A 57,671-nucleotide genomic window follows, 5' to 3' on the forward strand; every position below is an offset into this window, starting at 1 on the left:
AGCAAAGGAGTTTCCATAGTAGAGCCTTCACATCCTTCTAACTTGAAGATTAGTAAACTGAAACACCTCTTAAATCGTTGAAAAAATAAGCAGCTTGAAGCCCCTCATGTTGAAGGACTTCTTGCTGCGCTGAATGACAGATTGTGCGTACAGATTGTGCGTATAGTTATGGTTTAACGGCATTCCGGATCGCTTCAACCTCGGAGGTTTCCATCCCCATGGCGTTATCCACTTTAATTTCTTTGTTAATCAGCTTTTGCTTCACTTCTTCGATCTTCGCTTGAACATCTTCCGGGAAAGCGGCTGTATAAATCTCATTTTCCGCGATGCCGACACCGTCTTCTACAAAGCTAAGAATGTCACGTTTGCCCATTTCCAAGGTGCCCTCGCTCAGTCTCTTCACTGCACCCAGAATGGCTGAATCAATCTTTTTAATCGCCGAGGTAACGATCAGATTCGCTTTTTCAGGATCCGTATCCTTCAGGAGCATCGCTTGGTCGGAATCGACGCCAATCGCGTATTTTTTCTTTTCCTTTGCCGCGTCAAAAATCCCAAGGCCTGTACCGCCGGCGACATTGAAGATAATATCTACACCCGAATTATACTGGATCAGAGACAGCTCCTTGCCCTTTGCCGGGTTAACAAAATCCCCTGCATAAGAGACCGCCACTTTAACGTCAGGATCAACATACTGGGCACCCTGGATGTAGCCAACAAGGAATGCGTTAATGCCAGGGATGTCCATGCCGCCGACAAAACCAATTACATTGTCTTCGTTAGCATGTTCCATATCCGACTGGGTCGCATAAGCCGCCGCAGCCCCTGCCAGGAAGGATACCTCATTGGTTGCATAAGTCATGCTGTACACATTGTCCGGAGCTTCTTCAATATCTGTATCATAGTTAATGAATTTTTTATCAGGATTTGCTTCTGCTACAGCGTTGAACATTTCAGTAATCTCAGATCCGCCAGAAATAACCACATCCCAATCCTGAGCGGCAATATCATTGTAGGTAGGCTCCCATTTGGTCTTGTCCGTTCCCATCTCAACCACTTTGGTTTCTGCGCCAAGCTCTTCCTTAACCTTGTTCAAGCCATTATTTGCCGCATCAAAGAACGATTTGTCTCCAAGCGTACCCGGAATCAACAAAATAACCTTCAAGTTCCCATCCTGGCTTGTCCCGCCGTTGGAATCGCTGTTTCCGGTTGAAGCCTGATTGTTCGTGTTGCTGCCGCATGCAGTTACCAGCACCATTACCATCGCTACCAGCAAAACCAGTACATTCTTTTTCATTTTTCCTTCATCGCTCCTATTTCCGAATAAAGTATTTTTTTCATGGGACCTTTGCAGATTTTTACGACTCATTTCCGAACATGGTTGCCAGCCTAGTTGATAAACTTCCGTCTAATTGATAAGATCATAACAAAAATGAACATAAAAAATTATAAGAATTCGGTCAATTTTTTATACGATTCGGCTAATCATGCCGCGCAGATTCTACAGGACATTGAATTTCTTACTTCAGGGAGGTGCTTTATGGATCGTGTTCTTTATATTGTAAATGCTGTTCATGAGCCTAATACGCATATTCCCCCGCATCAGCATGAATGCTATGAACTCGTATATTACGTTAATGCATTAGGGACCTCCAACATCGGCGCGAAAAATTTTCATTACCGTACATCCTCGTTTGCTATCATCCCCCCTGGTTATAAGCACGATGAGAAGCATACGCCGGATGCGGAAGCGGAGGTGCTGTTCATTGGCTTTCTCTGCGATAACTCCCGACTGTCGAACCTTGCAGGTGTGTATGATGATGACAAGGAGCACACCGTACTGCAAACCTTACTGCGAATCAAGCAAGAATTTCAGCGCAAACGGGAAGGTTTTGCTGAGTTGATGAACCTGCAGCTCGGAGAAATCATCGTTCATTTGCTGAGAAATGTGGATGACGGCCTGTCCTCCTTACCTGCTGAGGATCGCATGCAGTATGTCATGAACTATATGGATGAGAACTTCCTGCAAAGGCTGACGATATCCAGCCTGTCGGAGCTATCCGGCTACAGCTACGATCGTTTTCGCCATCTGTTTAAAGAGCGCTACCATTTATCCCCGCTCCGTTATCTTTTGCTAAAACGCCTGGATTATGCCAAATCATTACTGCGCCATACACTGCTTCCTATCTCGGAGGTATCGGCTGCTTCCGGGTTTGTGAACGATGCTCAGTTCTGCAGCATTTTCAAAAGAGAAATCGGCTTAACCCCGCGCAAATTCAGAATACAGCACAAGGGGCTGGACCCGTTACATTAAACGGCCAGCCCCTTAGGGTTGAAGTTACTTTCTTTATCCATAATTTTCCATAAAGAATTCCTCTATTCATAATTTATTTTAAGTTCATCACACTTACTGTAAGGGTAACAAAACGTCACTTCTCCATAATTAGTAAGATATAGACTTACGATATGGCTCGCTGCATAATCATAAAACGATAGAAACACGTCCTTACTAAAAGATTGATTTAATAGTTGGTTGATTTCTGTTGACTGAATCTCATTTCTATTATTTTTCATTAATACAGTGACTAGCTCCCTCCTCTGTCTAGTCATTTCTTCACTTTTTTCGAAGTCAACTCGATATAGAACTTTTAAGTTTTCAATTGCAGTTGCTACTTCCTGATTTAATTGTCTTTGTATCTTCTTGGTAGGAAATTTAATTTGTTCCTTTAATTCAAATGCATAAAGTTGTAACTGAGGTCCATTTACAAAAACGATAATGAATAACAAAACATTAAGTATTAAAAAGGTACTCGAAAACTTTTTTCTCAAAGAAAATAAAAAAATTGCATAACAGAGAACAATGGCCAATGATATTATTAAGTAAATTACAGCAGTCTTTCTATTGCTATTCCAAGCATATAAGCCAACAAATGTCGAAAAGCTGGCAATAGAAATAAAGAAGGTTCCTAATAACAAAGCAATTTTTTTTATCATAATCCACCAACCTTATTTAGACTTAAAAGTTGACCTACAGTCACTTTTTCTGTCTCCTTGTACAAGAAAACATGTATTACTACTTATGATCTATCTAAATCAATCACTCTCAATTCCAATTTAATTAATTTAAGTAAACCTATTTAATATTAGTGTAGTTTAAATAAAAGTCGAATGTTGTCATTTTATAGTTTTATTTTAAAAATGACCTCGAATGTCAATACTTATTCAATATATTTGTACTCATAAGTTAGCGAATCTAAATCTCAGCATGAGTCCTCAAATAGACTGGTTAGTCTCATCCGGATCATTTCCATATCCGTTTTCAAAAAAACACCTCCTTATTCCAATAAAAAAACTCCTCTAAGCTGTTACTCCATATCCTACAGATATGGGCACAGTTTCCTTAGAGGAGTTTTATATGCTAAATCTAATGACATTTCCTTGTCTGTAATTTACATCTGGCAAATCAAAAAGAATAATAATTTTCTCTATTTCTTCTTATAAAACTCATGATACTTCATGAGCGCTCTTTTCTCGATCCGCGACACATAGCTCCGGCTAATCCCGAGCTCCTTGGCGATTTCGCGCTGGGTCCGTTCTTCTCCCCCATGCTCCAGCCCGAATCGCCCTTTAATTACCTCTTGCTCTCGCTCATCCAGGATGTCGAGGTTCTCAAAAAAGCTTAGTTTCTTGTATTTTCTTGATTTATTGATATTTAAAATACCAAGTTACTCTTTTTTCATTTCAATTCCAAACTCATTACATATTAATTCTGGAGAGCAATATTCAATTGTCTGATCCCTCTTAAGCTCTATTCTAATTACCCTCTCACCGCTATTATCCGAAAATACCAGAATGATTTTTCTGCCATACATACCCGCTCTAATTTGATCAAACTCTTCCTTTTGAAGTTCTTCTATCTTGCTTTTTTCTAGAACTATCACTATTTCCCGATTTTGGTAAGTTAATCTTTTGCTTTTTTTAATATCAATTACAAAAGGGAGCTGGTTAAGATCGATTTCCCTCTGAACTTCTTTTATCATCTTATTTTGTGAAAATATTGTGGGTGTCTTCAAGTAGTCTATCAATTGCATTTCAAGAAATTGAACCCTAGGACCATTCACAAGAAGAATAACAAATATTAACGCATTGAAAACTAAAAATCCTGCAGAAAACTTTTTTCGAACTAAAATCAAGGTAACAATATGAACCATTGAAGTAGCCAAGGTTAGTGATAACGCAATTAATGCTGCAATTCTATTACTATGCCAACCATAAAGCCCCCCGAGTAGGGTTAATATTGCAAAGTCAACTAGAAACAAGCCCCATAGAATTAAAAGTGAACCTCTTATGATTTTCTTTGTAACTCCCCTATGCATGCAATCCCCCCATAATTCGATCTATTAATATTATTATTAAATCAAATGTAGAATTTTATATTTTTTTGAAAAATTACATCTCTATTAATCTCACTCCAATTATCAATATACACAGATACGAATAGATAATTATTCAAAGGGCTTACTCTCTCGCACTTTCCTAATTCATTTAATTAGTAATCAATACCCATCTCTCTACATATATCAAATGGAGCGCAACTAAAAATAATGTCGTTGTGGTCAATTCCTAATCCAAATACATCTTTCTTCCCTAAAGTATAAAAGGCTATATCAATTTCTTTTTTTGGCAACTTATCAACAAATACACCAATCTCATTTTTCTCGAAAAAACCATCCTTTGTTCTTACTAAAACAACATTAACTCTGGAACCATATTTCTTGGTTCTCTTTTTACTCTCTTCTTCATCAATAATATAAGGAATGTTAGTTTGAGTTATAGTATTTGATACTTCTTTTATAGCCTGATTTTGCTCCTTTACGGAGGGGAGAGATAAATAATGATCTAGTTTATCTACTATGGCAGGGGCAAAAAAAAGGAAAATGACGAATACAGCAATACTTAAAGGTACTAGTGTTTCACTGTTAGTCTTCTTTGCCTGATAACGCAGTGTAGCAATAAATAAAAGTAAAACAATAAGCTGCACGATAATTAAACCTACCAAAAAGCTTCTGGGGCTATAGCGTAATAAGAGAATATTCCCTATAACAAAGCTACTAATCCCTCCTAAGACTCCACATAAAGCCACCAAAAAAAAGTTAAAAAATCTATCTTTGTACAAACAGAAGCCTCCCTTTAATGTTACTTATCTTAATAACTAATAATCTGTTAACTAAGTTTATTTCTTCTCGTCCGTTAGATACTGTCCAATTTTCGGTTTAAAGGAAGTTTTTCATAATCGTTTGATTTTGATTTAAAAGATGTCATTATGGTATACAACTTCGAGGATGTCTCATGTAACAAAACATTTCTTTATTTCATACCAACCAATCTCCTAATGTTGACCATTAATTTAAGTAAACCTATTCAATATTAGTATAGTTAAAATAGAAGTCGGATGTTGTCATTTTATAGTCCGATTTTTAAAATAAACTCGAATATCAATACTTATTCAATATATGTATTCATAAGTTAACTAATCTAAATTCTCCGTATGAGTCCTCAAAGTAGACCAGTTAGTCTCATCCGAATCATTTTCATCTTGTTTTTTACAAAAAGCATATTCTTATTTCAATAAAAAATCCTCTAAGCTTCTACTCCATATCCTACAGATATGAGCACAGTTTCCTTAGAGGAGTTTTATATGCTAAATCTACTGACATTTCCTTGTCTGTAATTTACATCGGACAATCAAAAGGAATATTGGTTTTCTCTATTTCTTCTTATAAAACTCATGATACAGCTTCATGAGTGCTCTTTTCTCGATCCGCGACACATAGCTCCGGCTAATCCCGAGCTCCTTGGCGATTTCGCGCTGGGTCCGTTCTTCTCCCCCATGCTCCAGCCCGAATCGCCCTTTAATAACCTCTTGCTCTCGCTCATCCAGGATGTCGAGGTTCTGGTAGATCTTGCTCTTTTCCAGCTTCAGTTCAACATGGTCCGCCACTTCATCATTATCACTGCCCAGAATATCAATCAAGGTGATCTCATTGCCTTCTTTGTCCGTTCCAATGGGATCATGCAAAGATACATCTTTGCGGGTTTTCTTCAGCGACCTCAGGTGCATAAGAATCTCGTTCTCTATACATCTTGCTGCAAATGTCGCCAGCTTCGTCCCTTTACCGAGCCGGTAGCTCTCGATCGCTTTGATCAGACCAATCGTCCCGATGGAGATCAGGTCTTCGAGGTCTTCGCCGGTATTGTCGAATTTTTTTACGATGTGAGCAACCAGCCGCAGGTTGTGCTCAATCAGCAAATTGCGGGATACAGGGTCGCCCTGGGCCATTCTTTCCAGGTGCTTCGCTTCCTCCTCCTCCGTTAGGGGCTGAGGGAAGGCGTTATTCTTCACATAAGAGACGAGCAGCGTCAACTGTTTGATGAACATGGCAATTGCAGTAAACAAACCAGGCATTGATGGCACCTCCTGCTGGATCACATAACAATGAATATAACCTCGCTTCTTTCTGGCTCATTTCATTGTATGTGGGCCGAGGCCCAACTGTGCCTGTACGGAGGGAATTTATCCGCTTTGTGATCAAATGATGACTTTTTGAACTGCCTTGTTAAACTGGACATCCTGTTGTCACATTCCTATGGTATAACTAGGATAAAAAAGTAGGAGTGAACGAATATGGCAAGCTATGTATACGAATCAAAACAGGAGCTCATGGAGACTATACATGCTCTGTACTTGTTATTGGATGGAGAGTTCGATGACGTGAATCCCGGGGAAAAGGATGTACGAATTCCTGAGGTGGACCGGACTCCTGCAGAGATTATCGCTTACCAGCTGGGCTGGATGCATTTGGTGATGGGCTGGGATGAGGATGAACGAAAGGGCAAGGAGGTAAGCATGCCCGCTCCAGGCTTCAAGTGGAATCAGCTTGGCGAGATGTATCAATCATTCTATGACGAATACGCCGCTTTGACACTGCCCGAGCTGCGCAGTCAATTCCGGGAGTTAGAGCAGCGATGGCAGCAGTGGATCGACACGTTCAGCGAGGAAGAATTGTTCACACAGGGCCACCGCAAGTGGACAGGCAACAAGGACAACTGGCCGGCAGCCCGCTGGATTCACATCAATTCGGCAGCGCCGTTCAAGACGTTCCGTGCCAAAATCAGAAAGTGGAAGAAGTACAAAAAAACTTCATGAACCGCCGATTGTTGCCTGAGCACATGTATAAAGTCGGTAATCCCTTCTGAAAACCATTTAGCTTCGTGAGCAGCCGTTTATCCAGGAAGTAAGGAAACCGCTGGGAGGAGTTCGAAAACGAACAAAAGTCTCTAAAAAATACCCGTATTGCCGCTTTTTACAGCCGAATTGTTAATCGACGAGGCCCAAAGAAAACAGAGATAGCAACTCCTAATAATCTGCTACATGATGATTTAGGCTGGATTACTTGCCCAAGAAAGAAAATGGACTTGATTACTGGGTAAGTAAAATCAAGTCCATGAGATATACGGTCCAATTACAGCCCGAATCAAGGCATTTCCCCTGAACCCTCCTATTTTCCTGCAATTAGGCATTGCCAGCAATAAAACAGCCTACCTGTCGAAAGCGGGACAAACCTTTCTATCCTTTTTAAAGCAAAGTGTAAAAGAGAAGCACGCAAAATAATCCCTGCTCTGGTTTTTAACTCACGCACTTGCGTGAGGTGCGACTTAAGTTAATTCGGGAATCAACCATTTCAATCCACGCACCTACGTGAGGTGCGACCCGTCCTACTCCAATATAGATACTCGCATCCGGCAATTTCAATCCACGCACCTACGTGAGGTGCGACGCAAAACATCAGTACATAGGCCAGTGTGTCGATCTATTTCAATCCACGCACCTACGTGAGGTGCGACTCCATAAGAGACAGGTCTATGTCTCTTTTGCCATTATTTCAATCCACGCACCTACGTGAGGTGCGACGATTATATATCTGGCGTGGCCGCTGCCGCGCAAATTTCAATCCACGCACCTACGTGAGGTGCGACACTACAGTAGCTTATGGGATAAAAAAGTTGGTGCTTATTTCAATCCACGCACCTACGTGAGGTGCGACAATTCCAAGGTCTTCGATTGCCTCCGTGTTGCCCAATTTCAATCCACGCACCTACGTGAGGTGCGACGATAAGAATAGCCATGACTGCCTATGGGCGGAGATTTCAATCCACGCACCTACGTGAGGTGCGACGTAAGCATTACACCCTACAACCACGTACAGGTATTTCAATCCACGCACCTACGTGAGGTGCGACGGGAGATAGCGCGCACATTTGCCATCGACTGTTCATTTCAATCCACGCACCTACGTGAGGTGCGACGAGGCAAGCTCTTATGTAAGGAACTCAATCAAGATTTCAATCCACGCACCTACGTGAGGTGCGACCTCAACTGTGGTACGTGTCTCCTTTACTATAGGAAATTTCAATCCACGCACCTACGTGAGGTGCGACGATAACAACCAAGAAAAGAGTGTATATGTTACAAAATTTCAATCCACGCACCTACGTGAGGTGCGACTGTAGATACTCACGGACGAGTTTTCTATGGAGCATTTCAATCCACGCACCTACGTGAGGTGCGACTCCGCCATAAATGAGCCCTTACCCAGTAAGGGCTCAGCGGCCCAAAAGTGCGAATCTCAAAAATAGCGCTTTAAAATCTAGCGAAAAAATCGCTTAAATCCCGCGAGCCCTTACGGGGCGCGTGGTGCGAATCTCCCAGGAAAATCATGTTCGCTTGGGGTTCGCACCAGCGTATTTACTATAAGGTTACACAGATGCGTCGTCTATATCCTCTCTTTTCCGTAGGTCAAGTCGCTAATAAGATACACTTCAATATCGGTACACTGGAAAATATCCGGATAGAAAATCGCCATATTATATCCGTCCAACTTAACCGTGCTGTTGTATTCAATCCCAGCATACTCCGGCTTACCTTCATACCTAATACTTTGGATAAAGTCGGCAATATATTGCGTTGGGATATAATCCAGTATACTATCATATCTTCTCAAGGGTCGACCAATTTCTAAGTTAATTCGCTTCAAATGTTCTTTATTGATTGCATGTTCCAGCGGGGGCAGTTGCTCAATAAACGGGCTGATATGATCGATAGCTTTCAAATCGATAACGGCGATATCCTCTGCTAATTCAAAGTGTCCTATTGTAATATAGTCAAACACCCCAGCCAGAATTTCTACACTAACGTCATCTACCTGTCAGCAAGCATTTGCTCGCATATAAAAGAAACCTCCACATGGGGAGGTCGTCTTAACTCCGTTTAATTAGTATGGCTTCCCAATCTTCAGGGAATCCGATTCGTTCTAACTCTATGGCATCATTATATTCGGAAAGTAGCGTTTCCAACCGAGTCACAAAATCACTCCATTTTTTTCGTTCGGGAATCAGTTGCTTGAGAACATAAAGGTGAGCAAATATTCGGTTTTGTTGAATGCCCAACTGTTTGGCTTGATGATCCAGTCTTGGCTTGCTTGTAAGCGGTCGGTTATACAGTCTGCCATAGTGAGCGCATATGTTGCGAACATAAGAAAGGCACTTAAGCCAACTTTCAAGATAGATTGCCGGTGCTTGATAATTGCTTCTTGCAATATAGTTCTTATCTTCGTTTTTCATATTGGAGAACAGCTTCGAAAGTGTTCCAAACGAGAGCACTTCAATTGCTACCCAAACAGGGATGTTTCCTTCATATTTATCGAAATGGTGCTTGATGAATATTTCTTGAGATCTTCTGATTTCTTTATCCAATTCAACAAGAAAAGCTTCATGATATTTCTCGTTTTCAAAATGTGCTGATTCCAAATGCCCCAACGCGCCGTATGTATGAGCAATACGATAAGAAATATGAGTGCGAAAAGCAATTTCTACTTGCTCGGTCATGTCCATAATCAGGTAGCGAAAGCGATGGTCAAATTCATATAGTGCATGGATTTGCGTAAATGTTACTCCCGTGTGAAACCGATTATTGTTTTTTAGGCTCAATCCATATGCGCTCAGACGATAATAATTAATTCGCTGCAATGTTCGAAAAGCAACATCTTCATCATCAATCACAAGGCCGCGCTTTTTTAAAGTTTGAATTTGTTCTTCAAAAGTAGCAGGGGATTTCAGCAGAGGTGATGGTTGCTGACCCATAGAATTCCTCCGAATAATAAAAGGCCCACCTTGGTACGCATTGTTAAGAGGCGTGGTGGGATCTGTTAATTTAATCTTACAGGAGCTATGTTGCGATGTCAAACCATTTATGAAAAATTTTCCAACAGGACTTCATTGCCTTTATCTTTTAGTATCTCAGCTTTTGATGATATGACGATATTTGTCGAACATTTCATCCAGCTTAGCGAACTGCTGCTTAATCAGAACTAACGCACTCCGTTGCTACGTTCTGGAGCGCTGCATGCTCCCCAACACACACGGAGGAGCGGGCATGCTGAAACATTGAAATATCATTGGCATCATTTCCAAAAGCGGTATAGCTCCCAGCTACTATGCCTAGCTTCTGCAAACCAGACCATTTGTCGAGTCCGGTTGGGCTAATATCTAAAATCTTTCATTACCATGTGTTGACACAACCAGCGGCCATTGGGCAAGCTCGGCGGATAGCTGCTCAAAGCTTTTGCTTTGCAATACTACTATTTTCACAATTAAGGATAGTTCATCTATCGTCAAATTTCTGGCCGAGCCAGCAGGATCCAAATTTCTGCGGATTGGATGTTCATCGCTTCCCGTATAGCAATAATCCCAAGCACTGTCAATCAGCATCTGGGCATCATTTCAATCCACGCACCTGCGTAAGGTGCGACGTTATGCCTCCGATTAACGCCCGCAGTTTATACGATTTCAATCCACGCACCTACCTAAGGTGCGACCACGAGCTTTGTCACCCGGCGCATTTGATCGCTGAATTTCAATCCACGCACCTACATAAGGTGCGACCATACAAATATAACTGCATATCTGGCTCCTGGTTATTTCAATCCACGCACCTACGTAAGGTGCGACTCCGCCCCAAATGAGCCCGCGCCAAGCAAGGGCTCAGGGCTTCAAAAGTGCGAATCTCGCAAAAGGCTGTCTTAAGCATAGCAAAAAAGGGGCTAAAATGCGATGAGCCCTTATGGGGCGCGTGGTGCGAATCTCCCGGGAAAATCGTGTGAGCTTGGGGTTCGCACCAATCAAAGCATTCCCACCTTTACTTACTATTCCCTTCTTCCATTATACCAATAATCAGTTGAATACCATCCTTCACGCCTTGGGTATATAGCCATTCATTTTCCACAGCTCGTCTGAATAGATGCTTGTCCTCCCATTCCATATAATCTGCACCCTTCGTTTTATCCTCACCAGGAAACATCCCTGCAAAGGCGCTTTGCTCTTCAGCCCGAATCTTATGCCATTCTGACTGCCGTTCAATATCCAGCATGATCAACTCCAGCCTTTGACGAATCGCATTAAGGAACCATAATGGAACTGGCATTCTATCTCTCCTTCTTCAAACAGCGTATTTCTTCAACCTTTAGAGGAAAGACTATGGAATCTTAAAAATACTTTAAATAGTACCTTTATAACTCATTAAAGTCAATTTAAAACTCCTACATAATAGTAATTGAAAACTATGATTCAGGAAGGATTTAACATGAGCCATTATGATAAATTAGCTATCGGTGAACGCATTCGTTCCCGCAGAAAAGCGTTAGGTCTTTCTCAAGAAGATTTTGCAGAGCGGATAGGACGTGTACCTAAGTTTTGCGCTGATATTGAGCGTGGAAAAGTCGGTATGTCCATTGAAACCATGCTTGCAGTCTGTTCCTTGCTAAAATTATCTCCTGATCAGCTTCTTTTAGGCCATTTGGACAAGTCCCATAATAATGATGAAACAAAGCTAATCTTTGATGCTCTAAATCAATGTACAGATATGCAACGTAAAGATGCATACGCGCTATTACAGCTTTTTCTTAGAGCCATAAAATAATATCTTGATCTTTTACAAAAAGATGACGCTCGATTCATTTAACCGTGCGTCTTTTTATGTTCTTATCCACCTTCCCCCATCCCACTCAATCCCCCTGCTTATGCTAAAATGAACCATCCTTACCCACTACGAACAACCTGAGGCCAGGCTATGATTTCAAAAACGGACGGGCCATGAGGAACAGGATGTGATTCTACGGTCCAAGCGATTGTTGATACGCTTGCTCAAGAAGATTTGAATCGCATCCCAACACTGCCCATAACGGTCTTCCCCTACGGGGTCCGTGGCTTCCGGGGTTTGCTCAGAGTTTATACGAGGTGTAAGTTAAAACATAAAAACAGCAGGTCCCGGCGCAATCAATCTAGTGCCAGGACCCACCGTTTTTTCACCCTATCAAGAGTTAGCGTCGCGAAAGATTAGGGCTCTATCCCCCACACCAGGCTGCCGCCAAGATAGGCGGTCACCTTGTCCCAATCCGCATAAGAAGTCTTCGACGCATCACGGGAATAATCATCCGCTTCCGCATAATTGGACCAATCCGATTTATTGATACGAATCTGGATCTCCCCGGAATCCTCTCCCGGTGCCAGAGTCCCGGCAGTTGGGGCAAAGGCTATTTCAAAATAATAGTCTGCTCCAGGTAACGCAGGTTCCAGCTTCACGAAGCTGCCGCTCACGTTCCCGCTGCCCACGACCGCGTAATCCACATTAAACTGCTGAGAGGCGTCTCCATCAATCGTATAGTAGTAGCGCACCTTCACATCGCTCAGCGATACCGTCTCGGTTCCGTTATTCACGACCTTGAATTGCGCCCGAATCTGGTTATCATTCTCTCCCGTGTCATCCGTTCGGTACTGAACCTTCAATTCACCCGTCGGGATCGGCTTGGAGTTCGGCGTGGCACTGACCTCGGCCGAATCCGGGCTGGTTCCTACCGCATTGGTGGCACTAACCACATAGTAATAGGTGGTATCATTGACTACGTCAAGGTCCGTGTAGGCGTTCGTAGTCACCGTAGCGATTGGGCTATAGGCCCCGCCGCTCACCTCGGCACGCTTGACCGTATACTCCTCCGCCCCAGAGGATTTGCTCCAGCTTAACTCCACTTGGGCATCCCCGGAGACGGCCTTCAAATTGGTTGGAGCTTTGGGAGCCACCGGCTCCACGGGACCTCCGCCTCCCCCCTGAATCAAGCGGGCATATTCAGCATAAGCCGTTGCCATATCCACTTGAGACCAGAAGCGGTGGTAGACGAATTCAGGAGCTCCGTCGTCCCAGGTTTGGGTTTGCGGATTCCATGAGTTCGTATACTTGTCCAGCAGATATGCCCACTGCGAATCATTGACAATGTTTGGACGAACGTCAACGTAGCTGGCATAGACACCATTGCCGCCTTTCGATGGATCGGATGGTACGGTGTCATTGCCCGGAATGGTATTTCCTTGACCAAATGTACCCGTCCAACCATCAGGGAAATAGATTTCTTTCGTGAAATAACGGTTGTAATCGCCACGCTCTTCTGTCGTGACAATGCCGATGCCGTCATTGTAGTTCCATGCCGTATCCAGCAAGGCTTTGGCGAGCCCTTCCGCCTGCGAGCCCAGCGCTGTGAAGCTGCCTTCTTCGGCCTTGGTGGCTGCTGCGTAGAAGGTAAGCGCCTTGATATAACTGCCGAGCACGCCGGTATCTTGGCCCGGATTTTTTGTCACTACATGAAGATTAGCATTGCCGGTGTGATTACTAAAGCCGCTCCAGGTGTCGGGCTGGCCGGACCATTCCAGATTGCTAGGAATCCAGAATTCGCCCGGAGCCGGGACGGTAGCGATTTGCGGATCGTCTCCCCAAAGCACACGATTGCCTTGCTGATCCAGATAGTAGCCATCGCTATCGGTGACAGGACGCTGGTCAGTAAAGACGTAATCCATCGACCAATCAACCCAGTTCTCCGTGATTTGCTTGGCCATCCGGAAGTTATCCGAGCTAGTATCTCCGCTGGAGGCCAGGATATAATAAAGCTCGGCGATCCGCTCTACTCCCCAGGCCTGCATACCAAACCAGTTGTTGGATGGCGGGTCATGATATACCGGGGCATCGTCGTAGGCCATGCCATAGAACGTGCTTGTCCCGGCTGGGTAGGACTTGTAAGCGCCATCATAACTGTTGGTAGCACCGCCGGCTATCGCTCCCTCGCTGGATTGCAGCCAGGTATAGAATTCCAGTTGGCGTGAGAGTGAAGTCGCCCAATCCTGACCGGCTGTTGGCGAGTTCGGGATCAATCCGTTGTCGGGATCGGAGAGTGCATACGCAGCCACCACGTTCTGGTAGCCCTGATGAGCGTGGCTGGCCCCGATGCGCCATGCCCAATTGCCTGTATTGCCGAGGCCTCCACCCCAGGCCGTATACCAGGCCATCAGATAATGGCTGGCATTCTTGCCGTTGCCTGCGGAGGGACTTCCGTCCGCAGCGCTGCCGATTTCCTGAAAGTACTTGTCATACATACCGTAGCGCAAGTAATCGCCCATTTTTTTCGCTTTTTCAAAATAGACCTCATTGTCATAACCGAGTGACTTGGCCCAATACATGGCCTGAATTGCACGCGCGTCAGCATCGGTGGCGTTGGTGTAACGCCATTGTGCCGCCGGAGCATTCGCCTCCTTGGTGAACAGGGACATGAAGCCTTCCCCTGCCTTGCCAAAGGTCTTACCATCCTGGGAAGGATGCGGCACGGCCTCCCATACCGATTCCTGTTCCCCTCTTTGGAAGGTATTCACATAGGTAGCGGTATGATCCGGATTGAGCAAATTGCCGTATTCGTACCAGTCGTCCACGTCGAGAAGCCAATGCATCAGATACGTCTGGTTATTCCCGTATGTGGCCTTAAGTTCAGCATCCAGCGGGTCTCTCCCCGCTGCATATTGTCCGCTGAGCTGGCTCGGATATTGATCAGGTTGACCATATTCCGCAGCATAGGTGGCCGGGCTGTTCGGATTGTAGTAGCTCATGGTCGGCTGCTCTTCCTTGCCATCGCCTTCATTGACCGGGATGATGTATTTCTCCATGTTATCCCAAGCGGCCTCTAACGGCTCCCAATCTCCCGTGTAATGCCCATACAGGACCTCCAGCCACAGCCAGTAGCTATAGGCCTCGGAGGTCGTCATATGTCCGTAATCGGGTGCTTCGCTGATCAAGGTCTCGATAGAGTGATAAGGTATGCCTTCCGAAGAGAAATAACCGTTGCCTGGATCTTTCAGTTGAGTATACAACTGCAGAAAGCGAGTCTCTTCAGGCGAAGCGGCCTGAGCCTGCGTAGCCGCTCCGAACATCCCTCCTGTAAAAAGTGAGAATGTCAATGCTGTCGATAATAGGAATGAAGCTGGTTTCCTGAAAGCCTTGGACAGTATCAATGTGATCATCCTCTCAAATATAATTTAGGGTTCAATCCCCCATACCAAAGACCCGTTCTGATAAAGGGTTACCTTATCCCAAGCAGCATAGCTTTGCTTGCTGCCATCGTAGGAGTAATCGTCGAGCTCATTGTAATTGGTCCAATCGCTCTTATTGATGCGAATTTGGATATCGCCTGTGCTTGCGCCCGGAGCCAGAGTACCTGCAGCCGTGCTAAAACCAACCTCCACGTAATGATCAGCACCGGTCACAGGATCAGGCAGGCTGACAAAGGTGCCCGTCACATTGCCACTGCCAACCGCAGCATAATCACAATGGAATTGCTGGGCCTGGTCCCCATCAATCGTATAATAGTAACGCAGCTTCACTTGGTTGAGCGGGATCGCTTCCTCCCCATGGTTTTGAATGCGGAATTGCGCCCGAATCTGGTTATCTCCGGCCTGGGTATCGCTAGTGCGATATTCAAGCCCCAAATCCCCCTCCACCGGAGCCGGAAGCTCCCGTGGCTTGGCGCTGACCTGGCCCGAAGGGGAGCCTTCACCAACCTCATTTCTCGCTGCAACAACATAGTAGTAAGTCACATCGTTAGTTAAACCGCTGTCCGTAAAGGAGGTACTCGAAGTCACTTCAACTTCGATGTAGGGGCCGCCGCTCGTTTCCGAACGTTTGACCACATATTCATCCGCACGGCTAACCGCATTCCATGTTAATTGCACAAGCCCGTCTCCTGCCTTCGCCGTTACTCCCCGGGGAGCCGCCGGTATGGAGGGGATGCCTGGGGTGCCTCCGCCAGATGGAAGCTCGCCAAACACTTGAACTCCTCCATCGAACACCGGAATATAAGGCGTCTTGACTGGCGATGAGCCGATTGTGGATAGGCCTTGATAAGAAAAGTCATTGCTGTTGTCCCAGAAGGCGGTATTCAGCGGAGCTGCAATCCGGAATTGCACTTCCTTACGGAATGCCGACTGTCCGCCCGGATATATTGAGGTTCCTGTAAAATCGACCTCGGTGTAATAAATATAGTTGTCCTCATCAAAGGGCAGCAACTGCGACACAGTAGCTCCTTGATTGTAACCACCGGCCGTGACGGTTACATCTTCCGGACCATACCCGGCTGCGATCACTTCCTCCAGGTCAAGATAATAATGGAAGGACATATCGCTGCTGGCACGCGCCGGCCAAGCTGAACGGTTGTTAAGCAGGGCACGAATCTCAATGAAATTGCTCCCGCTCGCATTCACCGAAGCCTCGACAAACATCTCATCTTCGCGCTCCTCAGGTGCCGGGAACGAAGCTAGCGGCTGATCGCCTTCGCCGTGCAGCAGCATCATTTTGGCTAATGCTCCGGTAAATCCGCCGTTATAATCCGTGGCCACCTCATTGGAGACATAGTCGCTAATGGAGTCTGTATAGGCATCCGTGACGGACGGGCCTCCGACTAGCGCTCCATATAAAATATGACGATGATTGGCCGGCTCGTTCTGACTGTCGCTCCAAGAGCCGTGAGAGGTCCGGTGATGCGGATGCTCCGGGCTATTGTTGCCGTACCCGATCACATAGCTGCTTTGTCTCGGGTTATCGCCCAGCATATATAGAATCTGTTGTTCTGCAAATGAGCGGGCCGTCTGCTTGCTCACAGGATCACTGACCCAATCGGAGTATACAAAGGCCAGGAAAGCCTGATTCGCGGCATATCTCAGCGCTCCCCATTGGTCCAGGTGAGCCAGCCCGCCAGGCGTATAGTTGACGCGTTCGCCGGTTCCGCTCACCCCGGTTGTCCAAAATTGCATACTCTTCTCGGTAGATTGGACGAAGCGCGGGTCATTGGTGATCCGTGCCAATAGCAATTGGGCGCCGTAGTGCTTGTCATCCCAGGCATGGGTCCATTTGTAGTCCCAGTTGCCCTGCTGATCGGTTCCCCACTCATCACTAGCCTCAATCGCCTGATCCAAATAATCCGGATCATCGGTAGCCAGGTAGAGCCACACAGCAGCCCAGCTCAATTCATCAGCATAGCCGCTCCAGGATTGATAGAACGCTCTGGCATCCGTAATGCTATCCGAGTATTTGCCCCGATACTGGTCTGCGAACTGATACAATTCCTTCGCATGTTGAAGCAGCAAGGCCGAATAACCCGGATCGCTATCCTTGAAAATAATTGAGGAAGCAGCCAGCGCGGCAGCCGTCTCCCCGGCAAGATCAGAGCCCGGATTCGCCGCATCAATCTTGTAGGCCGGCCGGGCCATCGGCATAACCTCTGCCGGACCCCACCAGTTATGGTCCGCCGTCCCATTGCCCACTTGTCCCCACAGCTCGTTCGGGGCCGTATGCGCCTTGATGAAATAATCCGTAGCCCAGCGGATGTTATCCAGAATTTCGTCCAGCTGTCCAGCTCTTTCATAGCCCTCACGATACTCGTACACCGACCAGGCCAGCATAGTAGCAGTGGCTGCCATCGGGAAGCCGAATTTCACATGATCTCCGGCATCGTACCAGCCGCCCGTAAGATCAACCCCCACGTCCGCACCGTCCTGAAGCCCCGAATCCCCGCGCCATTCCACCCGGTTATCCTCCGGTAATACTCCTGAACGCTGCGCCTCATAGAAATAAATAGATTTTTGCAGAGCCTCCGCATAATTGTAATCGGAAGCCGATGATGGCGATGAAGTAGAAGCCAAGGTAGAACTTGTCCCAAAATTCATAGATGTAAGCGCTAACAAAACACTAAGAACCAGAACACTTCTTTTCTTGAATCTTTTACCCATAACAGTTTACTTCTCCTTTCTGAGTAAAGGTTTCTTGACCCAAAGCTTCTACTCACCTCCTTGAATTTAAAAATAGCGGAGCAGCTCTGTTAAATTTTAGTAGAATCAGCTCCTGTCCCTAATATATCATATAATGCTAATAAATTACATAAATAACAGTAAATTTACTGGAAATTTTTTTATCAGTTTTATTGATGATAGTCATAGATCGCGATTTCTACGAATCTATCCCTGGCTCTGATGCCTCTCCTTATACTCCGTGGGACTTAATCCGGTATATTCTTTGAATACTTTGGAGAAATAATGCTGGTCGCTAAAGGACAGGGCGTCCGAAACCTCCTTCACCTTCATATCGCTTCTGTCAGCCATCAGCCTGCAGGCTTCAGTGATTTTTAAACGGGTGTAATACTGCACAAAAGAGCTCTGCGCACATCTCTTCATAATTCTGCTGACATAGGAGGGGCTCACATGAAACTTTCGGGCGATATCCGTAATCGAAAGCTGGGAGTATAAATTGCTCCGGATGTACTGATCAATCTGCCGGAACAGCTCCTCCGCACTTTTACGCCGAAGGGATTGCAGCTGCTCGAAGACCTGCTTCAACCAGGCCTCGAATCGGCTGCAGAAATCTTCATAACTATCTGCGTTCAACAGATGACTGGCCTCCTTTTCAATCCTTACCCGGATGTCGGCGTTCAGTTCTGCGCCTGCTTGCAGGAAGGCTCCCTTAAGCGTACGGATAAATCGCTCCAGCTGAGCCAGCCGAGCGTCCTCCTCCGCCCATCTGGATAGTTGCTCCTTTCCCTTCAGCAGAAGCTGCTCCTTGCGATATCCCCGCAGCATCTCTGTAAAGCTTGCCAGAAGCTCTCTCTCCATGCTTTCCTGATCCGTGTCGGCGGCCGATTGAAGGACCGCATGGTCTCCATCCACAACGATACTTTGCTTGATTCGCAGACGCGCCTGAAGCAGATCCGACATTTGGTGATAGACTCCCTTGAGCATGCCCGGCTCCAGCGACTGGCTCCGCCCTGCTATAGATACGGACAGCCCGATCTGCTCCAGATGCTTGCGCAGATTGTTCATGCACTCATTCAAAGAGCCATAACCCTCCATCGCCGCCTTTGGAACGACAGCCAGCATCTGCTTGGGATTCCAGGACGGGTAAACCCAGCAGCCATGCGGTTTAAAGAATTCAGCCGCATGTTGCTGAACAGCTTGTCTGCTCCAGTCTGCGCTCCCCTTGGAAAAAGGCTGCTTTTGCAATATCAGCAGGATATTTCCGTAGAGCTGAAGCCCTTTCCAATCTGGATCCGGCACTTCCCGCAGATCAACAATTTCCTTCCAGCTCTCAAGCTCTTCATGGCCTTGGCTGTTGAGCTGCTTCATTGCCCGCTCCATCACCTCCGCAAGCTGCTTACGCTCCACCGGCTTCAGCAAATAGTCGAAGACCTGCAGGTTAATCGCTTTACGGGTGTACTCAAAGTCATTATAGCCGCTAATAAGAACCGCAAGCAGACGAGGATGAAGCTGTTTAGCTTGCTCAATGAGTGCGAGACCATCCATTTTAGGCATGCGGATATCCGTCAGCAGCAGATCAAAGTGCTGTTTACGGATCATTTCCAAGGCTTCTTCTCCATTTGCAGCCTTGGCGGCAAGCTCCAGCGGCAGCTCTAGGGAAGTGAGCAGAGACTGAATATTCCGCAATATCGGCTTGCTGTCTTCCGCAATGAGTACTCGATACACGATCCCCGCCCCCTTCTAGTAGAATTCTCTTGTAAGGGAGCCGATAATCTGAACCGTAGCTCCCTCTTCTCCATCCGCATGATTAAAGATATTAAAGAACAGCCGATTCTGGTACATCAGCTTCAAGCGATGAACGCTGTTGACGATGCCCATATTGCCGATCGACACATGGTCGTCCCTTCCTTCAAGGACTCCTGAATCCGTTATCCCGAGACTATCCTTGATCTCCTCGAGCTTGTCCGGATGGAATCCTGACCCGTTATCCTTAATCTCCAGCACCCACAGTCCATTAAACTGCTTGACCGTAATCTTGATCTGCCAGGGAGGGCTCTTTTCCAGAAAAGCATGCTCAATACAGTTTTCGACGAAAGGCTGAATCGTCAGCCTTGGCAACTGAATGCTGTGCGACAAGGCGTCCGCATGAATCTCCCAGACGAGATCCTCTTCATACTTCTGCTGCACCAAAGACAGGTAATGCCGGGTATGCTCCAGCTCCTCCGCCAAGGTGACATGAGCATAAGGGGAGGACACAATATACCGCAGGCTGTCTGATAAATGCTTGCACATGTCCGATACGAGATGACTCTTCCCCTCTTGGGCCGCGATACTGATCAAATAAAGGACATTGTGAATAAAGTGAGGGGCGATCTGGGCCTGCAGCGCCGAATTCCTCGCCTTCACCTCTTCATGCAAGGCCGCCTTTTCCCGCTCAATCGATTCCTGCAGCCGGTTCATCAAGTCCTGAAAGGCCTCATTCAGCAAAATCAATTCATTATTTTGACGCCGGGAGTAATCCTGCTTAATATTCATATTGCTGTAGCTAAGCCGCCATATCTGACTGCGCAGCCTGCGAATCGGGAGCAACAGATTGCGGGTAGACAGATAAATATATACGAACGAAACCAGCATTAATAACGTAATGAGCAGAACGGATACTTTGATAATCGAATTGATAGGCCCGGTTACATCCTGCTTGGGAGTAACGAGATAGGCCGTCCATCCAGTGCTTGGAGATTGGTGATAGGAAATGTAGTTCTTATACGGGTCCACATATACGCCTTGTCCGTCCGTAACGGCTGTCAGTTGAATATGTTCATCATCAGAGCTGCCGGATATCCTGTTCCCGCTTCCATCAAGCACATACACCGCACCGAGGGCTGCACCTTCCGTAATCCGCTCGATATAGGCCTCATCCAATTGAATCGATAAGTACCCGTACACCCGGCCATTCTGATTCGAAATCGCACGGATAAAGGACAGATCGCTGTCCTGATGACGCAGCAGAAAGCCGACACCACTCCAGGCCGTATCTGCTCTTCCGTCAGCCAGCGGCAGCTCAAGGGTCTGCGGGTTCGTCTGCAAGCCGATATAGGCAACAAGCGGATTGCCCTCCAGATCGTAAATGGTCATATCCTTGATATTCATTCGCGGTCCAATGGCCTGAAACATAATATCCAGCAGCCTTCGGTTCTGCTGCAATCTTTCCACCAACGGCACAGACTGATTCCTCTTCTCAAGAATCGCGAATACATCCTTGCTCGCCAAAATTCGCTGTGACAGCTGATTTTGGCTGTCGATATAGACATCAATCTGCCCGCTTATCCCGGCGGCCGTCTCGACTTTTTCCTCCAGGGTCCTCTCTTTCAAGGGGGAGATCACCATCTGGTTCACATAGATCATGAAGCACCCCAATACAAACAGCAGCAGGATGACAAGCGTCAAAAACACTCTTGTTTGAAGACTAATGTGAAATCGGTCCATCATCCTCTTGATCATGGGCAGCCCCTCTCTCTCATCCTGCACTTTGCATCAAATGTACCATTATTCCACAAAATTTGACAATGGCTTCAAGTTCAGAATTTTACACATCATTTGTCATGCACAAACATGTACCCTGTCGGCAATCCATTCTATACTTTACCTGTAAGCGCATTCAAATAGAGGTTAGGGGGATGTTCTTTATGAGAAAAGGAAGGAAAGCAGCAGGAATACTCACCGCTGGATTATTGATCCTCGCATTGACCGCCTGTGGTTCCGGAGGCTCCAAATCCGGGGGTGCGGGAGACAACTCGACAGCTAAAGAGAGCAGCGGAAAAAAGGTAACGATTGAGTTGGCTATTTCCAAAAGCTCGCAGGACTCGGCCTTTATTCAACAGGATCTGCTCGATGAGTTTGAGAAGCAGACCAATATCAAGGTGAATCTGCAATTGATTCCTGCGGAACAGACAACAACCGTGCTTCAGACCAAACTCGCCGTTGAGGAAGCGCCTGACATTATCCAATACAACCTGGCCAGCGCTACCACGGATCTGAACCTGGAGCGCAACTTCGAGATTCTTGATGACGAGCCTTGGGCCAGCCGCCTATTAAACAAGGATGTGCTGTCTGCCTATGGACACATTTACAGCTTCCATGTCAGCCAAGATACCGGGATGCAAGGTGTCGTCTATAATAAGGACATCTTCGAAGAACTGGGTCTCTCCATTCCAAACAACTATGAAGAATTTCTGGCCGTATGTGAAAAGATCAAAGAGAGCGGCACCACGCCTGTCTTTATGCCGTACAAGGACAATTGGGCGATTAACATCTGGCCGGCAGCTGCATTTGCAGATTTTGTCTCCAGAACCGACCCGGCCTTCTTTGACGAACTGAACAACAACAAGCGGAAATGGTCGGACATTCCTGAATTCCAGACCTTCCTGCAGCAGCAATATGACATCTATAAAATGGGGTACACCAACACCGACGTCCTCAGTGACAGCTATGACATGGCCGTAGGCAAATTCCTCAACAAAGAAGTCGCTATGATGTTCATGGGGGATTGGCTGATTGAAGGGGTTGCGCAGCAAGATCCTGACATGAGATTGGGCGTCTTCCCGATCCCGGCCATCGATAACCCTAGTCTTGGAGCCAGTCCGCTGGGCGGACAGCTGTTCATTCCGAAGACAGCCAAGCACATCGAGGAGGCTAAGAAATTCCTGGACTTTATGGCTTCCAAAGAAATTGCTCAGCAAATTGTAGATTCTAAAGGCTATGTATCCAACTTTAACGATGTAACGACACCGGCTTTGCCAGAGTACAAGCAGGAAATCGTAGATCTCTACATTACCCCGAAGAGAACGGTCCTGACCACAGATGCTTACATGCTGGTTGACCGTAACGAATTGTACCGGATGCTTCAAGATCAGTTCGCGGGAGGCTTGACGCCGGAAGAGCTGCTCAAGGCATGGGATGAGAAGTTTAATCAACTGATGGCAGACAAGCAGGTTCCTGGCTTCTAAAATAGACAGTGCAATGGCAGCATAATTTCTGCGGAAGCGGAGCTTGTGCTGCCCCTGGCACAAATGGGGTGTGAGAAATGAAAACAACCAAGCAACTCTACTCTTATTATCTAGTGTTGCCTGCTTTGTTGATTTACTCGATTTTCTTCGTCATACCTGCATTTGCAGGCTTCTACTACTCCTTTACGGATTGGCGGATGGATCGGTTGACCCTGGAATTCATCGGCTGGAACAATTTCCGGACCATTTTTTCAGATAAAACACTGATCCTCGCCCTCAAGAACACGTTGATCTTCGCAGTAGTGACCGTGCTCGGCAAAAATTTAGTCGGAATTGCGCTCGCGGTTGCTTTAAATATGAAGCTGAGAACCCGCAATCTTCTGCGCGCTATTTTTTACTCGCCATCGATTCTTAGCATTCTTGTGATCGGAATCATCTTTACGCCGATTTTAAGAACAGAAGGTACGCTGAACCATGTATTCGATACGCTCGGGCTTCACTCTCTATCTCAAGCCTGGCTGACCAACCCGAATATCGTCGTCTTCACCATTGCTATGATTTCAATATGGCAGCATGCCGGATTCCAGATGGCGATCTATTTGGCTGGCCTGCAGTCCATTTCCAACGAATATTACGAGGCCGCCACGATTGACGGTGCAGGCTCCTGGAAGAAATTCACGAATATCACGCTTCCTTTGCTGCTCCCTGCCATCAACATTAACGTGATGCTCACCCTGATCGGCGGACTCAAGGTGTTCTCCGAGGTCTTCGTCCTTACCGGCGGAGGACCGGGCAACGCTTCCCAGGTAGTGGGCACCATTATTTTGCGTGCCTTTGGAGAAGGCAATTGGGGCCTGGGCACGGCCATCAATACCTTGCTCTTCGTCGCCGTCACCATTATTGCGATTCCGCTGTTAATCTTCATGCGGCGAAAGGAGGTTGCTGAATAATGGGATTCTCACGTAAACTCACAATCCGCAATTATATCGTTGAAGGGTTCTTGCTGCTTTCTTCCCTGCTGATCTTGCTGCCCGTAATGATCATGATTATCGGCTCCTTCAAGACCAGTGCTGAAGTATTGGACTTCTCCTTGAAGTTCCCCAAGAAATGGATGTTCTCCAACTATATGACGGTGTTTAGAGAGGGAGGCATCGGAAGGGCCTTCTTGAATAGTGTTGTAATCACGGGCATCTCATCCGTCATCAATATTGTTGCTTCCTCGGCTGCATCCTTTATTTTGGCGCGGCGGGAGACCAAATTCGCGAATACCCTGTATATGTATTTCTTTATGGGGCTGATTGCCCCGATGTCCACCATCACTACGATCCGCATCGTCCAATGGATGGGCTTCTATGGCAGCGTAACCAGTGTTATTCTCATTTACGCCTCGTTAAATACGGCCTTTAGCGTATTTCTGTACAGCGGATTTATCAAGACCATACCGAAGGCACTGGACGAGGTTGCCTTTCTGGAGGGTGCCGGCGTCTTCAGTGTATTCTTCCGGATTGTTACCCCGTTGATTCTGCCCGTCAATGCCACTGTCGCAATCATGGTGTTCATGTCGGTCTGGAATGATATTACGATTCCGCTCTACTTCTTGACCGACAGCTCGACCTGGACCATGCCGTTATCCATCTACAATTTCTATGGCAAGTTCAGCCGGGACTGGAATCTGATCTTCGCAAATCTGGTGCTGACCTCGCTACCGGTCTTTATCCTGTATTTGTTTGGTCAAAAGTATATCGTCAGCGGCTTAACCGCAGGTGCTGTCAAGGGCTAAGCAGCATAAAAGAGGGGCCCAAAAGTCGGTCAGCTTAGCTGATGAACTTTGGCGCCCCCTCTTTATTTGACAGCGATCGTAAGCACACTTCACACGTTGCCTCCAGTGTACAATCTTTAGTTCAACTTATATAGATATTTTACTGCTCCAAGAATGTAACAAAATAACCACTGTACGTACTCCTGGTTGTCAGTTACAATACATCCATATGTCCATTCCGCGGTATCGGAGGAATGGCTGCAAATGAACTATGGAGGCTCAACTTACACTATGCACAACGCAACATCTACACAAGTAAAAATCGTTACAGCTGATCCGAGCGGAATCGGCTTATTCGGGTTGGCGATCGTTACCCTGGTCGCGTCCTCGCAAAAGCTGGGATGGACCGACGGTCTTAGCTACGCCATTCCATGGGCTATCTTCCTCGGAGCCTTCGCTCAGTTATTTGCCAGTATTCAGGACGGCAAGCATAACAACACCTTCGGTATGACCGCATTCGGCGCATACGCCTTTTTCTGGTTTGCTATGGGGACAAGCTGGTTGATCAAGCTGGGCGTATTCGGGGCTGAGCTTGCTTCCGGGGTGGACGGCAAGCAGTTGGGATTCGCCTTTCTTGGCTATCTTATTTTTACGATATTTATGACCATCGGTGCGATGGAGACGCATAAAGTACTATTCTTTATTTTTGCGCTGATTGATGTCCTGTTCCTCGGTCTAAGTCTGGATGCCTTCGGCATTATTCCTGAATTCTCCCACGCTCTGGCAGCATGGGCCGAGCTCTGTATCGGACTTCTCTCGCTCTATGGAGCCGGAGCTGCGGTGCTGAATGTCCATTTCGGAAGAAGCTTTCTTCCGGTAGGGCGTCCGTTCGGGATCTTCAAGCCTCGGGCATAAAATTTCACATTATATAACATAGCCGTCCTGCTGCGCTCCGATACGCGCGGCTGGACGGCTATTATTTTTGTCATTTTAGATAAGCTGAGCCAAAGAAGCTTACTGATTTCTTCGTCTAGAAAGATAGTGCGTTCCCAGGAAGAGCACTCCCCCGATGAGCGAAACCAGGGATGCGAACAGGTACATACTCTCACCCCCATACAAATCGTTGAGACTCCCCCCGATCAATCCGCCTGACATGCCTGCCAGACCCAGATATACCATGCTGAGCAAAGAAAAGCCTGTCGCTCCCAGCTCAGGCGGGAGAACCCGGGCGACGTAGTGCATCGCAACCAGCCAGAAAATGGCAAAGGTCAGTGCGGCTCCCGCCTGCAAGAACAACAGCACCCACGGCTCATCCGTTACATAGTAGATCAACCATCGTAATGCATATAAAAGACCGACTATGCCCAGCAGGGCAAACTCATGAATTTTGTGCAAATATCTGCCCAGCAAAGCGAACACCGGAATTTCCACGGCAGCTGCAAGCGCCCACGCCCAGCCTACCATCGAATCGGTTGCGCCTAATTCTTTCATGTACAGACCGAGCATGACATCGTTGAGCCGGTGCGGCACCGAAATGATAAAGACAAGCGCAAGAAACCAGAGAAACGACTTATTCTTGAAAATGGCACCCAGCGACTTAAGCGTCATACCGCCGCCCTCAGCCGGCTCATCCTTCAGGAAGATGAGCAGCAGCAAGGGAATCGCCCACACAGCCCATAACAAGTAGGGCAGACGGGTAATCCCGCCCAGCAAGGCCAGAATTGCGCCTCCTGTCAGGGATATCATCGTATATCCCATGGAGCCGAACAGCCTTACCGAGCCATAAGAAATTCCTCTTCGCGACGCGGACTGAACCGATATACTGTCCACCAGCGGCATGGACGGCTGAAAGAAAAAGTACAAGGCCAGCACAAATACCAAGGTAAGAACGTAATTAGAGCCTGCATGAAACAAGACAACACTGCTGGCAATAGCGAGGATCCATAGGACAAAAATGATCGCCTTCACCGCCTGAAGGCGGTCGCTAACATACCCCCACATCGGTTGAACCAGACTTGCCACAAACGGGCCGATAACCATAAGAAACCCGATCTGTGAAGAGGAATAGCCCTGGTTCGAGAAATAGAGCGGCAAAAAAGGCGCCACCACGGCCAGAATAGCGTACTGCCAAAAATTTAACCATCGGAGAACCAGGACCTGCTTATCCTTGCGATCCCCATCCTTCATCTCTGTCCTCAACCTCAATCTCTCCGCTCCGTTATGATGGCCTCATTTCTTACAGTCCAAGCATGAATTGCAGGGTCCGGTCGCCGAATCCCGGAAGGTATTCATGTCCAAAGTCAGGATAGACCTCGAGTTGCTTCGGCGCTTGAATCTTATTATAGGCTGCAAATTGGGTTGATGGCGGGCAAATCGTATCCATCAGACCGACCGCCATCAGCACCTCGCCTTGAATCCTGTCAGCTAAGTGCTGGATATCAATATAGCCCAGCTTGTTGAATATCTCCTCCTCCCGCTTATGCAGCGGGTCGTGAAAACGGAAGAAATTGCGAAGCTCTTCATAAGCATCCTTAGCCAGATCCATCTCCCATACCCGGCGGTAATCACTAAGGAACGGGTATACCGGAGCCAGGCGCTTGATCCGTGGCTCCAGCGCTGAGCAAGCAATGGTCAAGCCGCCGCCCTGAGAGCCGCCCATGGCCCCAACACGCTGCTCATCCACTTCGGGGAAGCTCATCACAATTCGAGCCAGCTGTACAGTATCCAGAAAAATCTGGCGGAACAAGAGCTTATCCGGATGATCATCAAGTCCGCGAATAATATGTCCCCGAAGCGTTGTGCCCTTTACCTGCCCAGCATCCTCAGACCTGCCTCCCTGTCCCCGGCAATCCATTGCTGCAATGGAATAACCGATTGAAGCATAGGCCAGCTTGTCATTCCAGTCGCCGCTGTTCCAGGCATATCCATGGAACTGCAGAACGGCAGGATGCGGAGTCGCAGCCGCTTTGGGCCTTACATACTTCGCATGGATTCTCGCCCCCTGCACCCCTGTAAAATATAGATCGAAGCATTCCGCCTGCGGAGCCTGAAACTCGCTTGGCACCAGCTCAACCTTGGGATCTACAGCCTCCAATTCCGCAAGTGCTCTGGCCCAGTACTGATCGAAATCCTCCGGTTTGGGACTGATCCCTTGGTACTTCAGCAATTCGGGCATCGGCATATCAATAATCGGCATCGTTACTACTCCTTATATGTAAAATGAAAGCGAAAACACATGGTAATCATAGAACAATTGCCTGAGTGCTTCAAGTACATTTCTTCGCAATTTGACGTGTTTAAAAATAAAAATACCTCCGGCCAAATGGCGGAGGTATTTCATTATGTTGAAGATCATTTCCTTATTCCGATGCTGCAGGCTCCCCTGTCACTTTTCCCGATTCCACGGGTGCACCGGCAGCCTGATTCGACGTGCGCAGCGGCAGCTCCTTCAGGAAGAAGACCAGGAAGAAGGCGATGACCAGAACCAGAGTCCCTGTCAAGAAGACAAGAGACAAAGTGTCACCCAGAATATCGCGGATGCTTTGAATCAACTGAGCAAATATCGGCTGAATTTCTGTTGGCAGACTCGCTTGTGTCTGTTCGATCAGCGGCTTGTTCATCAATTGATTCGGGTTCGCGAAGGAAGCCATCTTCTGGGCGATCTCCGGATTAAGGCCGCTGAGGTCGGCACTGGCTGAGCCCATTGCATTTTTCAGGTTACGAGTCAGGCTGTTCGACATGACCGTTCCCATCACTGCGATCCCGATTGTACCGCCAAGATTACGGAACAACTGGGAGGATGCTGTAACAACGCCAAGCTCCTTATGTGGTACGGCATTTTGCGTTGCCAATGAGAAGACGGGCATGCCCAGGCCAAGACCCAGGCCAAATATGATCATGCTCACGATTGCCATCCACACACTGTTCATGAATACCATTAATGCCATCCCTGCAATCATAATCGGCATGCCGATCAGGGCGAAGCGTTTGTATTTGCCGGATTTGGCGATTAATTGACCGGTCAATGCACTTGTTATCACCATGAAAATCGACATCGGCATAGTCACATAACCCGCATAGGTTGGGGAGATTCCCATGACCCCTTGCACGAAGAACGAAATGTAGATCAATGCCCCCATCATTCCGAAGTTCATAATAAATCCGATAAGATTGGAAATGGTAACTACACTGTTCTTGAACAGATGCATAGGCAGGATCGGGTTGCTTGAATACAATTCAACAATAACGAAGATAATTCCGGAAGCAATCGTTGCTGCCAGCAGCCCCAGAATTTGCGCTGAGCCCCATGAATACTGGGTGCCTGCCCACGAAAAAGCCAGCAACAATGGGACAATCGTTGTTGTCATGAACAACGAGCCCAGAAGGTCGATCTTCTCGCCTGGCTTGCGCTCCACCTTCGGGAACAAGGTCAGAATCATAATGAAGGCAACAATACCAAGCGGCAGGAAGATCCAGAACAGCCAGTGCCAATCCAGATGATCGACCAAGTATCCGCCTAGTGTCGGACCAAGTACACTGGAGAAGCCAAAGATGGCTGTCATAAAGCCCATCCATTTCCCGCGCTCGCGCGGCGCGAACAGGTCGCCTACTGCCGTGAAGGCGGTCGACTGGATAATCCCCGCTCCTATCCCTTGAATCCCCCGGTAAGTAATAAATTGAAATACATTATCCGAGGTTCCTGTCAGGAAGGCCCCGATCATGAACAATAATATACCTAACAGAATAAATGGCTTCCGTCCGAACATATCGGACAGCTTGCCGACGAGTACCGTAGCAATGGTTGAAGTCAGCAGATATATATTGATGGTCCAGGTATAATAATCCATACCATCCAGTATTGAAATAATACGCGGCATTGCCGTACTGACGATCGTTTGGTTGATCGCGGCAAAGAACATGGCGGCCATAACGGCTACCATAATTGATAGTTTGCGTTTCTGTGTTAAATGTTCCATTCTTCTCTCTCCACCTCGTTGTTCTTGAATCCTGTTCTGATTTCTTTTTCTCTCTGTCTTATAGAATGATCTGAACGTGCTACAGTTTATCCAGATTTCCAAGCAAAATGGAGTAGATCCGCTTCAAATGATCAATGTCCTCATCGCTAAGGTCAGAAAATACCAACAGAAGCGTCTCACGCTGACTTTCGCTTAGCTTGGCGACCATCTCGCGGCCTTTCTCGGTAATCGAGATCATAACCACCCGTCGATCCTGTTCCGTGCGGGCTCTCTCCACATACCCATCCACCAGCAGCTTGTCAGTCAGTCCGGTTATTGCCGCCGAAGTAAGGCCCTGCCGCTCTGCGAGCTCGGACACCTTCAGAGAGCCGCTCCGGTCCAGCATATAGAGCATCTTGAACTGGGGAAAACTGATGTTATCGTTCTTCTGTCTATTCCACAGCTGGGTTATCCCCTTAACCAGCGTCCTGAACATCGATGAAACTTCAAATATGGCCTCCCGATCTGCCAATGACAGCAAACCTCCTCCTTTAAATTAGTTAACTAGTTAATAATTTATAACTAAATAAATTAATACTGAATTATTAAAGCATTTACTAATATAACGCCTTCTGCTTCTGCCGTCAAGATAGAATAAATAGAAAAATCTCCAAGCCATTAAAAGACTAGGAGATGAAAAAGAGCTGTTTATTCCGTATCTATTTCCGTTACAATTATATAGTAGAAAAATATAGTAGTTATTGGGAGGTTCCATTATGCTGACTTATCTCGCTTATCCTCATGTCCTCCGTCTAGCAGCTCTCGGTATGGCGCTAACCATGCTCGCCTCTTCGTCCGGCTTCGAGAGCAAGGTTGCAGCCGCAGCAGCTCCTGCAACGGCAGCTTCCGGCACCGCAGCAACAGTGACTTCACCTGCACCTGCACCCACGCCCACACCTGCACCCGAAGCCTCGGCACCCGCGGTAGAACGCGGTACACTGCCCAAGGGATTTGTCTACGTAGATGAAGTCATTCCGAGTGCTCTGTACGATATTCGTTATTATAGTGAAGAGAATTTTATCGGCACCCAAATCGACGGGTATGAAGCACCGCTGGCTATATTGACCAAGGAAGCCGCAAATGCCTTGAAGAAAGTCAATGAGGATCTGGAGAGTCAAGGATACCGCCTCAAGATCATCGATGCCTATCGCCCGCAAAAAGCAGTGAACCATTTTATTGCATGGTCCAAGGATCCGAAGGACACTTTAATGAAGGAAATTTTCTATCCGGATGTAGACAAGAAGAACCTGTTCAAGTCAGGATACCTCTCTTCGAAATCCGGGCACTCCCGAGGCAGCACGGTGGATGTGACCATGGTCTTTAAGCGGACCGGTGAGGAAGTCGATATGGGAAGCCGCGTCGATTTTCTTGGACCGATCTCTAGTCATGGTACGGATCTGATCAACAAGGAGCAGCGCAAGCACCGCTATATTCTCAAGACCGCCATGGTCAAGCAGAGCTTCAAGCCGTATACCAAGGAATGGTGGCACTACACGCTAAAGAACGAACCGTTTCCGAACAAGTATTTTAATTTTGATGTGAAGTAGGGAATAGCGCCTCATAGGCAGGACAAGGCTCCCGATCCAGAAAGTCGCGTAAAGGCTCCGGCATCTCTTCGTAAAGACGGGTCAGAGAGGTTCCTTGATAAATGTTGCCGATGATGACGGGATAGCATAGCTCCGATATCAAGATATCCCCGTTGCCATGAAGATGAAGCTGCTTCTTTCCTTCAATGCAATGGGGAAAATACACGCCCGGCTGTTCCTTGAATCCAAGCTCGGTCATGAAACGGTCCATGCAGGTAAAGTACAGGGTTGTATCTTGCTTTTTTCTCGCAATCAGGCTGTTCACGGCTTGCTTGAGCGCCTCCCGGGCAGCAATGGATTTCCAGCCGGTATGATCCATGATGATGCTGTTCTGAATCTCATGGGTCCTTACGCCAAGCTGATACACATGGTCGCTGATCTCATCCATCCGGTGCTCGGTCTCACTGAACAGCAGGGTCTCAAGCACCGTATCTATTCCCGCCTGGACACACATCGAGATATTCTCCCGAATCTTATAATAGATGCTCCGGTGGATTCCGTAATAGGCGGAGAACTCACCGGCATCAATGAAGTTAAATGAAATATGGATATTCGTCAGTCCGGCTCTAGCCAACTGATGAATTCGTTCTTCGTTCAGAAGACTTGCGTTGGAATTGAGCTGGGTATGAATCCCCCGCGAAGAGCAGTAAGCAACCACATCAACACAGTCCTGAAATTTAAGCGTCACTTCCCCGCCGGACAAGCGTACTCTTTTCAAACCGGGCAGTTGATCAAGCACTTCGATAATTTGAGCCGCCCCAATGCTGTTTCCGTCATTTCGTTTATATGCACAGCAGTAATCACAGCGAAAATTGCAGCTTGAGGTTACGCCGACCTCCAATCCTTCCAACGAATAAATATCCGGCTTGTTCATTTCCAATGCTTTATAGACCATTGCAGCAGCATCCTTCCCTATGTAATCGCCCGAAGGTGTCATTCCGGCATTTGCGATTATACGGTTTTTCCTTGGAGATGAATATGACAAAATTGATCCTGATCAAGTTTCGTTTTTGGATATGCAGGTAAAATACAATCAAGGAGGGATTTAATCATGGAAAAAAACATGCTGGGCTCCCTGCAGGAATATCAGGAAGCCCGTTTTACGAAAAGAGTAGCTTTTCAAAAAGGAGAAAGTGTCGTATTTGTGCTTAACTTCATGCCGGGGCAGCAATTGCCGGCGCATCAGCATCCAGGTACGCATGTCTTCATTCTGGCTCTTGAAGGTACAGGAACGGTTACCGCTGACGGAACCGCCTATGAGCTTCGCAAGGGAGATATCATCCACCTTGAAGGGGACGAAACCTTTGCCTATGTGAATGACGGGCAGGAGAATGCTTCCCTGTACGTAATTTTGACGAAAACACCAGGACCTGAATACGCGCAGAACATTTAAATCGTTTAGATCCGAGTCTTGTAAATCGCCTTATTTTCCAATCCCCTAATCATAGGGGTCCATTCATCCTTGTCCGGGGTAGTGTTCATCGCATCCTCCACCATTTGCATCTTGGCATCGAGTGCATCGATGTGATGGAGCGCCACTGCCTCGGCCATTTGTGGTTGAACCGGACTTCCCCATTCCCCCAAATTATGATGAGACAGCACCAGATGCTGCAGTGCAATTACCTTCGGGGAATCAGCCGCGATTCCCAGCTTCAGAGCCGCTTCCGTAATCCAGCTTGAAGCCATGGCGATATGTCCCAGCAGCTTGCCGGGTACGCTGTATTCAGAGACAATGCCCAGCCGGGCAACCATTTCCTCCGGCTTCGCAATATCATGCAGAATAATCCCCGCCTTTAACAAGTCGGCGTTCAGGAACGGCCGCTGCTTGCAGAGGAACTCCCCAAGCTCAAGCATGCGAACCATATGGTAAGCCAGTCCGCCGTAATAGTTATGGTGGTGAGTCTTGGCCGCCGGCGCCTGCTCCAGCTGATTCTCCACCTTTTGAACACAGAACTCTACGATTTCTCGAAGCTCCGGATCTTTAATTTCCTGAACAATCTTCGTGATAGTCTGAACCAAAGTATCGGACGGAACCGGCGCAGAACGAATAAAATCGGTAAGCTTAACCTGATCCTCCTCTTTTGCAGGTCTGATCTGAAGAATCTTGATCTGGAGCTTTTCCCGGTAAGTCTGAACAAGCCCCTTCACCTTTACCAGCCCCATCGGGAAGAAGGTTTCCTTGTCCAGCGCAGAAGCATCCCACAGCTTGGCTGGCAGTTCACCGCTACTGTCACATAATATGATATCCAAATAGTCCTTGGGAGGCGTATTGTTTGTTTGCTTGATCTCAACCTCCTTCAACAGATAAAAACCTACGAACTCATCCTGGCTATTTAATTGATTAATTAATGTCACGGGCGATTCCTCCACACACTTCGTAAGATTCGATGCCGAGTCAACCTCTTGAACCACTTGTGATCAAAAGATGACTTTTTGAACTACCTCTATTATACAGCAAAAAAACAAGCTTGCTCCGCTTCTTAAGGAAGGGAACAAGCTTGCATTGCTCAATAGTCCCGTTTCAACCCGCTATGATCAGCTATTAAATTCCGGCATTTTCAAGCGCTGATTTAATCGCTTCTACGACATTGCTGGAGACTGCCTTCACTCCATCGCTGTCTCCGAAGGCAGCCGGACGGTATCCATATTTATGGAGTCCATTCGTGGTGCCTTCTTCAATCTCTTGTCTAACCGCCAATTGGTCGGCGGAGAGCTTGTCGTCCGCGATAATCTTGCCGGCTTGATCCAGGAAGTAGACTTGCATTTTCACAGGAATATTCTTCTCGATTGTAGCCATGACATAGACCGATTTGTCGGTGTTCGTACCCGGAAATACGCCATTAGCATAGGCCGTTTTATACGATTCCGAAACCTCTGCTCTCTTGTAGGCCTGACTTACCGCAGATTTCAAAGCTTCGCTGCTGCTGGTAGCGCCGGATACGGCATCGACTTGTGCAGCATTCTCACGGGTAGCTCCATTGATGAAGCTTGCCTTCAGAATCGGAATCGCTCTGATCACATCCGCATAGGCGGAGGACCCGCGGTCAACCATGTTAACGCCTACACGGTACAGATCAATCGCTACGATTTTTCCGTTGCGAAGAGTGACATCCGCCTGATTCGCACCCTTATCATAAGCGCCGCCATAACCGGTGAATTTACCGTCTCGGTAATTGCCTTGCGTCTTGGAGGCGTTGTTCAGCGCATCCTGCAAAGCAGCCTTGGCAGCGAGCGTCAATCCGCCCTCACCGCCGATGGAGCCCAAGTTTGCGCCCTTCAGCACGAGACCCTCATTGGCCGCTGCCACAAATGCTTGTTGAGCTTCGGACAGGTCTTCATTCTTAATCAGCTTGCCTGCTTCATCGAAGAGATACGTCGTTACCTTGGCAACCTTATCATTCTGAATATCTGTAAGAAGGAGTACGCGGGACTGGTTATCTACCCCTGCAAATGTACCTTCAAAGTATTTCTTGCCATCCTGTACAGCCAGCGCTTTCTCAAACGCTCTCTCTACGGCTTCATTCCAGCTGTGGCTGCTCTCGGTTGCTCCGGAGATCGCATCCGCATCACTGTAATTATTAAAATAGGAGCCATTTGCAAGCAGCTTGGCAGTCATTGGCGCATTGGCTTTGACCACGTCGGCATAAGCCGTGTCTCCACGGTCCAGCAGATTCGCTCCAAGTCTGTACAATTGAACGTCTACGAGCTTGCCGTTGCGGATATAAATGTCCGCTCTTTCTACGCCCTTATCTCTTGCCTCGCCATAAGCAGAGTAGAATCCGTCAATATACTTCACGCCATTATCAATCATGGCATTTTGTTCGGCATCCCAGAAAGCATTAATTGCAGCCTTGAATTCCGCTTCCATTCCCTTCACTGCCACAGCCTTTGTGCCTTGATAGAGCAGGGCATTAGCCAGTGTGTATACCTCTTTGGCCTGTTCAGCAGTCATGGTTGCTTCATCAATGGCCTCGCCCTTCTCAGTCAGCGGATATACCTTAACGCCGAGCAGGCGGTTGGCATCATAATTCGCAAACACCATATATTTGCCTTCAGGATCGACACCCATGTGCTCACCTTCGAAGTAAACCTTGCCAGCAGGTTTCTCTACAAGCGCTCTTTCAAAGGCACGGTCCACGGCAAGCTTCCAGCCATCACACGAACGGGTTGCGCCGGAGACCACATCAACTTCAGCAGCCTGTTCCCGGGTCTTGCCGATGATGCTGTTTGCCACTGGCTCATAGGCTTGCCAGAGTCCGCTGTAATTGTTGCGAACATCGCGGTCGATCAGCTTAGGACTGGTACGCAGCAGTTCCAAATCCGCTACCTTGCCATCCTTAATGGTGACCTTGGCTCCTTCAGTTCCCTTGGAATAGGCGTTGCCGTAAGTAACATAGACGCCATCCTTGTACGGATTGGCCGGTGTTACCACGGGCTCAGCAACAGGTTCTGTTTTTGGCGTTGTTGTTGTCTTTGCAGGAGTGGTTGTCTTGGCTGGCGTTGTTGTCGACTTCGCCGGGGTTGTTGTCTTGGACGGCGTCGTAGTCGTCTTGGATGGTGTAGTGGTCTTTGGTGTAGTGGTCTTTGTTGGTGCAGTGGTCTTGGCAGGCTCCTTGGCCGGGGCGGTTGAAGCTTCCTCTGATGCTGCAGAGACTGCATCGATGTTATTGATTTTCAGCGGTGATAAATCTACGGTCAGCGCAAGCGTTGACAATACCATTGTCGCACTAAGTGTAACGGCAATAAATTTTTTCAAATTCTTTCCCTCTCCTTTACATAAATTAAGAAGTATGTAGCACCTTTGATGTACGGAGATCAGTCATTGTACATCTTTCCCCTCTTGAACCATCCTCCCCCTCGACCATTTCCCAACCGCCAGCCTCTCACATAAAACGTGATTTTTTTCACATTTAATGCTATACAGAAAAATCCGGCATTTGGCGTTGATTTATGATACTAAGAAAAAAAAGAAGAATCTGTAGAAAAAATCACAGCCCCAGCAACATTTATCACTCTTGTGTGAAAAATGAGCCAGGGCGCATGCCAGCGGCTCCCGACAGCGCTGGGAGCCGCTTCATTACACCGTTATTGCTCACCGATGGCAATCCATGTAATCAGGCCGTAGTTGACCTCGGATTCGAACAGTCTCGTCACTTCCATGATTGCCACTTCCTCTGTTTGGCGCTTTAAGGTCACGTAGTATGCCGGTTGATTGGTCATGGCGACAACAGAATACTGGGTATTGGCAAAGGGGCGGTCAAATGGAATGCTCACCTCTGTCGAGGTCTCGTTCGGGGAGAGCAGAAATGCGCCCATCCCGAATTGCTGCAGGACGGGTTCATCCATCAAGGAAAATACCGGCGTGATCGCCAGATGCTCCGGCCTGATGGAGCCTGGAGCGATATGATCCGAGGTGATGGCCCTTCCCTGTAAATGATCGCTTCCAATGCTGCCGGATTGCAACTGATCTCCGCGAATGCCAGCCGCAGGCAATAGCCCCTGTTGTTGAAGCTCCTGTGACAGGTGCTGCTTCCATACCGCCTGTTCACCGAGATGCGCCTGCTGGATCGCCTGCTCCTTCAAGTGCCGACCTGTGATACTTTCGTCGATCAAGTGGACCGATCCCACTGCGCCATGCGCCAGCTTGTCGCCGGTTACGGCTCCCGACTGGATAGCCGGGCTGGTTACAGCACCGTCTGCCAGATGTCCGGCCTCAATTGTCCCTGCTGCAATCTTGGGGGCAATGACACTGCCATCGGCAAGCTTATAGGAGGTTACCGCAGCGTCATTCAGTTTATCGGTTGTCACGCTCTCCGGCGACAGCTTGAGCCCAGTCACCGCCTCGTCCTGCAGGTGCCTTGAGAAGACGGCCCCATTTCCCAGTTGCTCCTCGCCGATGCTGCCGGGTTGCAGCAGACTGCCCTCGATGCAATTTTCCGAGAAGTGCCTGCGAAAAAGGGATCCTGAGGCGATATGTCTGGACGTGATCTGCTCCAATCCGATCAAATTCTCGGTAATAGAGCCCTCAGCCAGCTTGCCGCCTGTTATCGTTCCATCCGCCAGCTTCTCCCCAGTAATACTTCCCGGTTGAAGATGGCGGCCGGAGACGGCGCCTTCGGCCAGATGAACTCCCGATATGGCAGCCTTATCGATCTGTTTTCCCGTCACCGACCCGCCGGTGAGATGGCGGCTTTCTACAGCCTCCTCTGCAAGATGCTCTCCTGTGATCGCTCCAAGGTGAATGTGGCGGGAGCTCACGGCCTCCGCAGCCAATTGTTCTCCCTGAATGGAGGCTTTGGCGAGATGCCGGGTTACCACCGCTTCATCCGCGATTTTCGCCTGCAAAATGCTCTGGTCGGCAATCTTGGATGATGTCACTGCTTGATCCACCAGCTTCGACGTGCCTACAGCCTGATCGCCGAGCTTGATGGAAAGAATGGATTTATCCGCCAAATGCCGTCCCTGGATCTCGCCGATGCCGATCTCGTTGGCACCGATGCTGCCCGGTGCAAGATGCAGCTTCTCGACTGCGCCGCTCGTAATATGCCGGCTTCCGATTGCCCTGTCGGTAAGATGAACTGCACGGATCACCCCTTCCTCCAGCTGCTTCGGGCCGATTATACCGGATGCAAGATGCTTCTGACGGATCAGGCCTGCCCCCAAATGATCGGACGTAATCGCATCCGTTGCAAGATGACGGCTTTCTACGGCTCCTTCCTGCAGCTTGCTCCCGGCAACGGCTCCGTCGCGAAGCTTGGCACTGGAGACTGCTCCATCGCCCAGCTTCGAATTATCAACGGCCCCGTTCGCCAGATGCGTTGCGCGAATGGCTCCGCTGGCAATCTTATCGGATGAGACCGCCTGATCCTGCAATAGATCGCTCGTGACGATCCATTGACTTAGATGCCGACTCTGGATTGCTCCATCCCCCAGCTTGTCACCGCTAATGATGCCGTCCGCCAGCTTTTCTCCCGTAATACTGCTGTCTTCCAGCTTGCTCCCGCCGATGGAATGATCGCGAATGCTTCTCCCTTCAATGGCTCCGTCGATAATATGTTCGCCTTTGATCGAGCGGGGAGCAAGCTTGGAAGAACCTACCGCTCCGTCGGCCAGCTTGCTGCTGAGCACCGCATAATCTGCGATCCAGGCCGTACCGATCGATCCTGACTTAATCTTGCCGGAGTCAATCGCTTGAGGAGCGATTTTGTCTCCCGTAACCGAAAAATCAGCCAGATCATCGCTGTATATGATTCCTTTTTGGTTTACTTCCGCTTGCTTCTCCCTCACTAATTCTTCCATTACAATTCTGCGGGCCATCTGTGCAGCCATAATCTCCGGATCCAGAAGCGGCGTATCGGGTACCGGAATAGCTGTCTTCTCAGCCTTCTCCACAACGGGAGCGCCCGGAGACTGATGGAGCGCCATTTTCTCCAACAATTTCATCTCGTTGATGTCCGGGTTATCCACATAATAGAGCGACTTTCTGGCTCTACCAGGTTTCGTGGCTTTGCTTTTCTTTTTCAGAACCGTCCTCTCCTTTGCCCAATAAATACTCCTCAGCATTATATGCAGGGGCATGGGCCATTGTCACTGGCGAAGCGAAGAGTTGTTCCCGAAAGCAGAGAATTTAAAGTCCAATAAAAAAGGGATCCTCAGTCAACCGGGAGTGACTTCGGAACCCTGTTATGCGTTTTTCCGTACTTAATCGTTTTGCGGCTCGGGCTTGTCCTTAGCCGCCCACAAAAATACGATGATAAGAATCGCAGCGATCAGCGCCAGCAAAGGAATCGTGATGAATCCCCACCAGTTAATATAGTCGAAATTACACGGAATGCCGACTTTGCATGGCAGCAGCTCAGACATAAATGGAACCTTCTGAAGCGCATAATGGTAGACCGAGATGACAGCTCCCACGGCACTTAACGGAATCGAATACGTAATGATGTTCCGGTCCTGACGATAGGCGGCAATCCCGAGCAGGATTACCTGTGGATACATAAAAATACGTTGAAACCAGCACAGCCTGCAAGGTTCATAATGCAGGACTTCACTAAGATATAAGCTTCCTGCAGTAGCTACAAGGGATACAAGCCATGCCATATAAATTCCGTAGTTCCGGAAAAATGAGCGCATCCGCTCTGCCCCCCATCTTATTTGCTTTGTTCCAGTGCTTCCTCAACCGCTTGCTTAAAGACCGTGTAATTGCCTAGCTGGCCATGATATTTTATACCATTTATATAAAAGGTAGGCGTGCTTTGAACATTTAGCTCTGTAGCTTTGTTATATTGCTCCGCCACCTCCGACTGGTAGGTTTTATTCTCGATATCTTGACGAAGCAGATCGTAATCGACCGGAAGGTTTATATCCTTCGCCAGCTCAACTAGAAAGTCAGCTGTTGCCCACTCCTCACTCTCTTCGCCTTGATGGGTGAATATGGCGTCAAAATAATCCCAGTACGCTTCTGCGTTCTGATGATAGACAGACTGGACGGCGAGAGCAGCCGTCGTCGAATCCGCAGCAAGAAACGGCAGATTTATAAAGTAAAAGGCCACGTCTCCCTGCTCAATGTACTCACTATTCAATTGAGGCTTGATGGTCTCATTCGCAATTTTACAGGAAGGACATTTGAAGTCCCCGAATTCAACAACTTTCACCGGCGCATCCTCTGATCCAAGTACAGGCAGGCTGGCATAATCAAATTCAGCCGCCTTAACAACCGGCTTCAGGTCCAATGATAATACGATAATAATCAGAACCAATAGAACGCCCACTGTGGAGAACCAAAGCAATCTTCTTTTCCGCTGCTGCTGTTTCAATCTTTCGCTATCTGCTTTACGTTGATGGATCGTGCTTTTCACTTTTTTCGGCGGCATGGAACCCCTTCTTCCCACAAATTATTCAATGGATCAGAATAACCTAGCAATCTATCGATCCTGCAACCATTCTAGTTACAATTTCGTGACAAGTCAAGCTCCGCTATATAAGTTGGATTCATGCTGACACATGACAACAGGACCCCTCCCACACGGTTCCCCGTACGGAAAAGATCCTGAAATGAAATCTTTTATTCGGCTGGTGTTTCTCCCTCGGCCACGACCTCGCCTGTCTCCTGTGCCTCGTCCGAGGTCAAGAGATCCTCGTCGACCACCCTCGGCAATACGATGGACGCCAGCAGCTCTTCCGGAGAAGCTATTAATGTAATGCCATCCGGCAGCTTGACGTCGGCTGCAAGCAGCTTATCCCCCGTCCCAAGCGAGGTGACATCCACGGTAATCGCAGCAGGAAGATCGGCAGGAAGCCCTTCAACCTCCAGCTCTGTCGCCTGGGTCTGAAGAATACCGCCAATTTTGGTGCCTTCCGGGGTTCCTTCAAGCTGAAGCGGTACCTTGACCCGCAGCGGCTTGTTCTTGAGCACCTTCTGGAAGTCCGCATGCACGACTTGACCAGCCCGTTGCTGAATATCTTTGATCAGAACCGGAATCGTCTCTCCGCCCTCCACTTTCAAATCAAAAAATTCAGATCTGCCTGTGCGCGATACCCGGATCAACTCCTTGGCATCGACATGAACGGGAATGCTCTCCGTCTGGGCCCCGTATATTACCGCTGGAACACGTCCGCTGGTCCTCAATTCACGGAGTGATGAACGGGCAAAATCCTGTCTCCGTACAGCTTCAAGATGTGACGTAGTCATCATGGATCAACCTCCTGTTATTGGACATATCAGTATATTACCCAATTATGCCTGCATCTAACGTCCAATATTCCATAAAAAGAAAAAGAGGACTGCTCATCAGATCCGTAGATCCTGTAAGTCAATCCTCTAAGTATTAGATGGAAAAGATAGGAGAAAACCCTAGTATACAATTAAACTATTGCTTAATAGCTTGAACCAGCTCGACAACTTCTTGTGCTGTCCGCTTCTGCAGCGCTTCAGCAGCCAGCTTCTCCATCTCAGCCTTAAACAGCTTGGAAATTTGCGATCTGGCTGGAAGAATTGAAGTCGCGCTCATACTGAACTCATCCAATCCTAACCCTAACAGCAATGGAATCGCGGTGGCGTCGCCCGCCATTTCTCCGCACATCCCCACCCAACGTCCTTCCTTATGGGCGGCATCAATCACCATTTTAACCAAGCGAAGAATCGCAGGGTTGTAAGGCTGGTACAGATAGGATACGCGTTCATTCATCCGGTCTGCGGCCATCGTATATTGGATCAGGTCATTCGTTCCGATGCTGAAGAAGTCGACCTCCTGCGCAAATTGATCGGCAAGAACGGCCGTGGAAGGAATCTCAACCATGATGCCCAGCTGAATGGAATCGGACACCGCTGTGCCCTCGCCAACCAGCTTAGCCTTCTCTTCCTCGAGCAGCGCTTTGGCTTGGCGGAACTCGTCCAAGGTAGCAATCATCGGGAACATAATGCGCAGATTCCCGTACACGCTGGCACGCAACAGAGCACGAAGCTGGGTGCGGAAAATATCCTGGCGGTCCAGACAGAGACGCACAGCCCGGAAGCCTAGAAACGGGTTCATTTCCTTGGGCAGATCCAGATAAGGAAGCTCCTTGTCCCCGCCGATATCGAGCGTACGCACGACAACCGGCTTGCCTTCCATCTTTTCCAGTACGGTCTTGTAGGCCTGGAACTGTACATCCTCAGACGGAAGCTCGGTACGGCCCATATACAGGAACTCTGTCCGGTATAAGCCTACGCCTTCTCCGCCATTCTCAAGCACGCCGGCCACATCGTTCGGAGTACCGATATTCGCAGCAAGCTCAACATGCACCCCGTCCCGGGATACCGTTGGGAGATCGCGAAGCTTCTTCCATTCCTCGATTTGACGAAGGTGGCGGTCCCGTTTCGCTTCATATTCAGCAACCAGCTCTGGCGCGGGATTAATAATAACTTCTCCATCCAGTCCATCTACAATCAGTAGGTCGCCAGACTCAATCTGGGACAGGACGTCCTTGGTTCCTACTACGGCAGGAATCTCCAGAGACCGGGCCATAATGGCCGAGTGCGAGGTTCTTCCGCCAATATTCGTAGTGAAGCCCTTAACGAATTGACGGTTCAACTGTGCCGTATCCGAAGGGGTTAAATCCTCGGCCACCACAATGACTTCCGTGCTAATTTCCGCCGGATTCACATACTTTACACCTAGCAGGTGCGTCAGCACCCGCTTCGTGACATCGCGCATATCCGCGGCGCGCTCACGAAGATAAGCGCTCTTCATATTTTCGAACATACTGATAAATTGCTTCGCCGTCTCATCCAGCGCAAATTCTGCAGTAACCAGCTCGTTAGCAATTTTATCGCGAACAGGAGTCAGAAGCTCCGGATCGCTCAAAATGAGCAAATGGGATTCGAAAATTTCGGCTTTCTTGGCGCCAAGCTCCTGTTGAGTGCGTTCCTTAATCGCCTCCAGCTCTTGAACTGAAGCCGCCAGGGCCTCTTCAAAGCGCTGAAGCTCTGCTGATGAATCCTTGGCATGCTGCTGCTTTACCGTATAGTCAGGATGCTCCAGCTTGAAGGCCGGAGCAATTGCTACTCCTGCAGATGCGGCAATGCCTGTAATCTTAAGCATGAACTTCTCCCAGCCCTTCACTAATCATTACATCGGTAAGAGCTTGAAGTGCTTCAGCAGCTTGCCCGCCTTCAACGGACAAAGTTAAGGTATCTCCCTTTTCAAGACCCAAAGAGAGTACGCCCAGAATTGATTTCAGAGTCACTTTTCTGCCGCCTGATTCTGCAAACGCTTCAGATTCCTTAAATTTATTTGCGGTATTGACCAGTGCAGTCGCCGGACGAGCATGGATACCGTCTTCATCTGTAATTCTGAATGTTTTTTCCATCATGAACAACTCGCTTTCATAAAATATTCTCTTGCTGATTCAAGTCAGAAGCTCAGAACATACAACAAAAAGGCATGAGTCAACAAGAAATGATTCCTATCCCCTTAATACGGTTATAATACCCCACATATCAGAGATACAATCAAAAATCTAATCAACTCATGCCTGATCGAATCAGTAACACATTGTAATAATATTCAGTTGCAGTTCAGTAACCAAAGTATATCAAACCTGATGGTTCGGCGCAAGTTCATCCCTAGTTAATCCCTTCCCGGGCCACTCGGTGCAAATGCATCGTTAAATAGCTGATTTCCGCCCGGTACACCGGCTTGTTCAGACGCGTCTCCATCAATCCCGTCAGCTTTCCCGCAAGCTCAAATAAGACCGGATACTCATCACTCATCATTCGCTCCAGCTTCTTCACTTCCTCCACCTGTTCACCCCTGCGTATCCGCTCGATAGCGAACCTTAGATGCGTCAGAAGGCGTGAGTAATCCAGCGACTGCCGCTGAACCGTGATATGCAGCTCTTCTTCGATCATTTCTATAAGTTCGGCAATTAACTGGGCATGCCCCCGAACCTCACTGATATGCCGATTGGTCATCGCACTATTGATATGAAGAGCAACAAACCCGATTTCATCTTCACCCAGGTCGATCCCGAGCTTCTTCTGGATCAGGTGGATTGCATATTCGGCCAGCTCATACTCCAGTGGATAAAGCTCTTTAGTCTCGTACAGGAACGGGTTATGAAAAGACAGGTCCTGATCGGCACGCTTTATAGCGAATGCCAGGTGATCCGTTAAAGCGATATGGATATGTTCATTCAGAGCGGATTGTGTCTTCTCGGAAATATAGTTAATAATTTCCCCGATAATTTCAATCAATTGCTCATCAATCTGTGGAACGAGCTGTTTGTACTGCTCCTGCTCCTGACGGCTGGTCAGAATGAACATCTTCTCCACGGATTCCAGCGGAATCGCTTCACCTGTCTTGCGGTTAAATCCGATGCCCTTTCCGATAATGACCACTTCACCATGAGCAGGATGATTTGCAATAATGACATTGTTATTCAATGCTTTTGACACTTGTAGGCTATTCACAATGGCACCTCATTTGGGGGATGCTGATTCTTTTACTTTTACAATAATACGTATTCAAAAAGTCTACTTTTCAGCACCGAGAAGGTTGCGAGAATCACTAAATCACTTCATGATCAAAAGATGACTTTTTTGAACTACCTCTAATACTAACAGCTTGTTCATTCATGCTTATTATAATCGACACGCCTACTCGTTGCCACAATCGGGAGTAAATAAAGGCCATCCCCGGGGATTAGCCGAAGATGGCGCACAACGAATTATATTATTTCTGAATTCGTGTCCTGAACAGGGACTACCGGACCTTCCTTCGCTGGCTTCTGAGCTACAGGAGCCGCAGGGGCCGCAGGAGCAGTTGGAACAGTTGAAGCAGCAGGCCCTTTGCCTGTTAACCGCTTGATCAACTGGTTTAGCTCAATGCCGGAGACATCCTTCAGCATTTCCGGAGCGGTGGCCATCAGCTCGGTCACATAATTGCTGACCCGTGCCGCGCCTTCACCTTTCCCCGTATCCACAACCGTCAGCTTATCAATGGAAGAGATCGGAGCGGCAATTTTACCTGCCAGATCCGGCAGCATTTTCACAACGATATCCAATACCGCGGCTTCTCCAAACTTCTGGAACGCTTCAGCAAGCTTCTCTTTAGCTTCCGCTTCCGCCAAACCACGCAGCCGGATAATTTCTGCATCCGCGGTACCCTTTGCACGCTCTGCATCCGCAATCGCCAGACCTTCAAGTCGCTTCTGCTCGGCCGAAGCCTTCGCTTGCGTCTCGATGGAATATTGAAGCGCATCGGCTTCTCTCATCTTGCGGGCCTTATCCGCTTCCGCCGCTTGTTCAACGGCATAACGGTCCGCATCGGCTTTCTTCTTCACTTCAGCATCATATTGCTTCTGGCGAACGAGAATTTCTTTCTCCTGGAGATCAATCTCGCGTTCCTTGCGGACGAGCTCAACCTTCATTTGCTCCTCTACCATCGTCTGCTTGGCTCTGGCTTCTTGGATATGATAAGCCTGGTCGGCTTCAGCCTTCGCCGTATCCTGATCCTTTTTAAATGAAGCGACCTTCAGTTCCTTCTCCTTGGAGGCCTCAGCGATATTCGTATCCCGCAGAAGCTCGGCCTTCTGACCGGATTCCTCCGCCAGCGCCTTCTGAATTCTCGCATCGCGCACGGCCTCTGCTTCCGCAATCTCCGCATCACGCTTAACCGCAGCAATTCTTGGCTTACCTAGCGCTTCAAGATACCCGTGCTTGTCGCGCACATCCTTGATCGTGAAGGATACGATCTGCAAGCCCATTTTCTTGAGATCGCGGGCTGCGACGCCCTGCACTTCCTGAGCAAATTTATCGCGGTTCCGGTATACTTCCTCTACTGTCATCGCACCGAGAATCGAGCGCAGATGACCTTCCAGCACTTCCTGTGCTTCGCCTTTTAAGGCATCGATAGGCTTGCCCAAAAATTGCTCGGCTGCAGTAGCCACATCTTCTACCGAGCTTCCGACTTTAATAATCGCCACACCGTCCGCTGAGACCGGAACACCTTGCTCCGTATAGACCTCTGGGGTCATGACATCAAGCTTGTGGGACAAGAGCGACATAAACTCCGCTTTTTGAAAAATAGGCCAGATAAATGCCCCGCCACCGCGTACAATCTTGATCCGGCGGCCTGATTCATCCTCTGAAATATTACGGCTTCCTAGAAAGGAACCGGTTACGAGCATCGCCTCATCCGGGCTTACGGTCTTATAGCGCGCCCAGAATGCAAGGCCCAGCACCACAATAACAGCAATGACCACTACAGGGATTAGCAAAAAATCTGGAATCGGCAAATCCAATTACATCCTCTCCTTCTCTAGTTCATCAGATTCGTATAGCTCCGATACATGTACCACGCCGTCCTTCATTTCAACAATGACAACCAGCGCTCCGGCGGGAATACTGCGGCGGTCCCAGCTTGAAGCTGTGTGCAGCGTATTTCCGCCCACCATCTTGACCATGATCTCTCCATACCCTTTAGCGGGAACCGGAACGGTCACTTCACCGAGCTTGCCAGGGAGCTCGGCGTGGGAGAAGCCAACTGAATTCTCGCTGTTCTCCATCGGCTTGACATACACGAAATAAAGCAGGATGGAGACCACCAGAGCAATCAGAATTGCCAATACGACGACCGTCCCGTGACTTAACGCCGTGTAGCGTACCAGCAGAATGCCCGCTCCGCCAAAGGTGGTGATCGCGGAAGCGGTGATGACCGGCTTCAAAAAATCTACCGAGAAGATATCGAAGATCCCTTCCAGCCAATTTCCGATAAGGTCACCAAGTATAGCGCTAATGAAAGCAAACAATGCGCCGCCGATAAAACAGCTCCAAAATAAAGTCTCCATCCGCTTCTCCTTTCACTGCAGCCAATTACCTTTCATGTAATATTTACGCAGTACGGTTTCCAATGTTTCACTTTTTTGTATCCTTGAGCTTAGAGAGAGCTTCTGTATATGTCCAGTACGTCTTGTTTTTCCAGTTGGGCAAAGTTGCCAAAGGCCCCGAATCGAACTGCCTTGTCCGCCATTAACTCCAGTTTGCTATCGTCAATCTGGTAGTCTGAGAGTCTGCTAGGCGCCCCGATCGAGTCCCAGAAAGCCCGAAGCGCTTCGATGCCTGCTTCTGCAATTTCCTCGTCGCTCTTGCCTGCCGGATCAACCTCAAAGACCTGAATAGCCAAGCGTTTAAAGCGGGCGATATCATGGTGCATAACGTGCTTCATCCAGTTCGGGAACAGAATTGCCAGACCTCCGCCATGCGGAATGTCGTATACCGCCGAGACGGCATGCTCGATATTATGAGTCGCCCAGTCGCCCGACAGTCCCATATTCAACACCCCGTTAAGAGCCATCGTTCCACAGTACAGAATCGTCTCACGGTAGGTTTCATTTTCAAGATCATTGATAAGCAGCGGCGCAGTCTCGATGACGGTGCGCAGCACGGTTTCACAGAAGCCATCCTGAACCGGCGTATTAGGGGTGTGGTGAAAATAATGCTCAAACACATGGGACATGATGTCCACCATCCCGTAGACGGTTTGCTCCTTGGGCAATGTTGCAGTATTAGCCGGCTCCAGAATCGAGAATACCGGGTAAGCCAGCTTGCTTCCCCAGCCCAGCTTCTCCTGGGTTTCTTCATTGGTAATGACTGAATTCCCATTCATTTCCGAGCCGGTAGCCGCCATGGTCAACACCGTGCCCAAAGGAAGCGCATCAACAGGGGCAGCCTTCCGTTCGGCAAAATCCCACATATCGCCATCGTACTTGGCCCCTACGGCAATCGCTTTTGCACAGTCCAGCACGCTGCCGCCGCCAACGGCGAGCACAAGATCAATCCCTTCGGATTGGCACAGTTCCACACCGCGATGCACCGTTGAGAGCCTAGGATTCGGCTCCACGCCGGCAAGCTCGGTAATATTTACGCCAAGCTCCTGCAAAATGGCAACGACACGGTCATACAATCCGCTCTTCTTAATACTACCGCCGCCATAGACCAGCAGCACCTTGCTTCCATAGCGCGGCACTTCTTGCCGGAGCTGCTCTAATTGTCCTTTGCCGAATATCAGTTTGGTCGGATTGTGAAATTGAAATTGATCCAAGACGAAATCCCTCCTAAATAATTGTGAAGTGAGCAAACCTTCTCATAACTATTCTGATTATACCTTTCTTAGCGTAAACAGCAAAAGAGCCGGATTCAGCGTGCCCGGGGTAACGTGTGAAGTTTGCCTTCGATCGCTGTTGTTCGCGGATTTCTTTGATTAAATAAGCCATAACAAGGGAGAAATCCGGCATAAAGGCACCTGACGATGCTCCTTTATAAACAGTAAATATACATCACTGCACCAGATGCACAGTATCCTGCTTGCATGCAAAAAGAGCCGTCCCGCTGATCAAGCTTCGGGACGGCCCCAGCATTTGTTTGTTCGCACATACGGCACTTGCTTCTCGCATGTGCACACACGTCAATAATTTTATTGCATTTCGGCATTTATTTTGCCGCCTGAGCACACGCGCTGGCACTTTTAATGCTTTTAAGCACTTATTTCGCCCGCATGTGCGCCTACGCCAGAAATTTTAATGCCTTAATGCACTTGTTTCGCCAAATGCGCTCTCATGCCTGAGATTTTATTGCGTTTTGGCACTTATTTTGCCCAGCAGCAGCTCATATACTCATTCTGCACTCATTATGCACAAAGAGTTTCCTACATCACTACGTTGTTGCTCATATGAGGAATATGTCCTAACCAATGGTTCCAGTAAGACTCGAGCGAAGTTCAAAGCTAAACTGGAATGCCACTCGGACAAGCGAAGTTTGGCGCAAAACCGGAGTATCATGTATTCGGAGTACAATTCAGGCAAGCAGTATCCTGCTTACATGCCGCAGGCGGCAAGCTTATTGCAGTGCAGTATTTTGCAGTGCAGTATTTTGCAGTGCAGTATTTTGCAGTGCAGTATTTTGCAGTGCAGTATTTTGCAGTGCAGTATTTTGCAGTGCAGCATAATGCATTGCTGTTTATGGATCAGCTGATCAAGAATTCCGCGAACAACAGCGATCGTAAGCACACTTCACACGTTGCGCCCTAACTCACCCTCCGATGTTTAACTGTCTATGCTATTGCATGATAACCCATAGCTTGGACAAAGCGTATAAAGGCTTCCCGGCCTGCTGGATCTGTCTTGAATACACCTGCATGCTCCAGGATCCGTGCAAACTTGCTGCCCACTTCTTGCCGGAGCAGCTCTTCTGCCTGCTCTGCAGGTACCGAGGTTCCATGCTGCTGAATAAGCTGCTGGATCCAATCTCCATGCACGGCCAGGGGATGACCGGAGTTCGAGACAGCCGCTTGCAGAAGCTCCGTATTTCCGCCAAGAATCGCAGTGATATCAGCGAGTTCCTGCTTCAGCCGTCCAGGCAGAATGGCGAGCCCCATGACCTCGATCAGGCCGATGTTCTCCTTCTTGACATGGTGCATTTCCCGATGAGGATGGAAAATACCCTCCGGATGCTCCTCACTGGTGCGATTGTTGCGCAGTACGATATCCATCTCATATGCGCCACTTGCTCCGCGCCGAACAATTGGAGTCACCGTATTATGCGGCACTCGCTCCCCATTTTCCTCGCTGAAGGCAAGCACTTCGGCCGCAGGATCACTGTATGCCTTCCAGGATTCATACACTTGATCGGCCGCTTCCAGCAGTACGGAAGGATCATGACCGGACAAACGCAGAACCGACATCGGCCATTTCACCAGGTCAGCGGTTACGCCCGGATAAGCCGAATTCGAGAACGATGCCTCGGAAGGAGCAAGCTGAAGCGGGAATGTATGTCTGCCTCCCTGGAAATGGTCGTGCGTCAGAATCGAGCCGCCCACAATCGGCAGATCAGCATTCGAGCCGATAAAGTAATGCGGAAAGGCCTCCGTGAAGCTAAGCAAACGTTTAAATGTCTGCTTGGACAGCTTCATGGGAACATGGTCATGATGGAACACGATGCAATGCTCGTTGTAATACACATACGGCGAGTACTGGAATAGCCATGGCTCATCGTTCAGTTCCAGCGGAATCACGCGCAAATTTTGTCTGGCCGGGTGATTGATTCGTCCGGCATAGCCCACATTTTCCCGGCAGAGCTGGCATTTAGGATAGACCGGCGGCGGAAGAAGCTTCGCCATGGCGATTTCCTTCGGATTCTTCTCCGGCTTGGACAGATTGATCGTGATTTGCATATCGCCGTATTCGGTCGGTTGATCCCAATAAATATTCTGGGCGACCCGATCCATCCGAATGTAGTTGCTGGCAACTGATAATTTATAGAAATCATCCGTTGCGGCTTGAATGCCACGCTCCGCCGCTGTGCTGCGGAATGACGCAATGCATTCCGATGGACGGGCCATCAGCAGCCCCATAATCCTGGCGTCCAGCAAATCACGATAGGTATCTGTATTTTCCGGAATCAGACCGATTTCAAGACCATAATTAATCAGCACAGCAAGCGGCCCCTGCGGACCTTGCAGCGATTCAGGCTCCAGTGCTTCAAGAAAAGCTTCATCAAACCCGAACAGCTCCAGAAGACGGTTTCGCGAATAATCAATATCTGTCTCTTCAATCATTGCCTGTTCCAGCGCGTAATGGACAAGACGTTCAATCGCCTTCCGGGCTTCAGACTTTCTCTGCTCCTCTGTACTCACGCTTCTCACTCCTTACTTGTCACCATAGCCGTCTGGATGATGCAAATGCCATTCCCACGCACTGCGGATAATATCATCAAGCTTATTGCGGGAAGGCTGCCAGCCAAGCACTGTTCTTGCCTTATCCGAAGAGGCGATCAACACTGCTGGGTCCCCGTCTCTGCGAGGTGTGACTACAACCGGGAAATCACGGCCGGTAACTTCCTTGACCTTGGCAATAACCTCCTTAACGGAGAAGCCTTGGCCATTGCCGAGATTGAATATGTTGCTGTCATGACCTTGAATCAGATATTCAACCGCACGCAGATGCGCATCCGCTAAATCTCCTACATGAATATAATCCCGCACGCAGGTGCCGTCAGGTGTGTTGTAATCATCACCGAATACTTGAATCGATGGACGCTGCCCGAGTGCTGCTTGAAGAATCAGCGGAATCAAATGGCTTTCCGGCGTGTGATCCTCTCCGATCTTCCCGCTCTCATGCGCTCCCGCCGCATTGAAATAGCGAAGGGCCACATACTTAATGCCGAGCACCTGATCGAACCAGGCCATCATCCGTTCCATCGTCAGCTTGGTTTCACCGTAGACATTGGTTGGATTGGTAGCATCCGTCTCTTCAATAGGTACCTTTTCAGGCTCGCCATAGGTAGCTGCAGTCGAGGAAAATACGATTTTCCGCACGTCAGCCGCATGCATAGCTTCCAGCAGACACAGCGTCCCGTAGACATTATTGTCATAATATTTTACCGGATCCTTCATACTTTCACCGACCAGGGAATTCGCCGCAAAGTGAATGACAGCTTCAATCTGATTCTCGGAAAATAGCTTTGCAAGCAGCTCTTTATCGCGCAAATCGCCTTCATACAGCTTCCCGCCAAGCAATGCCCCCCGATGGCCGGTCTGCAGATTATCAACGACTACAACCTCTTTCCCTTGTGCCAACAGCTCCGCTACAGTATGTGAGCCGATATAACCGGCTCCGCCAGTGACCAGAATTGCCATATTAGTTCTCTCCCTTCATTTCATGGACTCCGTCGCCTACGCCGCATACATAGAAGTCGCCTTCCAGGCCGGTGCGCTCCTTGTAAGCCGCGCCTACTTCTTGAACAAAACGCTCTACCGAATCCTCATGAACCAGCGAGACCGTACAGCCGCCGAATCCGGCACCGGTCATCCGCGAGCCGAGCGTGCCCTCAATCTTGCGTGCTTCTTCAACCATCACATCAAGCTCCAGACAGCTCACTTCGTACAGGTCGCGAAGAGAATCATGGGAAGCGTTCATCAGGCTGCCGAAGGCCGCGAGATCATTAGCCGCAAGCGCATCGACCGATTTCAGCACACGGGCGTTCTCTTCAACCACATGAGTTGCACGCTTCAACAAGACTTCACTGTTAAGCTTGCCCTTTAGTTCCCCGAAGCGCTCCGGTGTCAACTGTGCCAGGAATTCGATCTCCGGCGCTTTTTCGCGGATCAAGCGAAGAGCTTCATCGCACTCGCTCCGGCGCTCGTTATACTTGGAATCAACCAAGCCTCTACGCTTGTTCGTATTGCCAATGACGAGCTTGTAGGCCCCGGTCTTGAACGGAACATGCTTATACTCCAGCGTGTCGCACATCAGCAAGATGGCATGGTCGATAGCCCCGTTAGCCACAGCGAACTGATCCATAATCCCGCTGTTTACACCGACATAGAGGTTCTCGGCCTTTTGGGACAGAACAGCGATCTCAACCTTATCGGCAGGCTTGCCTTCCATAGAAAGCAGTGCAAAGGCTGTAACCACTTCAATCGAAGCGGAGGAGGACAACCCGGCCCCGTTAGGAATCTCGCCGTGATAGAACAGATCGTAGCCGCTCGATAGGTTTGTCCCTCTTTTCGCCAGCTCCACAATGACTCCGACCGGATAATCCACCCACTCCTCCGTTTTCTCCTTGCCTAACTCTTCAACAGGAATTTCAGCGGTGTAAGGAAGATTAGTCGAGGCAAAGGAAACCTTGCCGTCTTCTCTTTTGCGGACAGCCAGCGTTGTTCCGAATTCCAGTGCAGCCGGAAGCACGTATCCGCCGTTATAGTCAATATGCTCGCCAATCAAATTCACACGTCCGGGAGCGTTGAATACGCGAACACCCTCCGCATTCCCTCCACATTTCGATATAAACAATTGTTCCATTTCTTTCTTCTTCATTCTGTACACCCCATCTTCATGGAATCTTGAATTTCTTGTCTTCAGTATAAGAAAAAGCGTTCTCTTTGATAATGCAACTATGCGTGTATAATATAGATATATGTGACTTCGAGAAATGGAGGATTTCATATGATTCAAGAATCCTATAGCGCTGCGGCCAATCCCGAAATCAGCGAGACCAGCGAACTGCATGTGCTTTTTGCCGGCGAAAGCCAGACGGTGAACAACCATCGCCTGGGTCCGAAGGTTTACGATTACTATTTACTTCATTACGTAGAAGAAGGACAAGGCTCCTTCCAGACAGAGTATGCTCAGTATGATCTTCAGGCAGGCGACTGCTTTCTCATTCTTCCTGAGCAATTGGTCAGCTATGCCTCCGATCCGGAGAATCCCTGGCGTTACCGCTGGATTGCCTTTGCAGGTGTACAGGTCAATCTCCTGATTGAGCGTGCCGGGTTCACTCCCCGCACAGCGGTCTGCAGTCCGGGCACCGAGAGCAGCATTCCTTCTCTGCTGGAACAGGTCCTGCAGACCTTCCGCAGCAAGAAATCCAACTCCGATCTGGCCTCGCTGGGCTGTCTCTATCTCGTCATGGCGGAGGCAGAGCAGTCGCTCGTTCAAGCAGGGGCGCTTCCCGCTGGTGAATCCGGCGTACAGCGAATTGTAAAGCAAATGATCCAATACATGGCAAGCCAGTATGCACACCCGATGTCGATTGAACAGATGTGCTCCAGTCTTGGCTATAACCGGGCCTACTTGTCCCGGATCTTCAAGAAAGAGACGGGCTTCACACCCGTTACGTATTTACTCAAGCTGCGAATCGACAAGTCGCGGCAACTGCTGCGCGAGCGGCCAGAGCTATCTATCGAACAAATATCTTCTTCTGTAGGACTGGCAGGTGCCTTGTATTTCTCCAGACAGTTCCGCCGGTTCCACGGTCAATCGCCGAGTGAATACAGGCGGGATGCCGCGCGTGGCAACAGGTGAGAAAAATAGTCCATGTTCACAGAACAACTGTTTTCAGGGTATCCATGACCGCCCCGATCGGATCCGTGATCAGCAGATCGGCTCTGCTGTCATAAGGCGTTGAGCTGGCATTCAACAATACGGTGCGGCCGCCTTGATAATAAGTCACCAGATGGGCAGCCGGCTGTACCGTCAATGAAGTTCCGCCGATTAGCAGCAAATCTGCTTCGGCAATGGCACGAATGGAGCGCTCAATGGTATCCTCATTCAAATTTTCTCCATAAAGCACTACATCGGGCTTGATCACACCCTGACAGGCCGTACAGAGCGGAACCGGTGCCGGGCTCTGCATAACCTGATCCAGAGTGTAGAATTCATGGCAGCTCATGCAGTAATTGCGATGAATCGAGCCATGCAGCTCCAGCACATTTTGGCTCCCTGCCATTTGGTGCAGGCCGTCGATGTTTTGCGTAACGATTGCTTTTAGCCGCCCCGCCTTCTCCAATGCTGCCAGCAGCTGATGAGCCGGATTCGGCCGGGCTTCCGGATGGAGCATCTTCGTCCTGTAAAAATCGTAGAATACTTCCGGATGCCGGTTGAAAAAAGGACGGCTTAAAATTTCTTCAGGGGAATAGGACAGCTTGTTCTCCTGATGATAGATCCCGGCGGCTGAGCGAAAGTCGGGAATTCCGCTCTCTGTAGAAATGCCTGCCCCGCCAAAAAATACAATCCGCTTACTCTCAAGTATCCAGGTTCCCAATTTCTCGATTTCCGGCATGCACTTAAAGTCATGTTCATGGTTATTCACGCTGTTTGTCCTCCTTCAGAGTAATAGAATCCGCATTAGCAATCGGCTCCATGACGGTATAATCCGGAATAATCCAATCTGCATCCACTAAATAATGCGCCGCATCAGGCTCTGAGGCAATGCCGATTGTGCCGTAGAGTCCTGCAAGCTTGCCCATCATCATATCTGCATTACTGTCCCCGATCATCAGGCAATCCTCCGCCTGGATTCCGAGCTCACCCATTGCCAACTCCGCCATTTCGGGATCGGGCTTGCCATTGATCACCCGGTCTCGGCCCACAATACTTCCAAAATACTTGCGAATTCCTAGCCAGTCCATATGCTTCACTGCCCCTTCCGTTGTATCTGAGGTGACGACGCCTAACCGGATCCCGGCAGCCTCACAACGGGTCAAGAAACCATGGAGGCCCCGAATCGGAACCGCATTCCGCTTCTCCTCCAGCTTTTGCATGGCTACGGTATTGAAGGAGCGTATCTGCAGGAGCGCCTCGTTCCAGGGAACACCCGCTACATACAGCTGCCAGGCCAGTATTGCGGTTACTTCCTCTTCTGTCCCCATCGCCAAAGGACCGGTCTTGTCATAGCCTTTCATTTGCCCGTCTGTATCCAGCATCAGCCCCAGCAGATTCTCCGCAGGAACCGTTGCTGCCGCTCCCATCACCGTTAACTGGCCTTCCACCAGCCGGGTTAGCGTGAGCGCCCAATCGCTCCATAACGCCATAAAATCAAGCAAGGTTCCGTCCTTGTCAAATAGAATGCCTCGGCATGGGAAGATCCTGTCCTCTGTTCGTATTGCCGGCACGAAGCCACCTCCTGATAACTACTCTTTTCTTATTTTAACCCCGCTTCTCTCCTTGCACCAAATCAGAATTCATCACGATTCATGAGTTGGTCACATTTTAAAGCACTGATAGCGCTTTCCTTGGTGATTTTTATCACAAAGTTAAAGGATCAATTCCAGTATCTTAGAGCCAGAAGCATTTATTTAAATTTTAAATATCCATTTTCAAATCAACCTTATTGGATGTGCAGAAAGGAGTTAACGTCATTATGTCAGCATCTACATGGGAACAGCGGGGAGAGACGTTTTTCCTGAATCTGCGCTTTCTGCTCATACTCTGCGTGTTTGTCAGTAATGCCATTGAGCCGTTAATCTCACGCATGATCGGGATGAACTCGCTCTATATGTGGATTTTCACATTCCATATGCCCCTATTCGTTTTTGTAACGGGATATTTCGCCAAGACCAGCTTAACCGGAAGCACAGGACGCAAGGTTCTAGTACAGATTGGGTTGCAATATGTTATTTTCCAGACGCTGTATTCCATTCTGGATGTTACCGTATTTCAGGTGGATCATATTCATCATTCCTTTTTCGCTCCCTACTTGCTGCTCTGGTTCCTTGCCAGTCATCTGTGCTGGCGCCTGATCCTCCTTCTTCTGCAAAAGCTGTCGCCGCTGCGCCAGATTGCCGCCGCTGTCATTCTTGGCATTCTAATCGGATATCTGCCGCTTGACGGTACTTGGTTGAGCGTGTCGCGTACTTTTGTGTTTCTGCCCTTTTTCATCGCAGGCTACCACTTCTCCTTTGCCTGGATCGGACAGCTGTTGACCAAGAAATTCCGAGTGGTCGGAATTCTGCTATCACTTACCTTGTTCTTTACACTTATGATCGTAGGAAATGAATTAGTGCCCGGTTGGCTGTACGGCAGCATGACCTATATGCAGTTAGACACAGCTTACTGGTACGCAGGATTGATCCGTTTCACTCTTTATTTCCTGCAGTTATTCGCAGGAGCATGCTTCCTGGCCTTTGTTCCGCAGCGGGTCTCAAGACTGACCGATTATGGACGCCGCACCCTTTATGTGTTCCTGCTGCATGGGCTGCTTATCCGCTGGGCTGCCGCCTCACCGTTATATGATTATATTGATAGCTATGCCGGTGCGTTTGCAATCATCGCCTCCGCCGTATTGCTCACCCTCCTTCTAAGCCAGCCAACGGTCAAGAAATGGACCTCAGCGGCAATTGAGCCTCCGGTAGAATGGGCGCTGCACCTGGAGCGCAGAGCTCTCGGAAATTCCGGGGCTGTCAGCAAGTAACATACAACCTGGTTGCCCTTTTCGGAGGGCTCCTTTTTTATTTTCGGCACATTTCGAGTTTCATCTTGCTAGCATGTGGTAAATAACACCATACCCTACCAAAAAATCAATCCAAGGAGTGATCTGCATGGCACGGGAAAATGGCAAGATGAGCCGGGAAGAAGCCGGACGCCTCGGAGGAAAGGCCACCTCCAAAAATCACGGTAAAGAATTCTACCAGGAGATTGGACAAAAGGGCGGAAAAGCTACCTCCAGCAAGCACAGCAAGGAATTTTATCAGGAAATCGGACAAAAGGGCGGAGAAGCTACCTCCGAAAAATACGATAAGGACTTCTATCGCAGCATCGGCCGTAAGGGCGGACGAGCACGCGGCAGCAATCCTAATATGTAGACGGATCCTGCCAGGCGCGGATTTCCGTATCACAGCTCCGGTATCGCGTACCGGAGTTTCTTTATTCTGTTGCTAGAAAAACACGATTACATATGATAGACTTTATAAAAAGCTTTAGCGGTGTAAAGTTACAAAATTTCACCAAGAGCAAAATAGATATGGAGGGATCATTACTATGGCAGCAGGTAAAATGCGTTCAGATATGATAAAAAAAGGCTTTGACCGTGCTCCTCACCGCAGCTTGTTGCGGGCAGCAGGAGTAAAGGAAGAAGATTTCGGCAAGCCGTTTATTGCGGTATGCAATTCGTACATCGATATCGTGCCGGGTCATGTGCATTTGCAGGAGTTCGGAAAAATAGTCAAGGAAGCCATTCGCGAGGCGGGCGGCGTGCCGTTCGAGTTCAACACGATCGGTGTGGATGATGGAATCGCAATGGGACATATCGGCATGCGCTACTCGCTGC

General features: G+C 48.6%; 52 protein-coding genes and 1 CRISPR repeat array (2 of these 53 cut by a window edge). Of the genes, 14 read left to right on the forward strand and 38 right to left on the reverse strand.

Features of this window, described 5'->3' with window-relative positions; genetic code table 11:
* On the reverse strand, nt 1-17 hold the start of the coding sequence (locus TX85_RS13255) for an ABC transporter ATP-binding protein (protein WP_044479573.1). The gene continues 1,546 nt to the left of window position 1, outside the view; only the first 17 of its 1,563 coding nucleotides appear in the window; it begins with the start codon at nt 15-17; the stop codon falls past the left edge of the window.
* Between the two features lie 149 nt (nt 18-166).
* Nucleotides 167-1,294, reverse strand: a complete 1,128-nt coding sequence (locus TX85_RS13260; protein ID WP_044479574.1) for a BMP family ABC transporter substrate-binding protein — start codon at nt 1,292-1,294, stop codon at nt 167-169.
* A gap of 243 nt (nt 1,295-1,537) precedes the next feature.
* On the opposite strand from TX85_RS13260, the gene TX85_RS13265 reads away from it, so the two are divergent.
* Entirely contained in the window at nt 1,538-2,311 is a 774-nt protein-coding gene (locus TX85_RS13265; RefSeq protein WP_044479576.1) for an AraC family transcriptional regulator, read from the forward strand.
* A gap of 62 nt (nt 2,312-2,373) precedes the next feature.
* Here TX85_RS13265 and TX85_RS13270 read toward each other — a convergent pair whose 3' ends face one another.
* The 5 genes from TX85_RS13270 to sigK form a co-directional block, all read right to left on the reverse strand.
* Nucleotides 2,374-2,991, reverse strand: coding sequence for a hypothetical protein (locus TX85_RS13270; RefSeq protein ID WP_044479578.1), 618 nt, complete (start codon nt 2,989-2,991; stop codon nt 2,374-2,376).
* 491 nt (nt 2,992-3,482) lie between these two features.
* Nucleotides 3,483-3,716: a sigma-70 family RNA polymerase sigma factor gene (locus TX85_RS25890; RefSeq protein ID WP_262362652.1), complete on the reverse strand. Its 234-nt coding sequence runs from the start codon at nt 3,714-3,716 to the stop codon at nt 3,483-3,485.
* Between the two features lie 6 nt (nt 3,717-3,722).
* Nucleotides 3,723-4,373 carry a hypothetical protein gene (locus tag TX85_RS13275; RefSeq protein ID WP_044479579.1) on the reverse strand — a complete coding sequence of 217 codons (651 nt, stop codon included), beginning with the start codon at nt 4,371-4,373 and terminating at the stop codon, nt 3,723-3,725.
* A 173-nt stretch (nt 4,374-4,546) separates the two neighbouring features.
* Complete coding sequence (locus TX85_RS13280; protein ID WP_044479582.1) at nt 4,547-5,173, reverse strand: hypothetical protein; 627 nt, start codon at nt 5,171-5,173, stop codon at nt 4,547-4,549.
* A 591-nt stretch (nt 5,174-5,764) separates the two neighbouring features.
* Complete coding sequence (gene sigK / locus TX85_RS13285) at nt 5,765-6,463, reverse strand: RNA polymerase sporulation sigma factor SigK (protein WP_044479583.1); 699 nt, start codon at nt 6,461-6,463, stop codon at nt 5,765-5,767.
* Between the two features lie 219 nt (nt 6,464-6,682).
* Between sigK and TX85_RS13290 the strand changes: the two genes are divergently transcribed.
* Complete coding sequence (locus TX85_RS13290) at nt 6,683-7,204, forward strand: ClbS/DfsB family four-helix bundle protein (protein ID WP_044479584.1); 522 nt, start codon at nt 6,683-6,685, stop codon at nt 7,202-7,204.
* A 477-nt stretch (nt 7,205-7,681) separates the two neighbouring features.
* A CRISPR array of direct repeats spans nt 7,682-8,628; the repeat unit is 32 nt; unit sequence ATTTCAATCCACGCACCTACGTGAGGTGCGAC.
* A 203-nt stretch (nt 8,629-8,831) separates the two neighbouring features.
* Here TX85_RS13290 and TX85_RS13295 read toward each other — a convergent pair.
* The 5 genes from TX85_RS13295 to TX85_RS13310 form a co-directional block, all read right to left on the reverse strand.
* On the reverse strand, nt 8,832-9,227 hold the full coding sequence (locus TX85_RS13295; RefSeq protein WP_049894929.1) for an RES domain-containing protein: 396 nt from the start codon (nt 9,225-9,227) through the stop codon (nt 8,832-8,834).
* A gap of 88 nt (nt 9,228-9,315) precedes the next feature.
* On the reverse strand, nt 9,316-10,197 hold the full coding sequence (locus TX85_RS13300; protein ID WP_044479585.1) for an Abi family protein: 882 nt from the start codon (nt 10,195-10,197) through the stop codon (nt 9,316-9,318).
* Nucleotides 10,198-10,414: 217 nt separating this feature from the next.
* The gene (locus tag TX85_RS28195; protein ID WP_392391825.1) at nt 10,415-10,567 is read right to left on the reverse strand and encodes an HAD hydrolase family protein; all 153 of its coding nucleotides are present in this window, start codon (nt 10,565-10,567) and stop codon (nt 10,415-10,417) included.
* Between the two features lie 35 nt (nt 10,568-10,602).
* On the reverse strand, nt 10,603-10,824 hold the full coding sequence (locus tag TX85_RS26805; RefSeq protein WP_148444361.1) for a hypothetical protein: 222 nt from the start codon (nt 10,822-10,824) through the stop codon (nt 10,603-10,605).
* Between the two features lie 427 nt (nt 10,825-11,251).
* Nucleotides 11,252-11,536, reverse strand: coding sequence for a hypothetical protein (locus TX85_RS13310; protein ID WP_044479586.1), 285 nt, complete (start codon nt 11,534-11,536; stop codon nt 11,252-11,254).
* A gap of 159 nt (nt 11,537-11,695) precedes the next feature.
* Between TX85_RS13310 and TX85_RS13315 the strand changes: the two genes are divergently transcribed.
* A complete protein-coding gene (locus tag TX85_RS13315) occupies nt 11,696-12,031 on the forward strand; it encodes a helix-turn-helix domain-containing protein (RefSeq protein WP_044479587.1) in 336 nt (111 codons plus the stop codon).
* A 416-nt stretch (nt 12,032-12,447) separates the two neighbouring features.
* Here TX85_RS13315 and TX85_RS13320 read toward each other — a convergent pair whose 3' ends face one another.
* The 4 genes from TX85_RS13320 to TX85_RS13335 all read right to left on the reverse strand — a co-directional run bounded on the left by TX85_RS13320 (nt 12,448) and on the right by TX85_RS13335 (nt 21,723).
* The gene (locus tag TX85_RS13320; protein WP_392391842.1) at nt 12,448-15,354 is read right to left on the reverse strand and encodes a glycoside hydrolase family 48 protein; all 2,907 of its coding nucleotides are present in this window, start codon (nt 15,352-15,354) and stop codon (nt 12,448-12,450) included.
* A 105-nt stretch (nt 15,355-15,459) separates the two neighbouring features.
* Nucleotides 15,460-18,204, reverse strand: coding sequence for a glycoside hydrolase family 9 protein (locus TX85_RS13325; protein ID WP_044479589.1), 2,745 nt, complete (start codon nt 18,202-18,204; stop codon nt 15,460-15,462).
* A gap of 225 nt (nt 18,205-18,429) precedes the next feature.
* Nucleotides 18,430-19,947, reverse strand: coding sequence for a response regulator transcription factor (locus tag TX85_RS13330; protein WP_044479590.1), 1,518 nt, complete (start codon nt 19,945-19,947; stop codon nt 18,430-18,432).
* Between the two features lie 15 nt (nt 19,948-19,962).
* Nucleotides 19,963-21,723: a cache domain-containing sensor histidine kinase gene (locus tag TX85_RS13335; RefSeq protein ID WP_044479592.1), complete on the reverse strand. Its 1,761-nt coding sequence runs from the start codon at nt 21,721-21,723 to the stop codon at nt 19,963-19,965.
* A 185-nt stretch (nt 21,724-21,908) separates the two neighbouring features.
* Between TX85_RS13335 and TX85_RS13340 the strand changes: the two genes are divergently transcribed.
* From TX85_RS13340 to TX85_RS13355, 4 genes are all read left to right on the forward strand, one after another.
* The gene (locus TX85_RS13340; RefSeq protein WP_044479593.1) at nt 21,909-23,228 is read left to right on the forward strand and encodes an ABC transporter substrate-binding protein; all 1,320 of its coding nucleotides are present in this window, start codon (nt 21,909-21,911) and stop codon (nt 23,226-23,228) included.
* A gap of 77 nt (nt 23,229-23,305) precedes the next feature.
* Entirely contained in the window at nt 23,306-24,178 is an 873-nt protein-coding gene (locus tag TX85_RS13345; RefSeq protein WP_044479594.1) for a carbohydrate ABC transporter permease, read from the forward strand.
* Nucleotides 24,178-25,008 (forward strand): carbohydrate ABC transporter permease, encoded by an 831-nt coding sequence (locus TX85_RS13350; RefSeq protein WP_044479595.1) that lies wholly within the window; start codon nt 24,178-24,180, stop codon nt 25,006-25,008. The genes TX85_RS13345 and TX85_RS13350 overlap by 1 nt, the downstream gene beginning before the upstream one ends.
* Before the next feature lie 270 nt (nt 25,009-25,278).
* Entirely contained in the window at nt 25,279-25,902 is a 624-nt protein-coding gene (locus TX85_RS13355; protein WP_044479596.1) for an acetate uptake transporter, read from the forward strand.
* A 99-nt stretch (nt 25,903-26,001) separates the two neighbouring features.
* Here TX85_RS13355 and TX85_RS13360 read toward each other — a convergent pair whose 3' ends face one another.
* The 4 genes from TX85_RS13360 to TX85_RS13375 form a co-directional block, all read right to left on the reverse strand.
* The gene (locus TX85_RS13360) at nt 26,002-27,186 is read right to left on the reverse strand and encodes an MFS transporter (RefSeq protein WP_233500710.1); all 1,185 of its coding nucleotides are present in this window, start codon (nt 27,184-27,186) and stop codon (nt 26,002-26,004) included.
* 37 nt (nt 27,187-27,223) lie between these two features.
* Entirely contained in the window at nt 27,224-28,183 is a 960-nt protein-coding gene (locus tag TX85_RS13365; protein WP_044479599.1) for an acetylxylan esterase, read from the reverse strand.
* A gap of 163 nt (nt 28,184-28,346) precedes the next feature.
* The gene (locus tag TX85_RS13370) at nt 28,347-29,963 is read right to left on the reverse strand and encodes an MDR family MFS transporter (RefSeq protein ID WP_044479602.1); all 1,617 of its coding nucleotides are present in this window, start codon (nt 29,961-29,963) and stop codon (nt 28,347-28,349) included.
* 79 nt (nt 29,964-30,042) lie between these two features.
* Nucleotides 30,043-30,474 (reverse strand): MarR family winged helix-turn-helix transcriptional regulator, encoded by a 432-nt coding sequence (locus TX85_RS13375; protein ID WP_101781143.1) that lies wholly within the window; start codon nt 30,472-30,474, stop codon nt 30,043-30,045.
* A gap of 244 nt (nt 30,475-30,718) precedes the next feature.
* Between TX85_RS13375 and TX85_RS13380 the strand changes: the two genes are divergently transcribed.
* Nucleotides 30,719-31,549: a M15 family metallopeptidase gene (locus TX85_RS13380; protein ID WP_199558831.1), complete on the forward strand. Its 831-nt coding sequence runs from the start codon at nt 30,719-30,721 to the stop codon at nt 31,547-31,549.
* Here the strand turns inward: TX85_RS13380 and TX85_RS13385 are convergent.
* A complete protein-coding gene (locus TX85_RS13385) occupies nt 31,530-32,525 on the reverse strand; it encodes a radical SAM protein (RefSeq protein ID WP_233500711.1) in 996 nt (331 codons plus the stop codon). The genes TX85_RS13380 and TX85_RS13385 overlap by 20 nt on opposite strands.
* 114 nt (nt 32,526-32,639) lie before the next feature.
* Between TX85_RS13385 and TX85_RS13390 the strand changes: the two genes are divergently transcribed.
* Nucleotides 32,640-32,981 carry a cupin domain-containing protein gene (locus tag TX85_RS13390; RefSeq protein ID WP_044479605.1) on the forward strand — a complete coding sequence of 114 codons (342 nt, stop codon included), beginning with the start codon at nt 32,640-32,642 and terminating at the stop codon, nt 32,979-32,981.
* Nucleotides 32,982-32,986: 5 nt separating this feature from the next.
* Here the strand turns inward: TX85_RS13390 and TX85_RS13395 are convergent, their stop codons facing one another.
* From TX85_RS13395 to TX85_RS13450, 12 genes are all read right to left on the reverse strand, one after another.
* Entirely contained in the window at nt 32,987-33,943 is a 957-nt protein-coding gene (locus TX85_RS13395) for a 3'-5' exoribonuclease YhaM family protein (RefSeq protein WP_044479606.1), read from the reverse strand.
* 187 nt (nt 33,944-34,130) lie between these two features.
* A complete protein-coding gene (locus tag TX85_RS13400; RefSeq protein WP_044479607.1) occupies nt 34,131-36,344 on the reverse strand; it encodes an FMN-binding protein in 2,214 nt (737 codons plus the stop codon).
* A gap of 329 nt (nt 36,345-36,673) precedes the next feature.
* Nucleotides 36,674-39,055 (reverse strand): WIAG-tail domain, encoded by a 2,382-nt coding sequence (locus TX85_RS13405; RefSeq protein ID WP_222860709.1) that lies wholly within the window; start codon nt 39,053-39,055, stop codon nt 36,674-36,676.
* 234 nt (nt 39,056-39,289) lie between these two features.
* On the reverse strand, nt 39,290-39,721 hold the full coding sequence (locus TX85_RS13410; protein ID WP_044479609.1) for a disulfide oxidoreductase: 432 nt from the start codon (nt 39,719-39,721) through the stop codon (nt 39,290-39,292).
* A gap of 17 nt (nt 39,722-39,738) precedes the next feature.
* Complete coding sequence (locus tag TX85_RS13415) at nt 39,739-40,446, reverse strand: DsbA family protein (protein WP_233500712.1); 708 nt, start codon at nt 40,444-40,446, stop codon at nt 39,739-39,741.
* A 206-nt stretch (nt 40,447-40,652) separates the two neighbouring features.
* Nucleotides 40,653-41,279, reverse strand: coding sequence for a 50S ribosomal protein L25 (locus TX85_RS13420; protein ID WP_044480070.1), 627 nt, complete (start codon nt 41,277-41,279; stop codon nt 40,653-40,655).
* A 178-nt stretch (nt 41,280-41,457) separates the two neighbouring features.
* Nucleotides 41,458-43,170, reverse strand: a complete 1,713-nt coding sequence (gene ptsP, locus TX85_RS13425) for a phosphoenolpyruvate--protein phosphotransferase (protein ID WP_044479611.1) — start codon at nt 43,168-43,170, stop codon at nt 41,458-41,460.
* Nucleotides 43,163-43,438, reverse strand: coding sequence for an HPr family phosphocarrier protein (locus tag TX85_RS13430; protein ID WP_044480071.1), 276 nt, complete (start codon nt 43,436-43,438; stop codon nt 43,163-43,165). Before TX85_RS13430 ends, ptsP begins: the two co-directional genes overlap by 8 nt.
* A 256-nt stretch (nt 43,439-43,694) precedes the next feature.
* Nucleotides 43,695-44,540 (reverse strand): glucose PTS transporter transcription antiterminator GlcT, encoded by an 846-nt coding sequence (gene glcT / locus TX85_RS13435; protein WP_044479612.1) that lies wholly within the window; start codon nt 44,538-44,540, stop codon nt 43,695-43,697.
* Nucleotides 44,541-44,797: 257 nt separating this feature from the next.
* Nucleotides 44,798-46,360, reverse strand: coding sequence for a flotillin family protein (locus tag TX85_RS13440; protein WP_044480072.1), 1,563 nt, complete (start codon nt 46,358-46,360; stop codon nt 44,798-44,800).
* A gap of 12 nt (nt 46,361-46,372) precedes the next feature.
* Nucleotides 46,373-46,918 (reverse strand): membrane protease regulatory membrane protein, encoded by a 546-nt coding sequence (locus tag TX85_RS13445; RefSeq protein WP_044479613.1) that lies wholly within the window; start codon nt 46,916-46,918, stop codon nt 46,373-46,375.
* An 89-nt stretch (nt 46,919-47,007) separates the two neighbouring features.
* Entirely contained in the window at nt 47,008-48,171 is a 1,164-nt protein-coding gene (locus TX85_RS13450; RefSeq protein WP_044479614.1) for an iron-containing alcohol dehydrogenase, read from the reverse strand.
* A gap of 691 nt (nt 48,172-48,862) precedes the next feature.
* Between TX85_RS13450 and TX85_RS13460 the strand changes: the two genes are divergently transcribed.
* On the forward strand, nt 48,863-49,156 hold the full coding sequence (locus TX85_RS13460; protein WP_044479616.1) for a hypothetical protein: 294 nt from the start codon (nt 48,863-48,865) through the stop codon (nt 49,154-49,156).
* A 23-nt stretch (nt 49,157-49,179) separates the two neighbouring features.
* Here TX85_RS13460 and TX85_RS13465 read toward each other — a convergent pair whose 3' ends face one another.
* Genes TX85_RS13465 through TX85_RS13475 form a run of 3 tightly spaced genes read right to left on the reverse strand, consistent with a single transcriptional unit; the run spans nt 49,180 to nt 52,942 of the window.
* A complete protein-coding gene (locus TX85_RS13465; protein WP_044479617.1) occupies nt 49,180-50,760 on the reverse strand; it encodes a UDP-glucose--hexose-1-phosphate uridylyltransferase in 1,581 nt (526 codons plus the stop codon).
* 12 nt (nt 50,761-50,772) lie between these two features.
* On the reverse strand, nt 50,773-51,762 hold the full coding sequence (gene galE / locus TX85_RS13470) for a UDP-glucose 4-epimerase GalE (protein WP_044479618.1): 990 nt from the start codon (nt 51,760-51,762) through the stop codon (nt 50,773-50,775).
* Between the two features lies 1 nt (nt 51,763).
* The gene (locus TX85_RS13475; protein WP_044479619.1) at nt 51,764-52,942 is read right to left on the reverse strand and encodes a galactokinase; all 1,179 of its coding nucleotides are present in this window, start codon (nt 52,940-52,942) and stop codon (nt 51,764-51,766) included.
* Nucleotides 52,943-53,071: 129 nt separating this feature from the next.
* Between TX85_RS13475 and TX85_RS13480 the strand changes: the two genes are divergently transcribed.
* Complete coding sequence (locus TX85_RS13480) at nt 53,072-53,929, forward strand: AraC family transcriptional regulator (RefSeq protein WP_044479620.1); 858 nt, start codon at nt 53,072-53,074, stop codon at nt 53,927-53,929.
* A 16-nt stretch (nt 53,930-53,945) separates the two neighbouring features.
* On the opposite strand, the gene TX85_RS13485 is transcribed toward TX85_RS13480, so the two are convergent.
* Both TX85_RS13485 and TX85_RS13490 read right to left on the reverse strand, forming a co-directional pair.
* Nucleotides 53,946-54,686, reverse strand: a complete 741-nt coding sequence (locus TX85_RS13485; protein WP_044480073.1) for an NAD-dependent protein deacylase — start codon at nt 54,684-54,686, stop codon at nt 53,946-53,948.
* 22 nt (nt 54,687-54,708) lie between these two features.
* On the reverse strand, nt 54,709-55,518 hold the full coding sequence (locus TX85_RS13490) for an HAD family hydrolase (protein ID WP_044479621.1): 810 nt from the start codon (nt 55,516-55,518) through the stop codon (nt 54,709-54,711).
* 248 nt (nt 55,519-55,766) lie between these two features.
* Between TX85_RS13490 and TX85_RS13495 the strand changes: the two genes are divergently transcribed.
* From TX85_RS13495 to ilvD, 3 genes are all read left to right on the forward strand, one after another.
* On the forward strand, nt 55,767-56,816 hold the full coding sequence (locus TX85_RS13495; protein WP_044479622.1) for an acyltransferase family protein: 1,050 nt from the start codon (nt 55,767-55,769) through the stop codon (nt 56,814-56,816).
* A 127-nt stretch (nt 56,817-56,943) separates the two neighbouring features.
* Nucleotides 56,944-57,207, forward strand: coding sequence for a KGG domain-containing protein (locus TX85_RS13500; protein WP_044479623.1), 264 nt, complete (start codon nt 56,944-56,946; stop codon nt 57,205-57,207).
* Between the two features lie 175 nt (nt 57,208-57,382).
* Nucleotides 57,383-57,671, forward strand: the beginning of a protein-coding gene (gene ilvD / locus TX85_RS13505; RefSeq protein ID WP_044479624.1) for a dihydroxy-acid dehydratase. Its footprint extends 1,397 nt past the window's final position; the window shows 289 of its 1,686 coding nt (coding positions 1-289); the start codon lies at nt 57,383-57,385; its stop codon lies beyond the right edge, outside the window.

The organism is Paenibacillus antibioticophila, from assembly GCF_000455265.1.
GTDB classification, from domain to species: Bacteria; Bacillota; Bacilli; order Paenibacillales; family Paenibacillaceae; genus Fontibacillus; species Fontibacillus antibioticophila.

Bases quoted from the DNA above. Each gene is read 5' to 3' on its own strand.
- TX85_RS13260 (WP_044479574.1), bottom strand. From the start codon at position 1,294: ATGAAAAAGAATGTACTGGTTTTGCTGGTAGCGATGGTAATGGTGCTG.
- TX85_RS13265 (WP_044479576.1), top strand. From the start codon at position 1,538: ATGGATCGTGTTCTTTATATTGTAAATGCTGTTCATGAGCCTAATACG.
- TX85_RS13270 (WP_044479578.1), bottom strand. From the start codon at position 2,991: ATGATAAAAAAAATTGCTTTGTTATTAGGAACCTTCTTTATTTCTATT.
- TX85_RS13275 (WP_044479579.1), bottom strand. From the start codon at position 4,373: ATGCATAGGGGAGTTACAAAGAAAATCATAAGAGGTTCACTTTTAATT.
- sigK (WP_044479583.1), bottom strand. From the start codon at position 6,463: ATGCCTGGTTTGTTTACTGCAATTGCCATGTTCATCAAACAGTTGACG.
- TX85_RS13290 (WP_044479584.1), top strand. From the start codon at position 6,683: ATGGCAAGCTATGTATACGAATCAAAACAGGAGCTCATGGAGACTATA.
- TX85_RS13300 (WP_044479585.1), bottom strand. From the start codon at position 10,197: ATGGGTCAGCAACCATCACCTCTGCTGAAATCCCCTGCTACTTTTGAA.
- TX85_RS26805 (WP_148444361.1), bottom strand. From the start codon at position 10,824: ATGCTGATTGACAGTGCTTGGGATTATTGCTATACGGGAAGCGATGAA.
- TX85_RS13310 (WP_044479586.1), bottom strand. From the start codon at position 11,536: ATGCCAGTTCCATTATGGTTCCTTAATGCGATTCGTCAAAGGCTGGAG.
- TX85_RS13315 (WP_044479587.1), top strand. From the start codon at position 11,696: ATGAGCCATTATGATAAATTAGCTATCGGTGAACGCATTCGTTCCCGC.
- TX85_RS13320 (WP_392391842.1), bottom strand. From the start codon at position 15,354: ATGTTCGGAGCGGCTACGCAGGCTCAGGCCGCTTCGCCTGAAGAGACT.
- TX85_RS13325 (WP_044479589.1), bottom strand. From the start codon at position 18,204: ATGGGTAAAAGATTCAAGAAAAGAAGTGTTCTGGTTCTTAGTGTTTTG.
- TX85_RS13335 (WP_044479592.1), bottom strand. From the start codon at position 21,723: ATGATCAAGAGGATGATGGACCGATTTCACATTAGTCTTCAAACAAGA.
- TX85_RS13340 (WP_044479593.1), top strand. From the start codon at position 21,909: ATGAGAAAAGGAAGGAAAGCAGCAGGAATACTCACCGCTGGATTATTG.
- TX85_RS13345 (WP_044479594.1), top strand. From the start codon at position 23,306: ATGAAAACAACCAAGCAACTCTACTCTTATTATCTAGTGTTGCCTGCT.
- TX85_RS13350 (WP_044479595.1), top strand. From the start codon at position 24,178: ATGGGATTCTCACGTAAACTCACAATCCGCAATTATATCGTTGAAGGG.
- TX85_RS13355 (WP_044479596.1), top strand. From the start codon at position 25,279: ATGCACAACGCAACATCTACACAAGTAAAAATCGTTACAGCTGATCCG.
- TX85_RS13365 (WP_044479599.1), bottom strand. From the start codon at position 28,183: ATGCCGATTATTGATATGCCGATGCCCGAATTGCTGAAGTACCAAGGG.
- TX85_RS13370 (WP_044479602.1), bottom strand. From the start codon at position 29,963: ATGGAACATTTAACACAGAAACGCAAACTATCAATTATGGTAGCCGTT.
- TX85_RS13380 (WP_199558831.1), top strand. From the start codon at position 30,719: ATGCTGACTTATCTCGCTTATCCTCATGTCCTCCGTCTAGCAGCTCTC.
- TX85_RS13385 (WP_233500711.1), bottom strand. From the start codon at position 32,525: ATGACACCTTCGGGCGATTACATAGGGAAGGATGCTGCTGCAATGGTC.
- TX85_RS13390 (WP_044479605.1), top strand. From the start codon at position 32,640: ATGGAAAAAAACATGCTGGGCTCCCTGCAGGAATATCAGGAAGCCCGT.
- TX85_RS13410 (WP_044479609.1), bottom strand. From the start codon at position 39,721: ATGCGCTCATTTTTCCGGAACTACGGAATTTATATGGCATGGCTTGTA.
- TX85_RS13420 (WP_044480070.1), bottom strand. From the start codon at position 41,279: ATGACTACGTCACATCTTGAAGCTGTACGGAGACAGGATTTTGCCCGT.
- ptsP (WP_044479611.1), bottom strand. From the start codon at position 43,170: ATGCTTAAGATTACAGGCATTGCCGCATCTGCAGGAGTAGCAATTGCT.
- TX85_RS13430 (WP_044480071.1), bottom strand. From the start codon at position 43,438: ATGGAAAAAACATTCAGAATTACAGATGAAGACGGTATCCATGCTCGT.
- TX85_RS13445 (WP_044479613.1), bottom strand. From the start codon at position 46,918: ATGGAGACTTTATTTTGGAGCTGTTTTATCGGCGGCGCATTGTTTGCT.
- TX85_RS13460 (WP_044479616.1), top strand. From the start codon at position 48,863: ATGCCACTCGGACAAGCGAAGTTTGGCGCAAAACCGGAGTATCATGTA.
- galE (WP_044479618.1), bottom strand. From the start codon at position 51,762: ATGGCAATTCTGGTCACTGGCGGAGCCGGTTATATCGGCTCACATACT.
- TX85_RS13475 (WP_044479619.1), bottom strand. From the start codon at position 52,942: ATGAAGAAGAAAGAAATGGAACAATTGTTTATATCGAAATGTGGAGGG.
- TX85_RS13480 (WP_044479620.1), top strand. From the start codon at position 53,072: ATGATTCAAGAATCCTATAGCGCTGCGGCCAATCCCGAAATCAGCGAG.
- TX85_RS13485 (WP_044480073.1), bottom strand. From the start codon at position 54,686: ATGCCGGAAATCGAGAAATTGGGAACCTGGATACTTGAGAGTAAGCGG.
- TX85_RS13495 (WP_044479622.1), top strand. From the start codon at position 55,767: ATGTCAGCATCTACATGGGAACAGCGGGGAGAGACGTTTTTCCTGAAT.
- TX85_RS13500 (WP_044479623.1), top strand. From the start codon at position 56,944: ATGGCACGGGAAAATGGCAAGATGAGCCGGGAAGAAGCCGGACGCCTC.